The organism is Subtercola frigoramans, from assembly GCF_016907385.1.
GTDB classification, from domain to species: domain Bacteria; phylum Actinomycetota; class Actinomycetes; order Actinomycetales; family Microbacteriaceae; genus Subtercola; species Subtercola frigoramans.
Genome location: NZ_JAFBBU010000001.1, coordinates 1,601,304 through 1,656,537, shown reverse-complemented (window position 1 = coordinate 1,656,537; position 55,234 = coordinate 1,601,304). Strand labels below are relative to the sequence as shown.

Sequence of the window (55,234 nt, the reverse complement as noted above, 5' to 3'; positions counted from 1 at the left end):
TGCGCGGTGACGGCTACTTCTTCGGCATCGAACTGGTCAAAGACAAGAAGACGAAGGAGACATTCGACGACGACGAGTCGGAGCGCCTGCTGCGAGGCTTCCTCTCGAAGGCGCTCTTCGATGCGGGCCTCTACTGCCGCGCAGACGACCGGGGCGACCCCGTCATCCAGCTCGCGCCGCCGCTCACGATCGGCCAGCGTGAGTTCGACGAGATCGAGGGCATCCTGCGTTCGGTATTGACCGAGGCCTGGGCCCAGCTCTAGCCACTCGAGCGGCAGGCGCTGCGACGCCGTGAGGCCGCAACGACGAAACGAGCCCGGCGCACCTGCCGCATTTCGGCGCAGCGGGCTCACGACACAGAGCATGAGAGATGAGAAGGGCTGGCTGCCGGATGATCGCGAGCAACTACTGGGCCGAATCAGCTGCGGCAACTGGCGGTGACGCGGGTCGACTGCGCCCACCCCCCACTGCAGACCTCGACGTCGACGTATGCATCGTGGGTGGCGGTCTGACAGGGCTCTGGACGGCGTACTACCTTGCCAGGCTCGACCCGGCCCTGTCGATCGCCATCCTCGAGAAGGAGACGGTCGGCTTCGGAGCCTCCGGCCGCAATGGCGGGTGGTGTTCTGCGCTTTTCCCCCGCTCTGCCGCCTCCCTCGAACGCGCCTACGGTTTCGAACGCGCCGTCGCGATGCGCCGGGCAATGGTCGACACCGTCACCGAAGTCGGCCGTGTGACGGCCGCAGAGAGCATCGACTGCGACTTCGTGCAGGGTGGCACGATCACCTATGCCACGAACGAGCTGCAGGTCGAATCGGCCAGGGCAGACGTCGACGAGGCGAAACGCTTCGGCGTCGATGCACTCGAGTACTGGGATTTCGACCCGGCGCACGCGCACTACGCGGGCCGCGGGCATCCGGTTGGGGCGAGAGCCGCCGCGTTCGACCCGGCCTGCGCGAGGCTGCACCCCGCAAAACTCGTTCACGGCCTCGCCCAGGTCGTCGAGTCCCTGGGCGTGCGCATTTTCGAACACACCGAAGTGACGTCGTGGCTGCCCAACTTCGTGAATTTCCGGGGGCACCAGGTCTCACCGGGCTCGGAAGCGATTGCGGCGCCCGGCGTTGTTGCCACCAACCAGATCGTCATCGCGACCGAGGCCTACGGGTCCCAGCTGCCGGGTGTCGGGCGACGGATCCTGCCGCTCTACTCGCTGATGATCGCGACCGAACCGCTTTCCGATGAATTCTGGGAGTCAGCGGGGCTCGAACACGGCAATACGTTCAGCGACTACCGTCACCTGCTCATCTACGGCCAGCGCACGGCAGACAACCGTTTCGCGTTCGGTGGCCGGGGTGCGCGCTATCACTGGGGTTCGAGCATCCACCCCTCGTATGACCAGGTCGAGCGAGTCTTCTCGCACCTGGCCGAAACGCTCATCGAGCTGTTCCCCGACGCCGCCGATGCGGAGGTCACCCACCGCTGGGGCGGCCCGATCGGTGTGCCCCGCGACTGGCATGCCTCGGCCAGCCACAACCCGAAGACCGGCGTGTCGTTCGCCGGCGGCTACGTGGGCGACGGGCTCAGTACGACCAATCTCGCCGGCCGCACCCTCAGCGAACTGATCACGGGCCACCACACTGAACTGACATGCCTGCCGTGGGTGAACCATCTCTCACCGCGCTGGGAGCCCGAACCGCTTCGTTTCATCGGTGCCAACCTCGGCCTCACGTCGGCGTCGCTCGCCGACCACGAAGAACGGATGACCGGCAGATCGTCGATCACGGCCAGGCTGTTGGGCCCGTTGACCGGTCACTGAGCCCGTCGTGCCCGACTTCTCGCCTCAGGGCTGGAGCCGCGTGATGCCCCAGCCTTCAGCGTGACGGTCGTAGACGAACCGATCGTGAACGCGCGAACTTCGGCCCTTCCAGAATTCGATACGGATGGGGCTGAGAAGAAATCCACCCCAATTCGCTGGCCTCGGCACGGCCGTTCCCTCCGGGTACGCGAGAGCCAGCTCTTCGATGCGCTGCTCGAGCAGCTCGCGGCTCTCGATCGGCTGGGACTGCCGGCTGGCCGCGGAGGCGATCTGCGAATCCCGTGGCCGGGATGCGAAGTACGCGTCGCTGCTCTCTGCATCGAGCCGGGTCACCGAACCCGTGACGATGACCTGTCGTTGCTGCCCATACCAGGGGAAGACGGCTGTGGCAACCGGATGCCCGGCCAACGCCCGGCCCTTCCGGGAATCGTAGTTCGTGAAGAACTCGAGACCCTCTGCCCTGACTCGACGCAGCAACACCGTTCGGCTGCTGGGCATGCCGTCATCATCGATCGTACCGAGCACCATGGCGTTCGGCTCAGCGAAGCCTCCGGCGTCTGCTTCACCGAGCCACCGGGCGAACTGGGCGATCGGATCGGGGTCGAGGTCGCCGGCTGAGAGTGGAACGGTGCCGTAATCGGTGTGCGTCGAGAGGGAGTCCATGAGAATCATCACGCTACTCCTCCCGTACGCCGATCACCCGAACACTCCTCCCCCACAGTCGAAGCCCGATGACGCCCGTGCACAATGTCCGATGGTGGCCAGTGCGGCTCTGGTGCATCCGGCTACAGTCGAATCATGAACGCCAGTACCCTCACCCTCCCCGACTACCTTGTGCGACTCGACAGCCCCATCGGTCGCCTTGAACTCACCGCCGACGACGACGCCATCCTCTCCCTCAACATCGAGGGTGGCGGCAGCCTGCCGCACGACGCACTACCGGAGAATCCGAACGCCGTGCTTACCGAGGCCGCGCGTCAATTGACCGAGTACTTCAACGGCGGGCGTCGAGAATTCGACGTGCCCGTCAAGCTCGTCGGAACACCATTCCAGCTCTCCGTCTGGCAGTCGCTCGCCACCCTCGGTTACGGTGAGTACATCTCCTATGGCGAACTCGGCGCTCTGGCCGGCCGGCCGGCTTCGGGCCGCGCCGTGGGCGGTGCGGTCGGGGCAAACCCCATACCGATCATCGTCGGGTGCCACCGGGTGCTGGCATCGAACCAGAAGATCACCGGGTACAGCGGCGGAAATGGCATCCCCACCAAGGTCTGGCTCCTTGACCACGAGAGCATCGTGCACCTGTGAACGACAGGCACGAGTCCTCACGTCGGTCGACCGCGACGCGCACCTCCGGTGAGTGAGACTCCGATCACCCTCATGGGTGCAGATGGAATCGAGCGCTGCGCCTGGGCGGGCGGCGACCTGGAGTACCAGCGATACCACGACACCGAGTGGGGACGACCGCTCCACTCCGATCGAGCCCTGTTTGAGAAGATCAGCCTCGAGGGCTTCCAGGCCGGCCTGTCGTGGATCACCATTCTCCGTCGCAGAGCTGCCTTCCGCAGGGCCTTCGACGATTTCGACATCGCCCGGGTAGCACGATTCACAGAAGTCGATATCGAGCGGTTGGCGAACGAATCCTCGATCATCCGTCATCGCGGCAAGATCCGCGCCGTGGTCACCAACGCGCGCGTGACGGCAGCCCTGATTGCCGTTTCCGGCGCAGGAGCGCTCGATCGACTGGTCTGGAGCTTCACCCCAGTCACTCCACGTCCTCGCCCCAGAACCGCCGCCGACTTCGTGGCGACCAGCCCAGAATCGACTGCACTCAGCACGGAGCTCCGGGCGCGCGGCTTCAGCTTTGTCGGGCCGACCACGATGTACGCCCTGATGCAATCGGCAGGACTTGTCGATGATCACGCCGAAGGGTGTTTTCTCGCCCGGTAGCTGCTCATTCACACTACGATCTCCCGAGGGCAGGGCATGCTGCAGCTCAGACGGTCAGGGCGATTTCTGCGCTGCCGAACCGACGAAGATCGAATCCGGTCGTCTGAGCCCACTCGACGAGCTCGTCAACAGAAGCGAAGTCACTCCCGGTTTCGACGAGTGCCCTGGTGAGTTCACCCTTAGCCTTCTTGTTGAAGTGATTCAGGGCGCGCTTCTGGCCGCCCTCATCCACCGTGAACACTCTCAGGAAGAACGAGTTCGGCCGGGAACCGACGGGCCCGAATTCGACGTAACCCTCCGAACGGAAGTCGAGAAGCAGCCCGGGAGTCTCAGACAGAACGGCAGACGTTGGCCTCGCCCAGTGATTCTTGAGGGTGACGGCCCTCGGCAGTCCAGTCAGTCGGGAGTCGTGTGAGAGCCGGTACGCCGGGATCAGGTCGCCGGAGCTGATCGGTCCGAACAGAGCCGAGTGGATGAAGACGTGCTCGAACGCGAACGACCGCTGGACTTCCGTCAGAGACGACGCACCCAGTCCATCGAAGACGACGCCGGTGTAGCGGTCAAGCGCGGGCATCGTCGGTGACAGAGTGAGCCGACGGTTCCGCAGGATCTCGTCGTGTTGCGTTCGACCGAGTTTCAGAGCGGCAATCGTGGCATCCGGGTCACGGGCGAGCAAACGTACGGCACGAACGACTTCGGCCCGACGTGGCCTCAATCGCCCGAAGGCAAATGCGGACAGGTCGAGCCGGTCGTCTGAGCCACCGTCACGCTTCGTCTCCGAAGGGGGCAGCAGGATGATCAAATTGTCAGGAAACCAACTCTGCCGCCCGGGCGACGATTGTCACACGGTTGTTCTCCACAGACAGAAAGCCCTCGTCTGCCTTCGCAACAATCCTCTTGCCGTCGGTGAGAGTCACGCGGACTTCACCCTCGGCCAGAATGGCCAGCAGCGGCTCGTGCCCGCGCAGAATACCGATCTCACCCTCAGTGGTCTTCGCGATCACCTGCGTCGCACCGCCCGACCACACTTCGTGGTCGGCGGCGACGACACTCACCTGAAGGGGAGCAGACGAGTCTGAGACGTCAGCCACGACTAGTTGTCTTCCTTCTGGATCTGAGCCCACTTCTCTTCGACGTCGTTGATACCACCGACGTTGAAGAAGGCCTGCTCAGCGACGTGGTCGAAGTCACCGTTGGCGATGGCCGAGAATGACTCGATCGTGTCTTTCAGCGGAACCGTCGAACCCTCGACACCGGTGAACTTCTTCGCCATGTAGGTGTTCTGAGAGAGGAACTGCTGGATGCGCCGAGCACGCGAAACGGTGATCTTGTCTTCTTCAGAGAGCTCGTCAACACCGAGGATCGCGATGATCTCCTGGAGTTCCTTGTTCTTCTGGAGGATCGCCTTGATCCGAACGGCCGTGTTGTAGTGATCGGCACCCAGGTAGCGGGGGTCGAGAATACGACTGGTCGAGGTCAGCGGGTCGACGGCCGGGTACAGGCCGCGAGAGGCGATCTCACGAGACAGTTCGGTCGTCGCGTCGAGGTGCGCGAAGGTCGTCGCCGGAGCCGGGTCGGTGTAGTCGTCTGCAGGAACATAGATGGCCTGGAGCGACGTGATCGAGTGGCCACGCGTCGAGGTGATGCGCTCCTGGAGCACACCCATCTCGTCGGCGAGGTTCGGCTGGTATCCCACGGCAGAAGGCATGCGGCCGAGAAGGGTCGAGACCTCTGAGCCCGCCTGGGTGAAGCGGAAGATGTTGTCGATGAAGAGCAGAACGTCCTGCTTCTGAACGTCACGGAAGTACTCCGCCATCGTCAGGGCAGACAGGGCGACACGAAGTCGCGTTCCCGGCGGCTCGTCCATCTGGCCGAACACAAGGGCCGTCTTGTCGAAGACGCCCGCCTCTTCCATTTCCATGATGAGGTCGTTGCCTTCACGGGTGCGCTCACCGACACCGGCGAACACCGACACCCCACCGTGATCCTGCGCAACACGCTGGATCATCTCCTGGATGAGCACGGTCTTGCCGACACCGGCACCACCGAACAGCCCGATCTTTCCACCCTGAACGTACGGGGTGAGGAGGTCGATGACCTTGATGCCGGTTTCGAACAGAGTCGTCTTCGACTCGAGCTGGTCGAACGCCGGAGGCTTGCGGTGGATGGGCCAACGCTCGGTGATCTCGATCTTCTCACCGTTGATCGTGCCGTCGGGGTCTGCGTTCAGCACCTCGCCGATGACGTTGAAGACCTTGCCCTTGGTGACGTCACCAACGGGAACCGAGATGGGCGCACCCGTGTCGGTCACCTCCTGGCCACGAACCAGGCCGTCGGTCGGGTTCAGCGCGATCGCGCGAACCAGATCGTCTCCGAGGTGCTGTGCAACCTCGAGCGTGATGACGTGCGTCTCGCCTTCGATCGTGATCGTCGACTTCAGCGCGTGGTAGATACCGGGGATCGCATCATGCGGAAACTCGATATCGACGACCGGGCCGGTGACCCTGGCAATGCGGCCGATGCCGCCGGCCTTCACGTCGGCGGCAGCTGGAGAGGTCTCTGTTGCTGTCGGTGTCATAACTTCTTCCTTTTCCTAAAGGTTCTGAAAACGTGTGTGCGGGAGCGCAGCGACTAGCGGGACGGAGTCAGCGCGTCAGCGCCGCCCACGATCTCGGAGATCTGCTGGGTGATTTCCGACTGGCGAGCGTTGTTCGCCAAGCGGGTGTAGTCACGGATGAGCTTGTCTGCGTTGTCGCTTGCAGACTTCATGGCGCGCTGGCGAGCTGCGTGCTCAGAAGCAGCGCTCTGCAACATGGCATTGAAGATACGGCTTTCGATGTACACCGGAAGCAGGGCATCCAGAACATCACCGACATCGGGTTCGAACTCGTAGAGCGGCAGTACTTCATTGCTCGGCGGGGCTTCGACACCCTCGACGACCTCGAGTGGCAACAAGCGGACGACCTCGGGAACCTGCGAGACCATGCTCACGAATCGGTTGTAGACGATGTGAATCTCGTCGACGCCGCCCTCCGACGCATCCTTCAGGAAGATCTCAACGAGTGCGTCACCGATCTCCTTCGCAACCTCGAAGGTCGGCTGGTCGGTTCCGCCGGTCCAGCTGTGTTCTGCCGGGCGCTTGCGGAACGCGAAGTACGCCGCGGCCTTTCGGCCGACGATGAAGTACGCGACCTCTTTGCCCTCGCTTCGCAAGAGGCTGGCGAGCTGCTCGGACTCCTTCAGAACGTTCGAGCTGAACGCACCGGCAAGGCCTCTGTCTGACGAGAAGACCACGATGAGCGCACGATCGATCTTGAGCGGTTCTGTCGTGAGAATATGCTCGACATTCGAGTAGGTCGCCACAGCCGAAACCGCTCGCGTCACCGCACGGGCGTAGGGGCCGGATGCTGCCACCCGACTCTGCGCCTTCTGGATTCGTGACGCAGAGATCAGTTCCATTGCCCGGGTGATCTTCTTGGTCGTCTGGGCAGACTTGATCTTCTGTCGATAGACCCGGAGTTGAGCTGCCATTATCTATCGACGACCTTTGACGATCTTTTCCTGGTTGACGTCTTCTTTGGGCATCGCGTCGAACTTCTCGCTGCCCACTGAAGCGAGCGGCTTGCCCTCACCCGTCTGGAATTCCTGCTTGAACTTGTCGACGCCCGAAACGAGTGCCGCGGTGATGTCGTCAGACAGCACGTTGGTGTCGCGCAGCTTCGTCAGCACGTCGGTGTTGCGCGCGAAGTAGTCGAGCATCTCGCGCTCGAAGCGCAGGATGTCTTCGACGGGAACCTCGTCGAGCTTGCCGTTCGTACCGGCCCAGATCGAGACAACCTGCTCTTCGACGGGGTACGGAGAGTACTGGGGCTGCTTCAGGAGCTCGGTCAGTCGTGCTCCGCGGGCCAGCTGGCGGCGGCTTGCAGCGTCGAGGTCTGAAGCGAACATCGCGAAGGCCTCGAGTGAGCGATACTGGGCGAGTTCGAGCTTCAGAGTACCGGAGACCTTCTTGATGCTCTTGACCTGGGCGTCGCCACCGACTCGCGAGACCGAGATACCGACGTCGACAGCGGGGCGCTGGTTGGCGTTGAACAGGTCCGACTGGAGGAAGATCTGGCCGTCGGTGATCGAGATCACGTTGGTCGGGATGTAGGCGGAGACGTCGTTCGCCTTGGTCTCGATGATCGGAAGACCGGTCATCGAACCGGCGCCCAGCTCGTCAGAGAGCTTGGCGCAACGCTCGAGCAGACGGGAGTGCAGGTAGAAGACGTCACCCGGGTAGGCCTCGCGTCCCGGCGGGCGACGAAGCAACAGCGAAACCGCGCGGTAGGCCTCAGCCTGCTTGGAGAGGTCGTCGAAGATGATGAGTACGTGCTTGCTGTCGTACATCCAGTGCTGGCCGATGGCAGAACCGGTGTAGGGCGCGAGGTACTTGAAGCCGGCCGGGTCTGACGCGGGAGACGCGACGATGGTGGTGTACTCCATCGCTCCGGCGTCTTCGAGCGCGCCCTTCACCGAAGCGATGGTCGACCCCTTCTGGCCGATGGCAACGTAGATGCAGCGAACCTGCTTGTTCGTGTCGCCCGATTCCCAGTTGGCCTTCTGGTTGATGATCGTGTCGATCGCAATCGCCGTCTTGCCGGTCTGGCGGTCACCGATGATGAGCTGGCGCTGGCCGCGCCCGATCGGGATCATGGCGTCGATCGCCTTGATACCGGTCTGCATCGGTTCGTGAACACTCTTACGCTGCATGACGCCGGGAGCCTGGAGTTCGAGAGCACGACGAGCCGTCGACTTGATCTCACCGAGACCGTCGATCGGGTTGCCGAGCGGGTCGACGACGCGACCGAGGTAGGCGTCTCCGACGGGCACCGAGAGAACTTCGCCGGTGCGCTGCACCTGCATGCCCTCGACGATGCCGCTGAACTCACCCAGAACGATGACACCGATTTCATCCTGCTCGAGGTTCTGGGCAAGTCCCAGCGTGCCGTCGGCGAAGGTGATGAGTTCGTTCGCCATCACGCCGGGAAGACCCTGCACGTGGGCGATACCGTCAGCAGCATCGATGACGTAACCGACCTCGACCGCGCTGGCCGCCGTTGGCTCGTATGACTTGACGAAATCCTGAAGAGCGTTACGGATCTCATCCGGGCTGATCGTAAGTTCTGCCATTGCCTATCCTTTGAGTTTGGGTGAAGCGTGTTCCGTGAGACCAGAAGCCTCTGAGTGTGAAAATCTGTGCGTGGTTCCCACGTTGCCGAGGCGTGGGGGAACCGGTCAGCTGGCCAGCTTCTGTCGAAGCTCGCTCAGTCGTGACTCGATACTGCCGTCGATGACGTCGTCGCCGACCTGGACCCGGAGGCCGCCGAGAACGGTCGGATCGACGACCTGGTTGATGGTGAGCTGGCGGCCGTAGAGGCGCCCCAGCGACGCCCGGAGGCGATCCAGTTGCTCAGCCGCAATCGGAGACGCCAGGGTGACGGTTGCAATCGACTGGTTCTTCGCGTCGGCCACAATTGTCGAAGCGATGCGTAGCAGTTCCGCGATCCGTCGGCCGCGTGGCTGCTGCACGAGGTGCCGAACAATGACCAGTGTCTGTTCGGACGCCTTGCCGGCGAGAAGCGCGTCGACGAGGGCAACCTTTGCCGCCGGCGAACCAAGCGAAGTGCCGATGGCAAGTTCGAGCTCGGAGTCGGACGAGACCGCTTCGCCGAATTCGAAAAGTTCGCTCTCGATCGAGACCGAGGCGGGGGCCGAGGCGGCGACGACCCGGAGGCCGATCTCCTCGATTCCAGCGAGAAGCTCATCGGAGTTCGACCAGTGGGCCGATGCGATCGCCGTCAGCAGTGACAGGGCGTCGGCACCGAGACCCGCCTGGAAGACACCGCTCACGAGGGCTGACTTCTGGGACGAGTCGGTCGACGGGTCACCGAGAAGTGAACGGAACTGCGCCGACTCCCCGATGATTCGGCCTGCAGCGAAAAGGTCTTCGCCCGTCGACACGGTCAGCGCCGGAGCCGGAAGCCCTGCGAGGGCATTCTTCGACGACGCGAGAGCTTCTCTGGTTGCGCTTCCCATGACTACGCCTTCGTCTCGCTGGCTTCGAGGTCTGCCAGGAAGCGGTCGACGATTGCAGCAGAACGCCTGTCGTCGGTGAGGCTCTCCCCGATCACGCCGGAGGCGAGATCGATGGCAAGCGAACCGACTTCGGAACGCAGGGAGACGACGGCGGCCTGGCGGTCGGCTTCGATCTGCACCTGGGCGTTCGAGGCGATGCGTGCGGCTTCGGCCGTCGCCTGCTCCTTGAGCTCAGCGAGAATACGCTGGCCGTCGGTGCGGGCCTGGTCCCGGATGGAACCGGCTTCGACGCGGGCATCGGCGAGCTGGGCCGTGTACTGGGCGAGCATGGCTTCTGCTTCGCGTTGTGCCACGTCGGCCTTCTCGATGTTGCCTTCGATGGCTTCGCCACGCTCGTCGAGGAGCTTCTTCATGCGTGGCAGGATCGCACGCCAGAAGAAGACCAGCAGTACGACGAAGCACACCGCACCCCAGACGAGGTCTGGGGTCTCGGGCAAAATCGGGTTGTGCGTTGGCTCAGCAGCCAGGACTGCGTTTGTGATGGCACTCATCATTTCGCCTCCTTTCTAACTCGTCTAAATCGAATTCTGATCGGGGCTTAGACGAAGATGAAGCCGACGGCGATACCGATGAAGGCAAGGGCCTCGGTGAACGCGATACCGATGTACATCAGCACCTGGAGACGGCCGGCCAGCTCAGGCTGGCGAGCGACGCCCTCGATGGTCTTGCCGACGACGATACCCACGCCGATGGCCGGGCCGATGGCCGCGAGGCCGTAACCGACGGTAGCGATGTTTCCGCTCAGAGCCGCGAGGGTTGAGATGTCTGCCACGAGTGTTTCCTTCCGTTGGGGCGAGCCCGGCCTCTGCCGGGCTGCCTTCGTTTGTGGTGTAACTGGGTGGTGCTGGTGAACTGTTGTGCTGCAAAAAGCTGTGGTGCGGTGCCTGCTGCGTCAGAACCCGATGAGGCGGGTGCCTAGTGTTCTTCAGCCAGCGCGAGCTGGATGTAGACACCGGTCAGCAGTGCGAAGACATACGCCTGCAGCACCGCGACCAGGATCTCGAACAGCGTGAACACGAATCCGAACGCAAGTGTTCCGATGCCGAACAGCGAATACCAGCCGCCCGCGGTGAAGAGGAAGAATGACGTCGCTGAGAAGAAGAGCACCAGCAGCAGGTGGCCGACGACCATGTTCATGAGAAGTCGGAGCGTCAGTGTCACAGGCCGGAGGATGAACGTCGAGACGAACTCGATCGGCGCGACGATGATGTACAGCGGCAGCGGCACACCGGGCGGGAAGAGCGCATTCTTGAAGAACGCCCCTGGGTGCTTTCTCAGTCCGGCGTAGATGAAGCAGATGTACGACACGAGAGCCAGCACGATCGGAACACCGATGACCGATGTACCGGCGATGTTCAGCAGCGGGATGATGCCTGTCAGGTTGAAGAACAGGATCATGAAGAACATCGTGGTCAGCACGGGCAGGAAACGACGACCGTCTTTCTTGCCGAGCAGGTCTTCAGCGATGTTGACCCGAACGAAGTCGAGCCCCATCTCAACGAGACTCTGGAAGCGGCCTGGCACGATTTTCATCTTGCGAGTGCCGATCCAGAAGATCAGGACAATGGCTGCCACCGCGATGAATCTGATGACCATGATCCTGTTGATCTCGAACGGAGTACCCGCGAAGAGAAGGACCTGGGGAAAAAATTCATTGATGGAGGGACCCGTAAAGCCACCTTCATCGGTTGCTAACGGGGCTAGCAGGTTTACAGCGTTAGATATCAGCGCTTTCTCCTGTATCGGGGCGTGGAGCTCGGCTCTCGCGTCGACGAATAGTGTGGGATTGCTGCGCACAGGCGATGAACAAGTGCTGTGCAGGTGAAAAAGCACAACTCGAGACCCAGCCGGGGCAGCGGAACGAACAATCTAGACTCTATCAAGCTTTCGCCTCTGCAGACGAACAGAACCGCCCCAAAAACCGGAGAAGTGTGCGAATTTCGCACGAATTTCGACGTTCTGTAGAAGTTGGGTCCGATTACGTACTCTGTGAAGCCTTGCAGCCATCACACAGCGACCACTCAGCAGCCTCAGGGCAGCTTCGCGTCGCTTGCGTACGGCATGCGGGAGCGTGCAACGACCACCACATCGACGACGAGTGTGCCGATCACACCGATGATCAGGCAGGTGAAGAGAATCCCATTGTTCGTCCACGGCTGGTTGCGAAGTAGGAGGGCGGCAATGATGAAGAGAACGAACTTGAGCAACCACGCCCCGAGCACAATCGCGAAGAACAGCGTCGTGAACAGCGGTGATGCGTAGTAGCGGTTGGCGATCAGGATGCTCGTCGCAGTGATTGCGAGGAAGACGAACGCCATGGCTGCCCCGATGACAGCGCTCACCACGCCGACCCAGCCGTCGAGGAAGTACCCCACTACTCCCCCGACGACGATGAGCACCACCGTGAGGAGCGCCGCCACCCGCAGCGCTCGCATCAGGATCGGGGTCGAACTCAGAGTGGCACCGGCGCTCGAGACCGTCGCACTGGGCCCAGGGCTCGGGGTAGCGTCATCGGGCACGGCCTGCTGTTCTTCTGGCACGGTTCACACGTCTCTTTCGTCGCTGGCCTGGTCCAGGGGATCAAGCACAGCCCCTTCGGTTGAAATGATGCTCGACGCAGGTGCAAGTTGCACGGTCGCCTCGAGTGCCTTGCGACGCGTGAGCGGCGCGAGGGTGAGCACAGTGCAGAGGATCATCCCGACGCCCAGGAAGATGAACGCCAGCCAGTATGGGTTCAGAATGAAGAACAACAGGCAGCCGATCGAGGCGACCGCCGTCCAGGCATAGAAGATCAGCACAGCGTGGAACTTCGAATGCCCCATGTCGAGCAGTCGATGGTGGAGGTGCTGCCGGTCGGCGCTGAACGGGCTCTTGCCGGCACGGAGGCGGCGGATGACCGCGAGGCTGAAGTCGAGCAGCGGGAGGATGAGAATCGCGAACGGCAGCAGGATCGGGATGAACGCTGGCAGCAACTGCGAACGACCGAGCGGTGTCGGGTCGATCTGCCCGGTGACAGCAATCGCACTCGTCGCCATCAGCAGGCCGACCAGCATCGACCCCGCGTCGCCCATGAAGAGCTTCGCCGGGTGCCAGTTCAGCGGCAGGAAGCCGACGCACGCGCCGATCAGCACCGCTGTGATGAGCGAAGCGAGGTTGAAGTAGTCCGTGGGTGAGGTCAACTTGGTGAGCATGTAGCTGTAGAAGAAGAACACGCTGTTCGCGATGATGGCAACACCGGCCACCAGGCCGTCGAGGCCGTCGATGAAGTTGATCGCGTTCATCACCAGCACCACGGCGAGCACCGTGATGAGCAGCGACATTCCACTCGACCCGATCGTGCGGCCGCCGATGGGCAACGACACGATCTGCACCCCCTGCCACGCCAGCAGAAGCGCGGCGACGATCTGGCCGGCGAGCTTCGTGAACCAGTCGAGATCCCAGATGTCGTCGGCCACGCCGATCAACACGACGATGAGTGCAGCGCCCAGAATGGCGAGAATCGGCCCGGGGTTCGCGAAGACGAGGCCGAACCAGCTCACCTGGGAGGCGATCGCGATTGCGACGACGATTCCGAAGAACATCGCCACGCCACCCAGGCGCGGCGTTGGGCGCGTGTGCACGTCTCGTTCACGGATGGACGGGTAGAGACGGTACTTCGTACTGAGTTTGTAGACCAGAATCGCCAGCCCGAAGGTGACGATGGCCGAAACGAGCCCGATCAGAAGATAGAAACGCACAGTTAGCCGGCCGGCCGGTCTGTCGTGAGTACGTCGCCGATGACCTCGCGGAGCTGCTCCTCGGTTACGGCCCCGCGTCTGATGATCCTGACCCGCTCGGGCTCAGTGGCATCAAGAATGGTCGACGCGAGACCTGCAGGCGCATTCGGCCCGGGATGCCCGAGGCTGAGGTAGACCGCGACGCTTTCGCCGAGCATCCGTTCGGCGTCTTCGGCCGTCAGCGCAGCAGGCTGGCCCGTCAGGTTCGCCGAGGACACGGCGAGCGGGCCCGTCTCTTCGAGGAGCTCGAGGGCGATCGGGTCGGACGGAATGCGCAGCGCCACGGTGCCCGCTGTTTCGCCGAGGTCCCAGACCAGCGAGTTGCGGGCAGCGACGACGACGGTGAGGCCGCCGGGCCAGAATTTCTGGGTGAGCACACGCACGGGTTCGCTCACCGACTCGGCGAGGGCGTCGAGAGTGCGCAGATTCGGAATGAGAACGGGCGGCGGCGACTGCCGGGTGCGGCCCTTCGCATCGAGCAGGCGCTGCACGGCCTCGGGATTGAAGGCGTCGGCAGCGAGACCGTAGACCGTGTCGGTAGGGATCACGACGAGCTCGCCCCTGGCGATCGCCGCCCGGGCCAATCGCATGCCCGTCAGGAGTTCGGTCGGAACCGTGCAGTCATAGATGGCAGCCATATCGGTTGCAATGATAGCTTGACCCCGGCTGCCACTCCTGAACCCGCGCCGCCGCAGTGCCTTCCGGCTGGAATACTGTACTGGTGGATCTCTACCTCTTCGACTTCGACCAGACCCTCTACGCCTACGATTTTCACAAGCGATTGCCCGCTCTTGCAGAGCTGACGAACTGCACGCAGTACCACCTCGCCAAATCGTGGTGGGTTGCGGGGCACGAAGAACGCGCCGACCGTGGAGAGTACGCGACGGTCGACGCCTATCTCGAAGCGTGGGGCGAGGCGACCGGGACGGTTCTGACGCTGAAGGCGTGGCAACAGTCGCGTGCAGCCGCCATGACACGCAGCGACAGCGCGGTGGATGCCCTGCGGTACGCAACCACGCTGGGCACCGCGTCTCTGCTGTCGAACAACAACATCCTCTTTCGAACCTCGCTGCCGGTTCTCGCACCCGACGTCGCGGACATCTTGGGCGACCACGACCTGGTGTCGGCAGACCTCGGCGTGACGAAGCCGAACCCCCACATCTTCGAGCTCGCCCTCGAACGCTTCGGCACCGCACCCACAGACGCCCTCTTCCTCGACGACAACGCCCGAAACGTCTCTGCCGCACAGAACTTCGGAATCCACGCCTTCCAGGTTCCGTCGGTCGACCACGTGCCGAACGGCGCGGCCATGCGTGCCGCGATCGACGTCTTCGCCGCGCGCTGACTCACTCGAGGCTCGTTGAGTGCGGCCAAACGTCCCCTCAACGCCGACTTTCGGGCCATTTGGCCGCACCCAGCACGACCCGCGGGGAGACAGCGGGCAAACAATGGGCGGCAGAGCACGCTCAGCGGAACGCGACAGGCGAGCAACGCGCGTCAGCGGAACGCGACAGGCAGGTCAGCGGAGGGCGGTCGTCGCGCGGTCGCGACCGGTGAGGTCACGGTGGGTCGCGGTTGCGTTCCACCCGTCGGATGCCAGCAGCTCACGGATCTCCGCACCCTGCAGTTCGCCGTGCTCGATCACGAGCGCTCCCCCGGCCCTCAGGAGACGACGCGCAGTCTGCGACACCGAACGCACGACATCGAGGCCGTCTTCGCCGCCATAGAGCGCATGTTCGGGGTCGAAGAGCCGCACCTCGGGGTCGCGGGGAATCGCTCCGGCCGGAATGTACGGCGGGTTCGAGACGACGACCGACACGAGGCCGTCGAGCTCAGGGAGGGCGACAGCAAGGTCGATGAAGACGAGACGGGCGTTCCGGGCATCCACTGCGGCGAAGTTCTGCTTCGCCCAGATGAAGGCAGGAGAGGAGTTCTCCACGGCTACGACGCGGGCATGCGGCACCTCGGTCGCGAGCGAGAGGGCGATCGCACCACTGCCCGTACCCAGATCGACGGCCAGTGGCGACTCGTCTGCCATCGATCGCAGTGAGTCGATCGCGAGGCCGGCAACAAATTCGGTCTCCGGCCGAGGCACAAAGACACCCGGGCCGACCGCGAGTTCGAGTGAGCGAAAGCCCGTCGTGCCGGTGATGTGCTGCAGGGGCTCCCGCCCCGCTCGACGCTCGATGACCTCGGCGATGGCAATTGCATCGTCAGCACTGACCGGCGCGTCGGTGAACGTGAACGCCTGGACCTGACCGCGCGACGCACCGAGAACATGGCCGAGCAGCAGCTGTGCATCGACGTCAGGGTCGGGCACGCCTGCACGCGACAAGACTGCGGTCGCATGCTCGAGCAGCACGCGCACAGTCAGTGGCCTGTCGATCTGGATGATCGTCACCAGGCCCTCGCAGGTGCCCGTCGAGCGGTGGTACCCGTCTCGTTCGCTGCAGTGCTCACTCTGCCGTAGCTCCGAGCTCTGCGAGTCGAGCCTCTTCATCGGCCGCGATGCACGATTCGACAACCGGTTCGAGGGCGCCGTTCATGACGGCGTCGAGGTTGTAGGCCTTGTACCCGGTGCGGTGGTCGGCAATGCGGTTCTCGGGAAAGTTGTAGGTGCGGATGCGCTCGGAGCGGTCCATCGTGCGGATCTGGCTCTTTCGCACGGCGGAGGCTGCTTCGTCAATCTCCTCCTGCTGTTTCGCCAGAACACGGGCCCGCAGAACGCGCATGCCCGCTTCGCGGTTCTGCAACTGGCTCTTCTCGTTCTGCATGGCAACCACGATTCCAGTCGGAAGGTGGGTGATGCGAACGGCGGAGTCTGTCGTGTTGACGGACTGGCCTCCGGGGCCGCTGGAGCGATAGACGTCGATCTTCAGGTCGTTCGGGCTGATCTCGACTTCTTCGGGTTCGTCGACCTCGGGGTAGACCAGCACGCCGGCGGCCGAGGTGTGGATACGCCCCTGCGACTCGGTCGCGGGCACACGCTGCACGCGATGCACCCCGCCCTCGTACTTGAGGTGAGCCCAGACGCCCTCTGCGGGGTCGGTCGATTTACCCTTGATGGCCAGCTGAACATCTTTGATGCCGCCGAGGTCGCTCGAGGTCTGCTCGATGATCTCGGTCTTCCACTTCTTGCTCTCTGCGTAGTGCAGGTACATGCGCAGAAGATCGGCGGCGAACAGGGCGGACTCTGCCCCACCCTCCCCCATCTTGATCTCCATGATGACGTCGCGGCCATCATTGGGGTCCCGGGGTATGAGCAGACGCCGGAGTTTCTCGGTCGCCGCTTCGAGCTCCTCGGTCATCCCGGGGAGCTCGGCCGCAAAGGATGCATCTTCTGCGGCCATCTCCGTCGCTGCCTCGACGTCGTCGGTCAGCTGTTGCCATTCACGCCAGGCCGCGATGATACGGCTCAGCTCTGCATAGCGTCTGTTGACCTTCTTGGATCGAGCAGGATCCGAGTGAAGCGCTGGATCGGCAAGCTGCTCCTGCAGCTCGTCATGCTCGATCAGCAGGGTCTCTACCGATTCGAACATGTCTACCTAATCCTCTTTGTGACCGTTGTGGTTGGTGGTGTGGCTGACAGCCGCTGCGGCCGGCATCGACTTCTGCACCTGCATCAAGAACTCGACGTTGCTCGTGGTGTCCTTCAGACGACCCAGAACGATTTCGAGAGCCTGCTGCTGGTCGAGGCCGGCGAGGGCACGACGGAGCTTCCAGGTGATCTTCGTCTCGTCGACGCCCATCAGGAGCTCTTCGCGGCGGGTTCCGGATGCGTTCACATCGACGGCAGGGAAGATGCGCTTGTCAGCGAGCTGACGAGAGAGGCGGAGCTCCATGTTGCCGGTGCCCTTGAACTCCTCGAAGATCACTTCATCCATCTTCGAACCGGTCTCGACGAGAGCCGATGCGATGATGGTGAGCGAGCCACCGTTCTCGATGTTGCGGGCTGCACCGAAGAACCGCTTGGGCGGGTACAGGGCAGCAGCATCGACGCCACCGGAGAGAATACGGCCTGACGGCGGGGCAGCCAGGTTGTAGGCACGGCCGAGGCGGGTGATCGAGTCGAGCAGCACGACGACGTCGTGACCAAGTTCTACGAGGCGCTTTGCACGCTCGATGGCGAGTTCGGCGACGATCGTGTGGTCTTCAGCGGGCCTGTCGAAGGTGGAGGCGATGACCTCACCCTTGACCGTGCGCTGCATGTCGGTGACTTCTTCGGGGCGCTCGTCGACCAGAACGACCATGAGGTGAACCTCGGGGTTGTTCGTCGAGATCGCGTTGGCGATCTGCTGCATGACGATCGTCTTGCCGGCCTTGGGTGGCGCGACGATGAGTCCGCGCTGGCCCTTGCCGATGGGGGCCACCAGATCGATGATGCGCTGCGTCAGCTTTCCGGGCTCGGTCTCGAGGCGCAGACGCTCCTGCGGGTACAGAGGAGTCAGCTTCGAGAACTCGACGCGGTTGGCAGCCTCTTCGATCGGAAGACCATTGATCGACTCCACCTTGACGATGGCGTTGTACTTCTGGCGACCATTGCTGTCGCCTTCGCGTGGCTGGCGGATCGAACCGACGACAGCGTCACCCTTGCGCAGGTTGTACTTCTTGACCTGGCCGAGAGAGACGTACACGTCGCTGTTGCCTGGCAGGTACCCGCTGGTGCGAACAAAGGCGTAGTTGTCGAGGATGTCGAGGATACCGGCGACGGGGATGAGAACGTCGTCCTCGCTGATCTCGGGCTCGAGGTCGTCAAGACCACCCTGGCCGCGACGCTTGCGGTCGCGGTACCGGTTGCGTGCACTGCGGTCGTTGGGGTTCTGCTGGCCCTGGCCCTGGCGATCGTTCAGCTCGTCGAGCTGCTGCTCGTCGAAGCTCGCGTCGTCCTGGCGGTCGTTACGATCACGCTGGTTGCGCTGGTTGTTCGCGCCCCGCTGGTTGTTGTTGAGGCGATCGCTGTTCGTACGGTCTGCGTTCGTGCGCTCGGTACCGTTCCGCTCTGCGCCATTGCGGTCGTTCGCGGCCCTGTCTGCACCTGCAGAACCATTGGCAGCCTGGTTGCGATCAGCATTCCGGTCGGCGTTGCGGTCACGACGGTTACGGTTGCGGCTGTTCTGCCGGCCTTCGCCGTTCTCGCGGCTTTCGTCGCCCTCGGCCTCGAAACGAGAACCCTCTGAAGAGTTGTCGGTATCGGAACCGCCGACGATCGGAAGGTCGGGAAGAATCGACTCTGTACGTGACCGTTCGACGGCAGGAGCACCGTCGATGCCTGCGGCAGCGTCACGCGCGGCCTGGGCAGCACGCTGCGCGCGGGTGAGGCGGGGGGTGCGCACCTGTCGTTCGTTGCGCGGGGCACCTGCGTTGCCGGCGCCCGCGTTGTCGGTGGATTCTGCAGCACCGTCTTGGGCGGCGATGGCCGCGTCGAGCACGGCGTCGAGCCTGCTCGTGTCGAGCTCAGGGCTCGTACCCGCGTCGGCGGGAACCAGGGGTGCGTGCTCAGATGCAGAGGCGTTCACGTGCTGCACTGCCGAGCGGCGGCCTCGACCTGCAGTGGCGCCCACGGCGGACTGCGGCTCGGCGACGGGAGCGTCAACCGGCTGCTGCCCGATGGGCGCAGATTCCACGGCGGGCGCACTTGTCGGCTCGGCCGTGGTGACACGGCGTGAAGCGCGGCGGCGGGGTGCCTGCACGGCGGTGGAAGTATCGGCGACAGCGGAGTCGGCAACGACGGGCGCTTCGGCCGCGGCAGGCGGCTCGAATGCAGCAGGTGCTTCGAGCGTGTCGGAGATGGGCCCGTCAGCTTCAACTGTTTCAGGCACGAGGGCCTCGGGCACACTGGCCTCAGGCTCCGCCGGTACCGGCTCTGCCACGACCGGCGACTCCGGAACCTCAACCACAGGGGCCGAATCCGGTGAAGCGGCGACGGAGGTGTCGGTGTTGCCCGGCTGGGCGTTCGTGATGGCGGCCACGAGGTCGCCCTTTCGAAGCTTCGATGCACCCGCGATTCCGAGGGCCGCGGCGAGCGTCTGGAGTTCTGAGACCTTGAGGGTCGCAAGATCTGTTCGAGACTCCACGTTTGAAGCGTGGATGTTGATGTCAGTCACTAAGGTGATTTTCCTTCCTCTGCCGTCTTATGAGTTGCGGCAGAAGAGCTGTACGCGCTTGTTTGCGTTGGGCGGAGGCTACGGATCGTGGCACTTCACGGCACAACAAGCGTCAGCGGTAATGTGGAGGATGTGCGACCGGGACGTTCTGCAGCACAAGAACTATGCGGCGTCGACCGGATGCGATATCACTGTAGCACCTTTGAAGTCGACTGCCAGTACAAGAGAGTCCCAGGGTGTCGTGGCTTCAACAGCCACCAAATCGGCCGCGGCGAGCCTCTGGCCCGGATCGCTGCACAGCACGAGAATGCTGGGGCCCGCGCCCGAAACCACGGCGGGGAATCCCTGCTCGCGCAGCAGGCGGATCAGCCGATCGGTCTCTGGCATCGCTGCGGCACGGTAACTCTGGTGCAGCTTGTCTTCTGTCGCAGCGAACAACAGCTCGGGGCTCTGGATCAGCGCTGCGATGAGCAGCGTGGAGCGCGAGACGTTGAAGATGGCGTCTTCGTGTGGCACGGTTGCCGGCTGAAGGCTGCGTGCCAACGCCGTCGACATGGTCGCCTGGGGCACGAGCACCAGCGGCGAAACGCCACGATGCACCATCAGCTTCTTGAACTGGGGGCCCTCTGGCGTCACCCACGCGATCGTGAGTCCGCCGAAGAGTGCCGGTGCAACGTTGTCCGGATGCCCTTCAAGCTCTGTCGCGAGTGCCAGGAGTCCCAGCGCGTCGATCTCCACGACACCCTCGAGCAGGCCCTGTGCCGCCATGATTCCGCTCACGATGGCTGCACCGGATGATCCCATGCCCCTGCCGTGCGGGATCGCGTTGCGGGCGATGAGGTCGAGACCGGGCATCGGCTGCCCGTAGGCCGCGAAGGTGTGCGCGATCGCCTTGACGACGAGGTTCGTCTCGTCTGTGGGGACTTCGCCTGCACCGACACCCCGGACATCCACCGTCGCACCGGGCGCGTCACGGACGGCGACCGTGAGTTCGTCGTAGAGCGAGAGCGAGAGCCCCAGAGTGTCGAAGCCAGGCCCGAGGTTCGCCGACGTTGCGGGGACCCGCACAGTGACAGACCTGCCAGACAGGTCAGTGATCGGCGCGCCCGAAGCGGCCGTGGCCGTCACGCGGTGGCCTTGGAGAGACCCAGCACACCGGCGATCTCGGGTACGTCCACCGGAACGATGGTGGGCTTGATGTCGCTGCCGTCGGCAGCGCGGAGGGCCCACTGCGGGTCTTTCAAGCCGTGGCCGGTGACCGTCAGAACGACAGTCGAACCCGCAGGGATCATGCCGGCCTCTGCACGCTCGAGCAGGCCGGCAACGCTGATGGCCGACGCCGGCTCGACGAAGATGCCGACCTCTGCCGACAGGATGCGGTGGGCTTCGAGGATGTGCGCGTCGGAGATGGCACCGAAGTACCCGTCACTCTTCTCGCGTGCGTCGATCGCCAGGCTCCAGGAGGCCGGGTTGCCGATGCGGATCGCGCTGGCGATGGTTTCGGGGTGCTTCACGACGTGACCCACGACGATGGGAGCGCTGCCCGCGGCCTGGAAGCCGAACATACGCGGCAGCTTCGTGGTGGCACCGCGCTCGAGCTCTTCGGAGTACCCGCGGAAGTAGGCGGTGTAGTTGCCCGCGTTGCCGACGGGCACGATGTGGAAGTCCGGCGCATCCTGCAAGACCTCGACGACCTCGAACGCTGCAGTCTTCTGGCCTTCGATGCGGTCGGGATTCACCGAGTTCACGAGGTGAACGGGGTAGTTGGCAGCGAGCTCGCGGGCGATGTCGAGGCAGTCGTCGAAGTTGCCCTGCACCTGAAGCAGTTCAGCGTCGTGCGCGATGGCCTGGCTCAGTTTGCCCATGGCGATCTTGCCTTCGGGCACGAGCACGGCGGCCGTGATGCCCGCGTGGGTGGCGTAGGCCGCAGCCGAGGCAGAAGTGTTGCCGGTCGAGGCACAGATGACGGCCTTCGCGCCGTGCTCGACGGCCTTCGAGATCGCCATCGTCATGCCGCGGTCCTTGAACGAGCCGGTCGGGTTCATGCCCTCGAACTTGACCCAGACCTTCGCACCCGTGCGGGCGGAGAGTGCCGGAGCAGGGATGAGGGGCGTGCCTCCCTCGCCGAGCGTGATGATCGGCGTCGCCGCTGTGATGTTGAGGCGGTCGGCGTACTCGTGCAACACGCCCCTCCACTGACGGGACGGGATGCGGTTACTGTTCGAAGACACTAGTTTCCTTCAACTCTCATAACGGACTGCACGCTGGTGACAGCGGCGTGGGTGGCCAAATCGTCGACCGTGGCAGACAGCGCGGCCTCGGTGGACTCGTGGGTCACAATGACAAGGGTAGCGGTGAGCGGGCCGGCACCCGGTACGCCGGCGAGCGGGCCTGTGCCGTCGACGCTGCCGTCGCGGCGCGAACCGACGGACTGCTGCACGGCTTCGACAGACACATCGTGCTCGCTGAACAATCCCGCGATCCTCGCCAGGACTCCCGGTTCGTCGACGACTTCGAGCGTGATCTGGTACCGGGTCAGCACTTTGCCGATCTCAACAAACGGCAGGTGCGCTGTCAACGATTCTGCAACGCCCGGGCCGCCCGCGACATGACGGCGTGCAGCCGAAACCAGGTCGCCGAGCACTGCGGATGCTGTCTCCAACCCGCCCGCGCCGGCACCGTAGAACATCAGGTCTCCGGCGGCCTCTGCCTCGACGAAGACGGCGTTCTTCGCGCCGTGCACAGCAGCGAGGGGGTGGAGGCGGGAGACCAGCGCCGGGTGCACCCGCGCAGAGATTCCCTCTTCACCCGTGAGAGGGTCGGTGACCCGCTCGCAGATGGCGAGCAGCTTGACCACGTATCCCGAGCGGCGTGCCTGCTCTACGAGAGCGGGAGTCACACCCGTGATGCCCTCCCGGTGCACGGCCTCGACCGGCACAGCGCTGTGAAACGCCAGGCGTGCGAGGATCGCGGCTTTCTGCGCGGCATCGTAACCTTCGATGTCAGCCGTAGGGTCAGACTCTGCGTACCCGAGCTCTGTCGCAATGGCGAGCGCCGACTCCAGGCTGTCTCCTTCGACATCCATCCGGTCGAGAATGAAGTTGGTCGTGCCGTTCACGATCCCGAGAATCCGCTTCACCCGGTCACCCGCAAGACTGTCGCGAAGCGGCCGGATGATCGGGATCGCCCCGCCTGCGGCAGCCTCGTAGTACAGCTGCGCACCCACCTGCTCCGCCGCCTCGAACAGTTCGGTACCGTGCAGAGCGAGCAGCGCCTTGTTGCCGGTGACGACGTCTGCCCCAGAGTGCAGCGCCTGCAGGATGTACGTGCGCGCCGGCTCGATCCCGCCCATCAGCTCGATCACGATGTCGGCCGAGAGGATCAGAGACTCCGCATCAGTCGTGTACAGCTCTTGTGGCAGTTCCACGTCTCGCTGTGCGTCGACATCGCGAACGGCGATCCCGACGAGCTCGAGGCCGGCTCCGACCCGGGAAGCGAGTTCGTCGCCGTGCTCGAGCAGCAGCTGCGCCACGCGTGAACCGACGCTGCCCGCTCCGAGCAGGGCGATCTTGAGGTTGCGGTATTCGATCATGATGCTTTCTCGGAGGTGTGGGAAAAGACGGGCGGATGCTCGGCGACCGTCTTCGCTTTGCGCGTGCCCCGCGCTATTCCCGGGTCGCGTGCCAGGAGATCATCGACGGTCTCACCGCGCATGATGAGCCGGGCAGAGCCGTCGACGACTGCGACGACCGGGGGCCTGCCCAGGTAGTTGTAGTTGCTCGACAACGACCAGCAGTATGCGCCGGTGGCTGGCACCGCGAGCAGGTCGCCGGGGGTGACGTCGCCCGGGAGGTAGTCGGAGTACACCACGATGTCGCCGCTCTCACAGTGCTTTCCAGCAACCCGCACCAGGGCAGGATCGGCGTCGGATTGCCTGTTGGCTAGGCGAACGCTGTAGTCCGCGCCGTAGAGGGCGGGCCTGGCGTTGTCGCTCATGCCGCCGTCGACGCTCACGTAGGTGCGTATGGCCGTGGCCGAACTCACGTCGTCTGGAGCAATCTCGGCAACGCCCTCGGCGACTTCGGTGTCTGCGCCGACTGTCACGACGACGGGCTTGACTGTGCCAACTGTGTAGAGCGTCGCCGTCGAGGGGCCGATGATGACGCGACCTGGCTCGAAAGCAAGGTGCGGCACCTCGATCTTCAGGCGCCCGCATTCGGCCCCGACGATGTCGGCGATCTGGGCGGCAAGTTCACCGACCGTAGTCGGATCGTCTGCAGTCGTATAGGCGATCCCGAAGCCGCCGCCGAGGTTGAGCTCGGGGATCTCTCCCCCGGCCAGGAGCTCAGCGTGTACGGCCAGGAGCCGGGCCGCCGACTCGGAGAAGCCGCCCGAACCGAAGATCTGAGAGCCGATGTGGCAGTGGAGCCCGAGGAACCGAAGTTCGGGGTGTGACCGGATCGTCGCCACGAGCCTTGGCGCGTCGGCCAACGAGACTCCGAACTTCTGGTCTTCGTGGGCGGTGGCGAGAAAATCGTGGGTGTGCGCGTGGACTCCACTGTTCACCCGAAGACGTACGGACTGGATTCTGCCGTGCGCGACTGCCGCGGCGGCGACGCGTTCGATCTCGATCTCACTGTCGATCACGATCGCGCCGACTCCATACTCGACAGCGCTGTCGATTTCGGCGAACGACTTGTTGTTGCCGTGATAGCCGACGTGGGCCGGGTCGACGCCAGCGGCCAGCGCGACCGCGAACTCGCCCGCGCTGCAGACATCGATGCTGAGGCCTTCGGAGATCATCCATTCGCCTACGGCGGAACAGAGGAAGGCCTTGCCTGCGTAGTAGATGGTGACGTCGGTGCCGATTCGGGCGAACTCTCGCTCGAACGCTTCACGGAGCCCGCGTGCCCGAGACCGTGCATCGGCTTCATCGACCACGTAGACAGGAGTGCCGAATTGCTCGGCCAGGGCCGAAGCCGTGACTCCCCCGATGGACAGTTCACCCTCGTCGGTGCGCCGGGAGTTCACTGACCAGACTGCGCTGGCGACGTCATTGGCATCGTCTGGCACGGCGAGCCACGGCGGTGCGAGCGGGTTGGCAGACATCGGATTGACCTTTGGAGGAGAGCGACCACGGGCGGATTCGCAGATTGGAAGGGCGAGCGAACCCGGATTGGTTCCTGAAGCCGTCGACAGCGAAAATCCTACCCGACATCGGCGCGATCGTGAGTGACCGGGGGGCGACCCGAGGCGACACGCTAGTGAGTATTCCTCTATGCTTGCCTAAGCATTTGTCACTTATGGAGGTCTCTCATGCGCATCATCAACTCGAACCGGATTGTTCTCACCGCTCTGCTCGCAGCAAGCGCCGCTCTCGGCCTCACGGCCTGCTCGGGCTCGATCTCAGTGAACCCGTCGGTGTCGTCGGCTGACTTCGCGAAGAATGTCAAGACCTCACTCGACAAACAGAGTGGGCTCAGCACGACAGTCGATTGCGGGAGCAAAGACATCGACCTGACCGAGTCGGCGGTCGTGCATTGCGATGTCGTCGGCGCCGACTCACCCGACCAGCACTACGACGCGGCCGTCACAGTCTCAGGCATCAAGGGAGGCGCGTACGACATCGCGGTGAAGGTGTCAGACCAGCCGAAACCGTGATTGCTATCGGCTGTTGCCGTCAGCCCTGGCCGTCAGCGCAGAACCGTCAGTCGCACGAGCCGGTCTGTTTGAGGGCATCCTCCGTCAGCACCAGGTCGGTGGCGCTGAGGTCGACGACGACGAAGCCAGCAGACGGAGTGATCGACGTGACCTGCATCGATTTCGGCAGGTACTGGGCCACGCAGATCGAGATGGGCTTCGAGACGATGGTCTTCAACGCGCCGCCGACGTCGAGCGAGGCCGATCCGGCCGAGAGCGTGGCGCCCGTGGGAGTCAGCTGAACGGTACCGCCGACAGGTGCCGCGGTCGCCGTCGCGTCGTAGCCGAGGGTGAGCCCGAAGAGCTGGAACGACCCCTGGTAGCGAACGGTTCCGTCGGCCAGCACGATCTCATTCGACCCGGGAATGCTCAGGAACGAGTTGACCGCCGTCTGGTCGAGGGTGAGGGTGGCGGATGCCCGGGGAATCGGTTTCGTCTGGTCGGTCGACACATCGTGGGCCACCACGTGCGCCTTCAGCGGCACACCGTTCACCGTGAGGTTGTCGCTGTTGAGCGTCACCTCACTGAACGACCCGGAGGCGTACTGCGCGAGGAACGAGCCTCCACCGATCTGCACCGAGACGTCACCCGTCACGTTCGAGGGGAGGTTCTTCACGATCGCTGAGCGAATCTGGCCCTCGGCGAAGGCTTTCAGCCCGAAATCTGCCACGACGACAATCCCTCCGAAAAGTACGGCTGCGGCCACCACGATGGCGATGACCCGGTTTCGTCTCTTCATTTCTTCAGTCTGGCGGTGAACCGCTGCACTCACGCCGGGAGCTGCTGCATTCCCACTGGGAGTTCGCTGTACGGTTTGTGAATCCCCGCCCGTGTCAGACGGTTACATACGGTCGGGAGCAGAAACGCCGAGCAGGCTCAGCCCGTTGCGAATGACCTGGCCGGTGGCGTCGTTCAGCCAGAGGCGGGTGCGATGCAGGTCGGTCACCGGCTCGTCGCCGAGCGGCAGCACGCGGCACGAGGCGTACCAGCGGTGGTAGTGGCCGGCGACCTCTTCGAGATACCGCGCGACGCGGTGCGGTTCGCGAAGCTCAGCCGCCTGCGACACGATCCTGGGCAGCTCCTGAAGTGAACCGAGCAGCTCGGTCTCGGTCTCGTGCGTGAGCAACGACGGCTCGAAAGCGCTGCGGTCGACGCCGGCGGCCGCGGCATTCTTGGCGACGGACCGGGTACGAGAGTGGGCGTACTGCACGTAGAACACGGGGTTGTCGTTGGTGCGCTCGCGCAGCTTCTCGCCGTCGAGCGACAGGGGTGAGTCAGCGGGGAATCGTGCGAGGGAGTACCGCAGGGCATCCGCACCCACCCAGCCGAGAAGGTCATCGAGTTCGATGATGTTGCCGGCGCGCTTGGAGAGCTTCGCACCATTGAGGTTGACCAGCTGGCCGATGAGGATCTTGATGTTCACGTCGGGGTCGTCTCCCGCTGCCGCAGCGAGTGCCTTGAGCCGGCCGACATACCCGTGATGATCGGCACCGAGCAGGTAGATCTTCTCGGTGAACCCGCGGTCCCTCTTGTTGAGGTAGTAGGCGGCGTCGGCGGCGAAATATGTCACGATGCCGTTGCCGCGCGTGAGCACCCGGTCTTTGTCGTCGCCGAAATCGGTAGTGCGAACCCAGACGGCATCGTCTTTCTCGTAGACGTGACCCTGCTGGGCGAGGCGAACGGCGGCCTGCTCGATGAGGCTCGTGCCCGTGGCAGGGTCGGTCTCGTGCAGTGTGCGCTCAGAGAAGAAGACGTCGAAGTGCACGTTGAAGTTATCGAGCGACCGCTTGATCTCTTCGAGCTGCTGCAGGTAGCCGAGATCGCGTGCGACGGCGATCGCGTCTGCGTCGGGCAGTTCGAGGAGGTCGGGAACCTGCGCGAGCACCTTCGCCGCCAGCTCCTGGATGTACTCCCCCGGGTAACCGCCTTCAGGCGTCGGCTGGCCCTTCGCCGCTGCCAGCACCGAGGCGCCGAAGTTGTCCATCTGGTTGCCGGCGTCGTTGATGTAGTACTCGGTGGTGACCTCGGCACCGGATGCGCTCAGCACACGCGCAATGGCGTCACCGAGAGCGGCCCAGCGCGTGTGCCCCAGGTGCAGCGGACCGGTCGGGTTCGCCGAGACGAACTCCATGTTGACGCTGAGGCCGTCGAGCACATTCGTGTGGCCGTAGCTGTCGCCCTGGTCGAGAATCGTGCGCACGATCTCGCCCGCGGCCGCCGTCTCGAAGGTGATGTTGATGAAGCCGGGGCCCGCGATGTCGACTTTGGCGATTCCGTCGATGGCCTCGATGGCGGGGGCGAGTTCGGCGGCGAGCGCGCGCGGGTTCGTTCCGAGCGACTTTGCGAGCTTCATGGCGATGTTCGTGGTCCAGTCGCCGTGGTCGCGGTTGCGCGGGCGTTCGACGAGAACGTCGGCCACGGTGATGGTGGGCAGCGCGGTGAGCGGGGCTTCGGTGTTCTCGGCTGGGGCCTCTGCCGCAGCATCCACTCGCTGCTTCTCGATGGCGCGTCGCTCGATGTTGGCGGTCACGATGTCGAACAGAGCGCTGGAGAGGTCTTCGGGAGTCACGGGCATCAACTCTACCGAACGCGCCTGATCGACTTTCCCGAAACTGTCGATGGCTGCGGCGCGTCCCGACAGTTTCGGGAAAGTCGATCGCAAAGAGAGGAGCGGAGTAGCTAGTGCAGCTGCACGAGCTCGCGGGTGTCGTCGAAGGGCAGCGTCTCCGCGGTCGCCGTCACCTCGAGCGCCGTCAGGGCGAGCCAGCCGCCGTGGTTGCTGAGGAAGGCGGTGTCTGCCGCATCACGGCCGGTCGCGATGCGCACCAGGCTCTGGCGCGGTGCCAGCGCCGTCGCATCGACCACGTACCACTGGCCGTCCACGTAGGCCTCGGCCACCGCGTGGAAATCCATCGGGTCGAGCCCGGGCGCGTACACCGAGACGAGCCGTGCAGGAACATCAAGTGCACGCAGCAACGCCACCACTAGGTGCGCGTAGTCGCGGCACACGCCCTGGCGTGAGAGCAGCGTGCGCACGGCGCCATCGGTCGGTAGGCTCGAACCCGGCACGTAACTCAGCTTGTCGCCCACCCACGAACTGACGCTGTCGAGCAGCAGCCGGCCCTTGAGCCCACTGAACTCAGAGAGCGCGGTCGGCAGCAGAATGTCTGATTCGCAGTACCGGCTCGGCCGGAGGTACGTGATGAGGTCGTTCTTCGAGATCGGCATGGGGCCTGCATCACCGTCGACGACAGCCCGGTAGTTGAGGGTCAAAGTGCCGGCCTGGGCGTCGAACTCGTGCAGCCGCGTGCCATGCACGTCGAGCACATCGATCGGGGTGAGTGGATGCCCGTTGTAGAGATATTCGACCGACTCACTCACCACGGTCGACCCTGCGGCGACAGCTATCGAGAAGACGAGGTTTGCGGGGGCGTCGATGACACATTCGATGTGGGCACTGACCGTTCTCTGCATACTCTCGATCCTGCCACGAATCGCACCGCCCATTTCTCGGTGATAGCCTAGACACCGCACTCCTGGCCCCATAGCTCAGGGGATAGAGCACTGCCCTCCGGAGGCAGGGGCCGCAGTTCGAATCTGCGTGGGGCCACCAGCGGCGCTGCCGCACCAGCATTGGGATCGAAGGCTACCGTTCCTTTCGCGCTTCAGCCGCACCTTCTGCACGTGGCAACATCTTCGAGACATTCGATTTCGCGATGGCATTGCTCCGCTACACTTTTACTACTTAGTAAAGAGGTGAGATGTGTCAGCACGAGTTCTTGCCCGTTCGGCCCGGGCGGCCAGCGGGCTCACACAGGGTGAACTGGCCACCCGTTCCGGAATTGCAGGGTCGTCTCTGTCTCTCATAGAACACGGAAAGCGCGAACCCACAGTCGCCACGCTTGACACGCTCTTGCGCGCGACGGGTCAGACCGTCGTCAGTATCCCTACCGTGCGCAGCGACGCAGCGCGCATAGCGTATGAAATCAGTGTGGCGCTCATTGGGTCAGACGACGCCTCAGCGTTTCGTCGCTTCTTGCAACTGGCAGACAACCTCGCCGCTGAACAGGGAGCAACCAAGGTCGGCCTTACACTCACCGAGCCGGCTCCGACGGGCTTCGATCACTGGGATGCCGCGATCGCAGCACTCTGTGAATTTCGCCTGCGCGCCAGCGACCTACCGATCCCGGGCTGGGTCACCACGAGACTCGGAGACCACGAGGCGCAGTGGGCTCCTCGCACCAGTGACTACGACGTTCCCGTCGATAGGACGCATGTTCCTGAAGCGTTTCTCCGACGCGGCATCCTGATCGAAGCGGCAACTTTGGAGAGCATCTAGTGCCCGGTGATCAACTCGACCGCGACGACCTCATCCGCGGGATAAATGGGGTCATCGAAAAACTCCGCGCGCTTGGCCAGCCCGCCGGAATCCGCATCGTCGGTGGCGCCGCACTCGCGCTTCGCTATTTCGATCGCCGAACAACTGCTGACGTCGACGCAGTTCTGCAGCCGGAGCAACCTATCATCGATGCCGCCGTTGAAGTCGCGGATGTGAATGGCTGGCCTCACGACTGGCTCAACAGCAATGCCTCCATGTTCGTCCCGGCTTATGGCGCCGACCCGGAATGGGAGGTTCTCTACTCGAACGAGGACATCACGGTAGAAGTAGCCTCGCCCCGTGCGCTGCTCGCTATGAAACTCAACGCTTCACGGCCAGGTCGAGACGTGCAAGACATCGCAAATTTGCTCGCGATCTGCGACGTTCGTGACCTCCATGCTGCGGAAGATGTACTGAACGACTTCTTTCCGGGCGACGGACTGCCGGACAAGGCCCTCCGCCTCCTGGTTCCGATCTTCGAGCAGGGACTCCCTGTGGCTCCCGCATCGCCTCCCCCAGCAATCTTCGGATGAGCACCTCCAACGCGCCGACCATGCTTCAAAATATTCCGCCGCTCTCACCCGTTGGTGTGGCGACATTTTGGCAACAGGTGATCAAAAGGTCTTTGAGCATGCTCAGATCGCCGGAATTCCGCCGGATTTGCCGCTCGAATTGGCGCGAAACTGCCCATTGAGCGCCGGCGCATCGGGCAGCCGGTGTGCGGTCGCCGAAATCGGCTGGCAGGCATTCTGCTGACAATCCTCCGAGTGAAGATTCCAACGACCAACCTAAGTGGTACGTTATCAAGTACTACTTAGGAGGCTACGATGTCTGCCATTTCCGCGACTGAAGCGCGTAAGAGCCTGTTCGGGCTCATCCAGCAGGTCAATGATGATCACACCACCATCGAGGTCGTGTCTCGGCACGGAAACGTCGTCATCCTGTCGAAAGAGGACTACGACGCGATGACAGAGACTGCCTACCTGCTTCGGAACCCGGCAAACGCCGACCGGCTGCTCGCCGCAATCGAGCGGGCCCGTCGCGGCGAGTTCGAAAAGCATGACCTTCTTGACGCGTGACCCGTTCGATCGTCTTCGACCCGAACGGGTGGGAAGACTACGTCTACTGGCAGACCCAGGACCGCAAAACACTCAAACGCATCAACCAGCTGATCACTGACACGCTACGCGACCCGTTCAACGGCATCGGCAAACCCGAACCGCTCAGACACATACTGACCGGCTCATGGTCCCGACGGATCGACGACGCCAACAGACTGGTCTACTACGTCACCGACGAACACATCGTCATCTTGCAATGCCGAGAGCACTACTGAGCCAAAGGAGAGTTCCACACGACGCCCGTCATTCGGTCGTGAGACTGAGACACTGCGCCCAACCGCGTGGGAGGGTTGCTTGAAGGACGAAGGCATCGATGGCTCAGATTCAGAATGGCACACCCCAAGGGATACGGTTTGATCGTCGGACGACATACTTCTGGTGGGGCGAAGACAGTATGAGTGACGGCAGGGACTCGGTCGCCACCGCGCATGGACGTGTTGAGTTGTTTCGCTCCGCGGCAGAGTGTCAGGCGCGCGCTGATGCCGCAGGTTGGCATCAAGGTGACGCAGATACAAATGTTCTCGACGTCAATCCCGTTCAAGGTTGGCTCGGTCGCCGACGATTTGATCTAGACGTGGAAAGCGCCCTGAACATCTTGAACATTGCCTTGGACTTCTCCGCGGCGACGGGCGGCAGCTGGGATCCGCGCTGGGGTGCCGCCCAGAATGTTTACAGCAAGCTCGTCGCGCTCAACGTGCCCTACGCGTTCGATTCGCGGAGTTACAAGTCGAGTTGGTCCCCACGGGAAAACGTCGTTCTCCGGGCAGCACTTGGCCAGGCGGTCGCCCTACTTCGAAGAGAAACCCGAAACCTTGGTGCCGCCCAAGGTCACCAATAGAACCGCGGCACCAATGTTGGGTTGCGGCACGATTATGCCGGCAAGCGGAAAATTTTGATGTTCAACGATAGTTCTGAGCAAAGAACATGAAGTATACGCCCACACCTATTGTTGCGCCCGCGAGCCAGATCCCAACAAAAACGGAGAGTTCGAAGCCTACGTTGGGTTGATCGCTGAGGCGGGCAAGTTTGGCTGAAATTATCCAGACGGCGAATGTGGACGCCAGCTGGATCACGACACCGGCCAGAACGTAGATTAGTCCGCCGACGAGCTTTTGCTTTGCTTCGACGTCTGACGAACCGTCGTAATTTAGAAAGAGAAAAGACGAGAGGTAGCCCCACCCGATTAGAAGAGGCGGAAGTAGGCCCGCTCCGAACAGAGCCGTCAGCCACAGAGCTGTTTTCAGTGTCTTGATCTTGTCTGCGCGTTCATCGACGACGTCGGGGACGGCCGGGATGTACTTCGGAATCATCGTCTAACGTCCAGCTGACGCTGCGGCCATCTGGGGGCGACGATGCTTCACATGCATAGTTCAGTTGCACGCACGAAGTACGCTTTCGCGGCCGTGAATGCCGCCGCCCCGGTCGCTGACTCGTAGCCCGCTTTGAGTTGGTCCAGCTCGGCCGCTTGCTCTGCCGGCAGGATCGAATTGCACCGGGTTGTAATAGCTGCCGAGAAGTCTCTCAAACCTCCTGCATCGCTGATTTCTGCGCTAGCGGCGTCGATGCCGACTTCCGAGTTGGCAAGCGCCCAGAGCTGGTTCAGTGAAGCCTCCTGAGGAGTAAGTTGAATGTTGGTGTTCTGGTTGTAATCGCTCGGCAGAGGCGGGTCGGTAGGGCGGTTGGTTGTGCTGGGGACGGTGCGTACCACCCCTCCCGAACTATCTGGACTCGGGCGAGCAGATTGTTCCGCCACCGCCTGATCCTGGGCGCTTGAGCTAGCAGCGCACCCAGCGAGAAGCAGCGATCCGACCAACGCCGCGACAGCGACGCCTCTCTTGAACTGGTACATGATGCCCCCCCTTGATGATCGGCATCAACCAACTCCGATGGCGCTATTTTCCGGCGTCGACGAACCGTTCGAGGTTCAGCCTGCCCTCAACCACGGCCGAAAGATAGTCGTCATCTCGGTGGACGAGATCAAAATCCACGCCCGCGTCCGGATTAGACGTTGTTCCGTTGGACGTCCCATTCCGGGCTAAGGAAGATGGCTATTCGAGCACGAGGTTGATTCCCGCGTCGTCGAATAATGAAACGATCACGTCGAAGATGGTTTGACCGAGGCCAAGCTCAGCGAACAACAGCTGCTCCCGATCGAGCCGACGATTCACAAACGTAGCCCGGGCCGTCGCGGCCTTCATCGAACGCACAGTCTCCTCGAACCCGAGCGACGCGCGTGCTACATCTGAATGAGTCCACCGGAATTGGATCTCTTCGTCAACGGAACCCATACCGCCACCAAGGCAGTCGTTCAATCCATCCAACGATCCGCCGAAGTATCCGCCTGGTCCGTTCACAGCCTCCCCTACAGCTCGATAGAACGCGGCCTCGGACTCGATGCCGCGACCGTCGATGACATACGTTTCGACTGCGGTCTGCGACAACTCGTGAGGAGACCGAAGCGGTTGCGCAATAACTTGGACATTCGGTGGAGTCTCGACCAGGCGCTTCGGTTCGACTAAGAATCCGTCACCGTCCGGATCTAGTTGCAGGATCGAGTCAGGTGAAGCTTCAAAGACCAAAGCCTCGAGTAGGCGCACGCTGAGGGCTGATGCTGCGTCGAGAAAATCCGAGCGATTACCCATCAGTTTGGAATGGTTCTGAAGCAGCACCTGCGAATCGATTCCCACCCTGACCTGCGTACCGGGTAAGCCGTAAATGTGCGCAGTCAACGATGGCGGATCATAGACAACCGCGTCCACATCACCTTGCCCGCGCAGAAAATCCAGAAAATGCGAGACAACATCGTCGCGCTTCGCCAGCCCATTCTCTTCAATCGCCACACCGAAAACCTACACAGCTCGCGCGAGACTCGCTCATCGGGACAACATCCCAGTGGGCGTCCGGCTTACGAATTGACTGAATACTCCGCGGCCAGGTGCAAAAATCAGGGCATGACGATGAAAACACAGCCCGAGGAAGATGATGAGACGACATATGTGATTGTCAGCCTGACCATTCATTCGGCCCATCCCATCGCAGCACTGTCCGTCTTCTCTGAGGATGGCCCTACATCCTCCCCCAGCGACGAGCATCACTATGAAGTACACCGTGCTAGCTTCTCCGAGGCTGACTGGTCGGTCCGAGCGGAGCGGCTCGACAAGGCAGTCAATGAGGCGCTCGACAAACTGGACCAGACGGGACTAGACACCGCGGAGCTCCATCACCCAGCCGTGTTCGTGCGTGCGTTCTTCACTTTCGGACGTGGGGCCGAAACTCTTAGTGCAGAGATGGTGGGCCGCCTCGCCCGCGTTCATGCGACGATCTGGATCGACGCGAACGGGTGACCGCCAGTTCTTCAGATCCCACCGCTCGACGTCCGTTGGAGGTCCCTGGCGGGGCAGATTCGCTGCCTTGGTCACAGCTCCAATGTGGCGATAACCTCCCTTCATGAGTGTGCAGAAATACCTCGTCGTTTGGGACTACGGCGTCGGGGGTATCTGGCGGGCCGTGTATGCCGAATCCGCCGCCGCGATTACGGACCTGTATCCAGAACTTGACGTCGTAGACGAGAACGCTCTCCCTAACTGGATGACCCACGCCCAGTACATCGAGTGGCGGGACCGCAGGCCCGACCTCGCGGAATCACTCGACGAGGATCCGAGGCACCTGCTCGCGCTAATCCTCGAGCAACGACACGTCGACAGTGCAAGAGTCGGCCAAATCCGACCGGTCTTCACGGTCGGGTACGACGACGACACGTCGTCGAGATGGACCTGGTTGAGAGCCAACACCGAAGTACAGATCCGAACGCTGTTCCCTGAACTCAAGATCCGACACGGTCGCGACGATGAATGGTTTTCCGAACACAAAGCCCTCGGTCTGTTTGATGCCGAGCTGCACGACATTGATGACCCAGACGATCAATTCCTCGACGGCGTCCGACGAGTTCCGGCACTAGCAAACCAAGCTCCCCTCAGGCCTGTCACGGCAACCCCACGATCAGGTGTCTCGTCCCGCTGAATGCCCGGCTTGGGACATGGTTCGAATTGTTCGGGCAGACGGTACGGTGATCAAATGCGACAGGTCGGACCCGCCAATGAGCTCTCAGGAGCTTCCTCTCGCCGGATGACGGTATGAAGGTCGCGGAGTGGAAACGCCTTGTTCGTGCCGCTCTGTCTAACGACCCAGGACACGCGTTTCGGGAACAGCTTTGCTATGCGACACCCGTAGGGCAGGTCCTATTCGGCGTTGCGATGGACACATCTCGCGATCCGCAGTTCATCTATATCGCGCGAATTGCGATGCCTCTTTTCATCCCCACCCACGCAATTCACGGCGGGGTTCGAGCCGTGGGAGACGAATCGGAACGCATATCGATCGAACGAGACGACATCGAGCGAATCGTGGCCAACGTCTGGGCTTCGCGGAAGACCGAGAAGTGGGAACTGACGCACCTCGTCCGAGACGGAGATGGATCGAAGAACCGGTTGCGGGCCGAGGCGGCCGCCTACGCTGCGCTTCTTCTTGGTAGGCCTCGTCTCGGGCTTCGAATACTGCGCACCGCACTACACACGCCGAGCGACGACGACCGTCCGTTCCTCATTGCATCTTCGGATCGGATGACCGCTATCCGCTCCCTGATGGAAGCTCGTAGAGCTGAGGAAGCAACGGCCCAGTTGGGAAGATGGCGCGCCGAATCGCTGGCAGCCCTCGGTATCCAAGAGCACGGCTCTCCGCCCCAAATGACCACCTAGCCAGTGAGGAGGGTACTCGGCATCGGCGATCCAGAACAGCAAGCCAGCTTTCCCGCCGAATCATCTGGTTCGTCTAGGCTCCAATCCATGGCCCTCTTCCGTCGCCGCGCTACACCGCCGCAAATGACACGGGCTGATGTTCGCATGAACGCGCGACTGCAGCCCAAACACCGAATAGAGATCTACGAGCGACCGCTCGAGGTCCTACTCGCAGATGTGGCACCCGGAAGCGAAATCACTGGAGGCGGATCGATGATCAGCCCCGACGAAGGCATCATCCATTGCGACCTCGAGCTGAGCCTGACCGGGGACCCAGCCAGCACGATCGAAACCGTGATTGAAGCGCTAGGAGCCTACGGAGCCCCCATCGGTTCTTGGGCACAGATAGGCCAAGAACCAAAAATCCCTCACTGACAGTCCCAGCACGGTATCGCGACACAGCCGGCTCAAAGCCCGTGAGATGTCTCCCGGTGAGCGTCACCATCTGAAACTCGACCGGGCAGCTTCAGGCGCTGTCCCCCCAGATCAGAAACGCGGGAGCGTGGTTCGCAGAAGTAGATCGGTAACCCGATCGCTTCGGTTACGACATCGTCTCTACGCTGGCGAACGTGCGCTTTGCCACCCCGACATCCAATGCCAGCATCGGCATCGCTGCGCGCGTGCTTCTCACCGTCACGCCTTGATTCTCGCCCGTTATACCCCCTGAACGGGAGTCTGTACTTGATGACGCTGTAACCATACAGTTGACAGGCTCGGGGGTTCCGGGGGCGGGCCGCCTGATCATCGGGCGCACTTCAAGTGAATACAAAAGGATCATCGTCATGGATGATGTCGCCCGCAATCCCTCCGAGCCAAAAGCGGGCGTCAGCCGCCGGTATGTCGTGGCCGCCGCCACTGCCGCCTTCGCACTCGCCGGAGCCGTTCTTCCGATGCCTGCGCCGGCTCAGGCCGCTGAGATCACACCGGCACCGACGCGCAAACCCGTCGTGCTCAGCTTCACCGTGGCGGCCCTCCGCCAGCTCGGCGGCTACAAAGCGGTAGCCATCGATGACCGAACGACCGTCGTCGGAGAGCTGGTGGGAGATGGTGGCGCGGTCACCTCAGGGACGATTCACGGCTCCGGCACCGTGCTCTCTCTTCCTCAGCGCGGCGACAACAGTCACGCCAGCTTCACCACGCAGCTGTTGAGCTTCTCCGACGGCAGCGACACCATCACCGCGACCGGTCTGCTTCGTCACGACGGCACCGGCACTTTCACCATCACCGGTGGCTCAGGGCAGTACAGCGGCGCTACCGGCAGCTACACGGCGGTGCTGCATCCGAATACCGGCGGCTCTGGCACCGGCACACTCACCATCACGCTCAACTGACCCTCGAAGCCGCAGGAGACAACTCAATGGCACTAGACATGTTCATCAACATGGGCAAAACGATCGTCGGCGAATCAGCTGACAAAGTTCAGGGCCCGTTGGGCGACATCGACGTGCTGTCATGGGGCTGGGGCATGTCACAGTCGGGCACCACCCACATGGGTTCCGGCGGAGGAGCGGGCAAAGCCAGCTTTCAAGACCTGTCGTTCACCAAGTACGTCGACTCAGCCAGCACCGCACTCATGATCTCCTTGGCCAAGGGAACTCATGTGCCCACAGCGACACTGCTGGTGCGCAAGGCCGGTGCGGCGCCACTGAAGTACATCACCATCACCCTCACCGACGTGCTCGTAACCTCGGTGACAATGGCTGGCAGCGGTGGAGAAGATCGCTTCACCGAAAACGTCACGTTGAATTTCGGCAAGGTGAAATACGCGTACTTCCAGCAAAGCAAAACCGGTGCGGCGCCGACCGAGAAGGACTTCTCGTGGGACATCGTCGGCAACGTAGCGGCTTCGTAGAGACGCTGCGCGAGCACCCTCAGGCGGGCGGGGCCTGTCGCGGCGAGATGCCGCTCAGCGGGGCGTCGTGGCGGATAGCCCTACGTCACCAGAACGACCGAGATGATCATCAGGAGAAACCAGGACACGAGCTTGGCGGCCGACACGGTCAGTAGGCGATGATGCCGGTTCGGTCGCTGAAGGTGCCGGTGGGGCCGTCGGCGTCGATCGTTGCCATAGCGAAGACTGCGTCGGTTCCCTCGGCCACTGTCTGGCTTCCGCTGTTGCCGTTCAGGTCGGTGGCGGTGTAACCAGGGTCGATGGAGTTGACACGCATTTCCGGAAGCAGTTTTGCGTATTGCAGGGTCAGCATGATCACCGCGGATTTCGAGGTCGCGTAGCCGAGGCTCGAGATCTTCGACTCGATGCGATCAGGGTCGGTGGTGAATCGCGGAAATCCGAGCCCGCTGGCAACGTTCACGATGACCGGGTTGGCCGACGCTTTCAGCAGTGGTAGCACTGCGTTCGTCACTCGCACGATCGAGTACACATTGGTGTTCATCACTTCGGCGAGGTCGTCGGCGACGAAGTCGTCGGCACCCGAGCGGGAACCGATGATGCCGGCATTGTTGATGAGTACGTCAAGGGCAGGCAACGATCCGACAGCGGCGGCGACCGATAGTTCGTCGGTTACGTCGAGTTGAACGACGTGGGCGCCGAGCGCTTTGACGTTGTCGCCCTTCGTTGTGTCGCGCATTCCGGCGTACACCGTGTGGCCGGCTTCGATGAGGCGTCGGGCGGTTTCCAGTCCAAGGCCTTTGTTGGCCCCTGTGATGAGTGTTGTTGTCATGGTTTCAGCCTGCGCGCTGACCTGCCGAACTTGATGGCACCAGCAGTACCACCCGCATCCTTTCGAACAAGGGGAAAATAGGGTCATGTCTGAAATCGGATCGGCGCTGCGCGCCTGGCGGGATCGGGTGTCGCCGATCGAAGCGGGACTTCCGGTTGGTGGAGATCGCAGATCACCGGGGTTACGCCGAGAAGAGTTGGCGATGCTGGCCGGCATCAGCGTCGATTACATCGTTCGCCTGGAACAAGGTCGGGCGCTGCATCCGTCAGCGCAGGTGCTCACGGCATTGGCCCGCGCCCTGCGATTGACCGAGCTGGAGCGTGATCACCTTTTTCGGGTCGGCGGGGTAGCAGTTCCGCTGAAGACGATGGTGCCCAACCTCGTCACGCCGGGCGTCCAACACATCGTCGATCGTCTGGGCGAAGTTCCCGTTGCCGTGTTCTCCGCAGCCTGGGACACGCTGCTCGTGAACGACCTTTGGGTCACCCTCTTTGGCGACACTGCTGCGCGGGGAAGCCGCGCCGGGAATCTTCTGTGGCGTCGATTCACCGGAGCCCCACTCGCGGTCACTCACAGCGCGGAACACGGCGAACAGTTTCGTCGTGATCTCGTCGCTGACGTGCACGTCGCGTCTGCCAGGTACCCTGACGACGTGGCGCTCGGGCTGCTCATCGCCGACCTGCTGGAGCAGTCCGAGGAGTTCGCGGAACTATGGGGTTCGGCGACCTTCGGCGAGCACCGCGAGTCGCGAAAGACCGTCGAGAACACCCTCGCCGGATCGATCACGTTCGACTGCGACGTGCTCTCAGCGCCCGGCAGCGACCTCAAGATCGTCGTGTACACCGTTGTGCCGGGGTCGATCGACGCCGACAAACTGGATCTCCTCCGCGTCAGCGCCATCAGAACGTTCGGCTGACTGTTTGCTCGCAGTTCGGCGGATGGAGCGATGTTGAGACTAGGCTGCGCTGATTCAATACAAAGAAATGCCATACTCGTGCCATGACGATGCCCTCCCAGTCGGTCGATTCGAGCGCCACGCAGGTGAAGCCGGGCTGGTACGAAGACCCTGAGGGAACCGGCCAAGATCGGTGGTGGGTCGGGTCCCTCTGGACAGACCAGTTCCACAAGGCCCCGCGAAAGTCGATGTACGGCCCTGGCTACGCGCGCTCGATGCGCCCCGGATTGCATCGCCCGGCGAGGATTGCATTGGTGGCCTCCACCATCGGCGTCGTGTTGTTCTTGGCGTTTTTCCTTGTCGTCGCGGTCTTCGGCAATCAGCTCAACCACACTGCCCGTGTAGGGATGCTCGGATTTCTGGTCCTGTCGTTCGGGCTCGGCTGCATAGCGGTCATCTACGGCTCGATCGGGGCCGCCCGCTCGGCACAACTTGGTGGTCTCGTGGCATCCATCCGCGCAATATGCGGCGGGGGCGTGACATTGCTCGTGTCTGGATTTTTGGTTGCCTCTGCACTGGTGACTTTGATGCACGCATGAGCCTCGAAATCGGGCCTGAAGACGGGCGCCCCACGTCGATGCCACCCCCGTCGGCGTCCACGATTGACCCGCGATACTTGCCTCCACCGCAGCTTGCACCAACTCCGCAGACAAATCTCTTTGCGACTTTGGCCCTCGTCGGATTTCTTGTGGCCGGCGTCATACCGGGCCTGATTCTGGGTCACATCGCGCTCTCCCAGATCAAACGAACCAAGCAACTCGGCCGAGGCCGTGCACTCGCGGTTGTGACGCTCTCTTACTGCGTCCTCGGCCTGGTTGTCATCGTGCTCACCCTCAGCGTGTTCGCTGGCCGACGCTAGAGAAGCACTTACGTGGACTATTTCGTGATTCCGGCCGGCAACAGATGAACCTGACGAATGTCCTGCTACTCATATGGGGACTACTTGGGACTCTTGCTGGCTTGGTGCTGCTCATCGTCAGAGCCATCCGAATTCGACGAGCGGCCGTGCACGAGAAAGCGGCAGGCCAGGATGACGACTCGCACACTGCTCGGATTCCCTCCGCCCGTCTCCGGGGCGCGGGTCTCGGGGCTTTGAGTTCGGGAGTCCTGATCGCGGCTCTCGCGCTCTTTCGCCAAGGTACGGGGACGGGGTAGTGGCTCGTCGCCTGATTCCTGGGCCCACTGCCGAACAACTCGGCGAGGCCACAAGAAAAGTCGCTCTCGATGCCTGGATATTCGCCGGCGTGATGTTCCTGGGCTTCGGCCTCAACCTCCAAGACCATCGCCCAGTGGGCTTCCTGATCTTGTGCGTGTATCTCGGTGGTTTCATTGCGTTCTCTATGGCATTCAGCACTCTGCGAATCATCTTCTCGTACCGTGTCGCGAGCGAAGTCGGATTTGGATACACGACGCTCCCGCAGCAAAACCAACAGGTCGAGCAGTTGGCTTCGGAAACCGGCCGCACTATTCGCGCGGCGGGCGAACCGTTCCTCGATAAAGAAACACTTCACTATCGCATCGCCTCCGGGTACGACCTATCTGATGACGCCGGTGGTCCGTTCAGGTTCCCCAAGCAAAAAAGTCGCTGGTCTACCTGGCAAAATGCTTCGTTCGCCGTCTCCGGCTTGGGCGTGATTGCCACTCTGCTCGTTCGATTTGTCTTTACCTAACAGGGTGAGAACACCTGCAACGATGCAGGCAGTGACCGGCTTGAGCCGATCCGCCGAGGCAATGGGGCGCAACGAGTTATCGGCCGTGAGCAAAGGCCTGAACGAACAGGGAAATCCAGGTGGCGAAGAACATGAGCTGGAAGATGACGAATATCCAGCCCAGCGCAAGCGCGGCAACGACCAGCTTGTGGCCGCCTTGCTTGGTCTTTCTGATCTCTGATCGCGCCACATAGCCGAGAACGATTCCGGCGACAGGCACGACGAACACCAAGACAAATGCGACGATGGCGAGGGTATTGGTGACGGGATATCTACCCGAAGCGGAGTACTCGACTGGCGCGGCGGGTGCCGGTCTCACGTCATCGCTCATGAGGTAACACTAGAGGCAACGACACCGTGCGACCCGCAGGAATGCGCTACGTTGTGCTGATGACCGACACTGAGCACAGTCATGGAGACCCGACCACTCCGACCGGCGAAGCGATTCCCTCACAGGCTTTCAGCGCCGCACCCCAGAACCCTGGACGTGTCCTCGGCATCGTCGGTTTCGTGTTGTCGTTCTTCTTCTTTCTCAACATTGCGGGCCTCGTCCTCAGCATCATTGGTTTGGTCAAGTCAAGACGCGCTCGACTTCGCAATGGCCTCGCGGTCGCCGGAATCATCATTGCCAGCGTCGGGATCATCATCACGATCGTCGTCGGTGGCTTCACCGTCCCGCTACTCGTCGACGCCGGGCAAACGTGCACCAGGCTCGGCACCGGCGTACATCACGTCGGAAATGCCACCTATACCTGCACGCCCACGTCGTTCAGAGTGACGTACTAAAGACCTCCCCCACCTCGCATTAGGTGCCGTGCGGGGTCTGTCTTGTGGTCATTGTTGACACTCGAGTTTCCGAAGGTCCTGTTCGCGCAGTTCTCTCGGATGTGCTGCACGGTCGCATGCGGCATGCGCCAGCGAGTCTTGCGAAGTCTGTCGAAGACTTTCACGACTCCTTACAGGAATGGCGTCGAATGTTTTCTCCGAACTGCTCGGCACTTTCTTCCTTGTGCTGGTAGCGGCCGGCGGAGGCATGATCAGCCAGGCGTTCCCGAACACCATCACCAGAACCGACGTCGTTGTTGCGCCCGCGCTGATGGTGCTCGCGATCATCCTCTTCGTGGGAAAGGTATCGGGTGCGCATATGAATCCGGCCGTGAGTATTGCCTTCCCGCTGCGCGGCGCCTTCCCGTGGGCACGCGTGCCGGGATACGTATTCATGCAGCCACAGCGTCGGGCGAAGTCGCAAACCCGGACCAGCTGTGACGTGCCGGCCCGGAAGGGGATCATTGCGCAGGCGAGGCGTCAGCGTTTCTGCTGGGGTCGTCGAAGGCCGAGCAGAATCAAGACGATTCCGACCGCCGCGACGATGACTCCGATGTACAACCACATGCGGTCACCGGTCATCGAACTGCCGGGAATGAGATTCGCGCCCTGCCCCGCAAACACAACGCCCACGATGAGAGCGATCGCGCCGACTATGACCAGTACTGTCCGGCTACCACGCTTTTTCATGATCTCAACCTAGCCCCAGACCCGCTGATGGCCCCACGGCTGGTTCGCTGATTCAGCGGGAGTACTCGAAGGTGAAGAGCACCGGCCGGTGATCTGATGCTCCTCGTGGTAGCACCTCGGCGTGGCTGACATCGAACCCGGAGATGGTGGCAAGGTCGAACTTGCCTCGCACGAGGCTTCGGTTCTTGTGGAATGTGCTGGTGGCTGTGCGCGCGACCGTGAACCCGCGACGTTTGAGGTGGCGGTGGAGCATGCTGAGCAGGATGGGATGGTTGAAGTCACCGGCCATCACCGTGGGTAGGCCGGGCCCCAGCTTGCGGAGAGCTTCGTGTGCGTCGTCGACCTGAAGGCGTCGGAACGCGTTGGAGTCCGTGAAGGGCGTGCCGTGGAATGACCCCAAGACCAAGCGCCGCCCGGTCTGCCGGTCGTGCACACGCGCGGTGACCAGTCGGTGATCGGTTCCGCCGACGAGTCGGTCATGCCGCGAGATTGACAGCTTCACCTTCGCTGCTGCCTCAACAGTGAAGCGTTCGGAGCGTACATAGAGCGCCACAGCCAGACGGTTGCCTGTCGTACCGGATGCCAGCGTCAGGCCACCGAGTCGTTCCGGCAGGCCCGATGAGTAGGCTTCCTGAACGCAGAGCACGTCGGGAGAGTATGTCGTGGCGAGAGGTTCCAGTTCGCGTTGGGCACGACCGTGCCACAAGTTGTAGCTGAGCACTTTCAACACAGCGAATTTCCTGCCCATCCTGGCCCTGCTGGCACATCTATACCCCCGCGCGCACGTCGGGCTCCTCCGAGCGTACGACACGCCAACGTTCGAAACCCCCGAGTCGCCTGACCGGCTCGGGGAACACTGCTATGGAATCTACCCTCGCTAAAACAAGCCCATCCGCAAATCGTCGGTGATGTATCGGTCGAATGGATCATCGAAACCCAGCGGCCACGGTCCGGTGCGGTCTGCGGAATAGTGCCTTCCGTACCAATCACTGACGATCGATGCTTGGGCTTCCAACCCCATCGTGGTGTAGTCAAAGTCAGCGGTTTCCGGATAGTTGTACGACGCTTTTCCTTCGACGCAGGCGGAGATGCCCTTGCCGAGGTACGAAAGTCCCATCTTGTCGTGGTGCGCCTGGCAGGCATGCACGAGTTCGTGCACGAAAGTTTCACCGTAGGTCCTCGGCTTCGGACGCGTCGTGTGGTACTCACGCGGATCGGGGAAGCCGGAGCGCCCCATGTTGAGGGTGATCTTGCCGTCAAACCTGGGGAAGGTGAACGCGCGATCATCCACGCCCGACCAGTCGGTGACCCTCAGCAACTCGCGCGGCGGCAGAGCTCCCTTGAACACGGTGTCATTCGCCCAGTCGTACTGCTCTTGTGTCACCTCGGACTCCTGGCTGCCGGCCTCAATGAGTCCCTGCGCGCCTAGCGAAACCAGGCACCCCAGGGGCCCGGCCATCCAGTACATGTCGCTGATGATCTGCGCACCAGGGAGGAGCGATCCGGTGGCCGCCAGGCTGCCAACCTCGACGCCGACAAACATCAGGACGATCGTGCCGGCTCCCGCTGTGTAGGCAACCACGGCCTTGATCGCCCAGCCGGCGATAGTTTCCAGTACTCCCGCGATCCCGCTCTCGTATTCGGTCGCGGTCTCGAGCTTCGACCCGCGGAGCAGCTCCAGCAGAGCGGATCCGTCGGGATCCAATGACGGGATGAGCTCGCTCCAGTCATCGTTGCGTGAACCCGAATGAAAGGTGCCGTAGACGCTGCCCGAGTGCCCCACCACGATCGTAGGGGCGTCGGGATGCGGTGAGCGAACGAGAGCTCGAACGGCGTAGTCGTAGTTGTCGGCACCGCTGTTGTGCGCGTGACCCGACCATTGCACCGACCCATCCGGGTTGACCTGCACCGTGACCCGCCCGCCCAGTGCAGCCGCCCCGCCAGATCGAATGGATCCGGTGGCAACGACAGGTGCCGTGGTGCCAGGCGGATCCGGCGGCCAGACGATCTTGCCGTTCTCGAACAATTGCTCGACACCCGGTTTGTCGACTCGATCGTTCTGCGGCCCCACCGGGTAGCCGAATTCACCGGCCTCGCGACCACGCCGCATCCATTCAGCCTGGATGTCGCCGGTTACCTCCCACGCGCCGAACTCGGGCGTCCAGTACAGCAGTGGTCCAGGTGTGCGGGTGCCGTCGGCCTGCAGTGTTGCAAGTTCGACGCGCTGGCCACGACCGTCTGGCAGTGCTTGCTGATCAGCTACCGGGTAGCCGTATCGGTCAAAGCCGAGTTCTGCCCAGCGCTCAGAGATCTCCCCGTGCAGCATTGCGGCCCCGACCGAGGGATGCCAGGACATCCAGCCACGCTGGAATTCCTGGCGCCAGCCGAGGGCGTCGATGGTGGTGCCGGCGGTATCGACCGGCAACCCCACCGGGCTCGACTCCCATCCGGAGTTCGACCAGTGCTGCCATATCTCGCCGTCGATCTCACACGCGGGACCATCGGTTGTGACGCAGAGAGCGAACTCCTCGCTGGGGTTCCCGGTGGGATCCAGCCCGCGGAGGCGTGTAATTGAACCACTACCGTCTGCCACTGACCGCTGATCTTCGATGGGGAACGCCGAGTATTGGAACCGGGTCCTCTCCAGCCAGCGAACGCTGATGGTGCCGAACAGCACGTGAGCGCTGAACTGTTCCTGCCAAGCGATGGAGCCTCCACGAAATCTCTGCAGCGCCCCGTTGAAGCCGGCGTCTTCCGGGGCCGATTCGGCTGGACCGAGGGTTCCCGCCTCGCCCCCGAGTTCGCGCCATTTCGCAGCGATCGCGTCTGACCCTGGCACGTTCACGGCGGGTATAGACATCACAGTTCCTTACTCCCGAAGCAGGCTGAGAACATCATCGTGACACGAGCGACACGACTGCAACAAGGGACTGAGGGAACAGCAGGCAGGGTTAGGGCCACGAAAGTTGTGGCGCCCTCCTAGGCCGGATAGTGGCCAGCCTTCAGATCATCCATCAGGCTCGGGTGCGTGGGATTCCAACCGTAGGTCTCGCGAGTCCAGGCGCTGGTGGCGGGCTGGTCGATGGAGAAGATCATGCCAAGCGCGCCAAATGCTTGTGCCGGTACTTCTTGCACCGGCAGATCGAGCTGTTCGCCGATGATCGTCGCGAGCTCGAGCATGCTGTCACCCTCGCTGCTGACGGCGTTGACGGAGGCCCCGGGCTCACCCTTTTCGATCATCAGTCGGAAAAGAGAAGCGGCATCGCGACGATGCACTGCAGGCCAGCGCTGGCTGCCGTCTCCCACATATGCGGACATGCCCGACTGACGGGAGACTCCTTCGATCGGGCGAGCCCGAGAACGTCGTGCCCGTGGGCGACCAGCTCTTCTACGACGGCCGATCCGATTGTGCCGGATGCACCGGTGACGAAAACGCGCATGAGAGACTCCTTAATGATGCGACTTGTGTCCCATCACTGTATCACCGTGATGGGACACAAGTCGCGTCGATATGATTGGGTCATGTCTCGATGGGAACCGGATGCACGCGAGCGCTTCGTCGCTGCCGCCCTCGAGTTGTTCACCGACCAGGGTTACGACGAGACGACCGTGGCACAGATCGCCGAGCGCGCCGGCCTGACCAAGAGCACCTTCTTTCGGCACTTCAGCGACAAGCGCGAGGTGCTTGCGGCTGGGCAAGAGACGCTGTCGCGCCTCTTCACGGAGGGAATCGCCACCGCGCCCATCGGAGCGAGCCCGCTTTCGGCCGTGGCCGCGGGCTTGGACAACGCCGCTTCTGCCATGACACCGTTCAACCGCGAGCTGGCCCCACGCCTTGAGGCCGTCATCGCTACCAGTAGAGAGCTACAAGAGCGCGCTGCGCTCAAGCAGGTTGGTATGGCGTTGGCCATGGCGGATGCCCTCCGCGCCCGCGGCGTCGACAGCCAGGTCGCATCGACGGCGGCAGAGCTCGGAGTACTGGCGTTCAAGGAAGCGTTCGCCGTGTGGATCGCGGACGGGCCGGACGGTGAGGCCGACCTCGGTACCCTGCTTCGCGACGCCCTCGAACGGCTGCGCTCCGCGGTCGCACAGCTGGGCTGATCACGCGGAAGTGACGGTGGTAACCCGCGAGCACTGCCCGAAGCGCCAAATCGACCGCACAAGACCCCGGCTGGTCATGTGAGGAAAGTCCTACGGAACGTCGACGGCGGCGAATCGCGGTTGAGTGACTCCGTCACGGTTCACGGTCTCCTCGAACATCGATCGCGATCTCACCCAGAGCTGCGCACCTCCTACCGGCCGGTAGAGAACCATCTCGACCTCGGTTTCTGAATCCAAGACCGTACCGATGGCTTCATAGAGGTTGCCTTTGAAGTGCCGGTACAACCCGATCCGAAATGCGCTCATCCCTCATTCTTTCGCGTTCGCCTCGTGTTCCGGCGCTGCTGCCCGCGCCGACACGTACCCGCCACCCGAACAATAAGGCTGTGAGTCACTATGGGCTGCAGGCGACGCCGGACCGGTGACCGAGGGCCCTATGCTGCGACAACCCTACGGCGTAGTCTCGAGTGTGAACCCGGCACACCCGCCGTGCCGCACGGAAAGGATGACTATGGCTATCAACGACGACGACATCATCACCGAACAGGAAGCGGGCGGAGAGGGTCCCGCGGATGGCGGCGCAAACCCGAATGGACACGATGGCGGGGCCGATGGCTCTGCCGACGCTGGTGAAGGTACTGCCGATGGCGGAGCGAACCCCGGCGGCCACGATGGTGGAGCCGACGGTTCCGCTGACGCCGGAGAGGGTACCGCCGATGGCGGAGCGAACCCCGGCGGCCACGACGGCGGTGCCGACGGATCGGCGTAATGTCTTCATTCGAGCGCGGGTCGGGCGACCGGCCCGCGCTTTCTCGTTGCGTAGGGTACGAACACTCCACTGAATTCGCCGAACGTTTCTGGGCGACGACACCACTGCTCACCCGCGCCGATGAGCTCCCTCGGCCGTTCGACGACCTGTTCAGCGCCGACGCGGCCGACGACCTCATCTCACACCGCGCATTGCGCACCCCCTTCTTTCGCATGGCAGTCGAAGGGTCGGTACTGAATCCGTCGGCCTTTACCTCGTCTGGCGGCTTCGGCGCCGAGATCGCCGACCAGGTGTCGAGCGAAAAGGTGCTTGCAGAGTTCGCTGCCGGAGCCACGATCGTGCTGCAGGGGCTGCATCGAACATGGCCGCCGCTGATGGACTTCACCCGTGACCTGGCCGAGGAGATCGGGCATCCGGTTCAGGTCAACGCCTACATCACGCCGGCGTCGTCGCGCGGTTTTGACCCGCACTACGACGTGCACGATGTGTTCGTGCTGCAGATCGCGGGCGAGAAGCACTGGACCATCCACGAGCCGGTGCACGCCTCGCCCCTGCGCGATCAGCCGTGGTCTGATCACCGCGAGGCGGTCGCGCACCGGGCCGCGGGCGAACCCCACATCGACGCGGTCTTCCGGCCGGGTGACGCCCTGTACCTGCCGCGGGGCTGGATCCATTCGGCCGAGGCCCTCGGCGGCACCTCCATTCACCTCACGATCGGCGTCGCAGCCTACACTCGCGCCGACGTCGCCCAGACGCTCATCAGCCGCATCGGAGACACCGAGGCGCTGCGCACCTCACTCCCCTTCGGCATCGACGTCGCCGATACAGAGCAGCTCGAGCCGATCGTGCGACTGGTTGTGGCCGAGCTGCAAGCGATGCTGTCGGCCGACATGGATGATCGCACCGTACCGTCGCGCCAGAATCACGCCGTGAGCGCCGCACTGGCACGACGTCTGGCGTCCGCGGCTCCCCCGGAGCCCGTTCTGCCACTCGCAACCGTGGACGCCATCGCCGCGCTCAGCGGCTCGAGTGTGGTTCGCTGGCGGCGATCGTTGCGAGCCACGATCACGAGTGACACCGAGGTCGTGCGCATCTCGGTCGGCGGTTCTGCGGCAGGCCATTCGGTGGTGCTGCCGGCGGAAGCGACAGAAGCGATCCGACGGCTTGCCCAGGGCGACGCGATCGCCGTCGAGGCGTTGCCGGGGCTCGACGCAGACTCCGCGCTCGTGGTGGTGAGGCGGCTGCTTCGCGAAGCGATCATCGTCCTCGCGTGAACGCCAGTCGCGCTGCCGATGACGCGGTCGATTGGGCGCCCTGCAGTGACCGTTCACGCGAGCGAGGCGATCCGCTGGCGGCCACAGCGTCACGCGGTCTCCGATGGTTTCTTGTCGAGGTCGAAGGCCCGTGGGGTGCAAACGCCTTCTCCACGTCGGCACTCGGCCGCAAACTCGGCCAAGCCATCGTTCACCGGGTGGAGGCGGCCGGGATGCGGCCGTTGGCGATCAGGCGCGTCGCCCGAGCATCGCAGGTCGACCAGCGGTTGGTCACTCGATCAGCGGCAACGACTCCGCGTTCGACAGTCGGCAGTCCGGCACGTACGATCACAGAGACTCACTGGCGATGGGCGTCCGTCGATTCGCGTCCCGGGTTCGAGCAGATCCGGTGGGGCAGCGTCGATGACCCGCACGCGCTGCTCGAGGTTCCGCTGGACGGATCGGCGGGCATCCTGTCGACCGACCCGATCTTCTGCGTCTGCACCCACGCCAAACACGACCAGTGCTGTGCCGTGCGCGGTCGCCCCGTGGCACTCGCCCTCTCTGCCGAGTACCCGGAGGCGACCTGGGAGTGCTCGCATCTCGGCGGCGATCGTTTCGCCGGGACGATGGTGGTCTTTCCTGAAGGCCTCTACTTCGGGCGGGCAGACGACGTTGCCTCGACCCTCATCGTGCGCGACTACCTCGACGGCCGTGTCGATGAGGCGCACTTCCGTGGGCGCAGCTCGCTGTCGCACCCCGTTCAGGCGGCGCAGCACTACGCGCGGCGCCGCCTCGGCGATGACCGGCTCGCCTCATTCCGCCCGATCGCCGAGACCGCGGTTCCCGGCGCCCGCCCGGGCGTCTTCGCGGTGACCCTGGCCGCGCCCGCGCCCGCACTCGTACCCGATCATGGCGCGTCATACTCACAGGCGCCGAGCGATTCTGTCGTGCATGTCGTGGTCGCCGAGACTCTCTCGGTACCGCTGCTCAGCACCTGCGCGGCGACCCGATTCGGGCGAGTGCGCGAGTTCGAGCTACTCTCGATCGAGGTGACGCCGATGTGACCGAGACGAGTCCAGCTGAACCGAGGGGAACGAACGATGGTGATCACGGTGCACGGCGCCCGCGTGGGCCGCGCGGACCGCGCCGCGCAGTGAATTCTTCGAGTACCGGCGCGTCGACCCTGGTGGTCATTCCCGCATTCGGACTCCCGGAGCTGACCGATGCGGTCGTGAACGACCTGTGCCGCGACGGGAGCGATCTCGACCCGGCCGTGCGGATCGTGGTGGTCGACAACGCCGGCGACTACGTTCTGCCGCAAGGTCACATCTCGGTCTACCGCCCGGGGCGCAACCTGCGGTGGATCGACGCCGCGAACTGGGCCCTGGAAACGTCGTCGCGCGAGGGGCACTCGGTCTGCGTCGTGCTGAACAACGACATCCGACTGTCGCCGGGGTTCCTGAACGGACTGATCGCCCCGTTCAGGGAGGCAGACGACATCGCGCTGGCCTCGGCCTGCTACGACGACTTCTGGTTGCACCAGCGCGCTCACGCGATCCCAACGACCGCGGCCGAGTACGTGTCGCGCGACGTGGTTCGCGACGTCGACTTCTGTGACGGAACCGCGATCGCGTTTGCGGTGCCCTCTGTCGTCGCACTGGGAGGTCTCGACGAGGTGACCTTTCCCGGGCACGGCTACGGCGCGGACATCGACTTGGCGATCCGGGTGCGCGCGGCCGGCCTTCGGTGCGTGGTCACCGAGAACGCCTATGTCTCGCACCTCCGGCGGCAGACGATGAACCAGAAACATCAGACATCAGAAGGCAACCGCGCGGAGATCCTGGACGGCCTGAATGCCAAGTGGGGCGACGGATGGCGGGCGAAGGTGGGGCTCGCGGCGGAGTCCTTTCCCGCCCACAACACCGGGAGCGGCGCGTCGTGGTATCTGACCCCGCCGACCTGGTGAACTGCGGCGCGACCGTCAACCGCACCCCCCTGAGTGCTAGTAGGCGCCCTTCACAATGTTGACGAGCTGCTCACCGGCCACGAATCGTCGCACCTGAGCGTTGACCAGCGCAAAAGCTCGCGGGCCGGCCTTCGCGATCGAGCCAGCCGCGTGCGGCGTGATGATCAGGTTCGGCGCCTTCCACAGCGGGTGGTCGGCGGGCAGCGGCTCTGGCTCCATCACGTCGAGGGCGGCGCGCAACCGGCCCGCCGTCAGCTCGGCGAGCAGTGCTGCCGTATCGACGACCTTGCCGCGCGCCACGTTGACCAGCAGGGCGCCGTCGCGCATCCGGGCCAGGAACTCGGCGTCGACGAGCCCGGTCGTGTCTGGTGTGAGCGGAACGGTCAGCACCACCACATCGGCCTCGGGCAGCAGGCTCGGCAGCTCCGAGATGGCGTGAATGCCGTCCCGTGCCGTGTGTGCCACGAACACCGGGTCAGCGTCAAAGCTCCGCAGCCGGCGGGCGGTCTGCTCACCGAGGTCACCGGCACCGATGATCAGCACCCGCTTGTCGCGCAGGTCGTCGGCCTCCATCGGCTCCCACCGGCCCTGTCGTTGCGCCTCGACGAAGTGGGGCATCTGGCGCAGCGTGGCCAGGATGACCGTCAGCACCATCTCGGCGACCGCCGAACCGTGCACGCCGCGCGCGGTGCACAGCGTGACACCGTCGGGAACGAAAGCGACGATGTCCTCCACGCCGGCACTTGTCAGCTGGGTGACTTCGAGCTTGGGCATGGCCGCGAACTTCTCGGCCAGATTGGTCGAATCCTCCACCTGCGGCACCCAGAAGACGGTCTCCGCCAGGTGCTCGGGCTTATCACGCTCGCCGTTCCAGAGGATCACCTCGACCCCGTCGGGAACGGCTCCGAGGAGTTCTCGAGCGTGGGAATCTGGCACACACACGACAGTCATGACTCCAGCGTAGCCAACGCCGAGACCGGGCCTCCGCTGTACGGTCTCCGAGACTTCTACACAATGTGGAAGTACGTTGACCGCGAGTACTTAGACTGCAGTGAAGGCAACGGACAGCTCGTGTGCCGGTGAATCAGCTCTACCGAACAATCCGGCCCCGAAGGCAGGACTGAACTCGAACAGGAGACGCGCCATGACCACCACGCCGCTCGCCTATCCCCGTCAAGAGCAGGAGCTCACCGGCGAGGACACTCGGCTCCGCAACTGGGCCAAGAACTCCAGGCTGGGCCCACCCGGGTCGGTCGTCACCCCTGCCACTGAAGCGGAACTGTGCGACTACCTCGCTACCAGCGACGGTCGGGTCAGGATGATCGGCAGCCGGATGTCGCCCGGCAGAATGATTCAGGTCGCAGACCAGACGGGCACCCTCCTCGACCTCAGCACGCTCAGCGGCGTGATCTCCAGCACCGACGACACCGCGACCTTCGCTGGCTCGACCCCCTTGGCAGAGGTGTACGCATTCCTGTCCGCGCGCGGGCAGATGTTACCGGCCTCCCCCGGGGTGATCGCCGAGCAGACGCTGGCTGGCGCCCTGGCCACCGGAACCCATGGTCAGGGCCTGCAGCAGAGCTCGATCGCAGGGGCCGCACTGTCGATTCGGATGGTGCTTGCCGACGGCACGGTGGCAGAGTTCGACCGTGACCACCCGGACTTTCCTGCAGTCCAGCTCGGCCTCGGCTCGCTGGGAGTCATCACCGCGGTGACGCTGCGCGCGCGGAAATCGGTGATCTACACCTGCCTGAAGAACGCCGTCGGGGCCGACCGTCTGGAAGCTGACCTGGAGACGTGGAACCGGGAGAACAGTCTCGTCAAGGCGTGGTGGTTCCCCCAGGAGAATCAGGTCCAGGTCTGGAAAGCCAACGAGGCCACCGCCGATGAGGTACGTCGTTATCGAGTCGGCGGTGGTGAGCTGCTGCAGCACGCGACCACCAACAACACGATGAACGGCACCGTGGAATCGACGCTGCGCCACCTTCGCGACGATACCAAGGGAGTCGCCGACGACGGCAAGCCACTTCGCACCGTGACGCGATTCCGTGACTTCACCGACGTCACCGGTGACGTGTACCAGATCTTCTGCCGAGGGATCGCCACCCCCCAGATCAACGTCGAGATCGCCATCCCGCTGGCTCGGGCCGGTGAGGTGATCACAAAGATCAAAAAGTGGCATGCGGAGACCCGTCCCCGCATGCACTATCCGATCATCCTGCGCTGTACCGGCCCATCCGACGGATGGCTGAGCCCCTCTCACGAGCAGGACACCTGCTACTTCGGCTTCGTCGTCTATTACGCAGCTGACGGTTCGCTGTCTGACGAGGGCGAGAGCTATTTGCGGGCAGTGGAACGAGCGCTGGCCGAAGAGGGTGGCCGGCCACATTGGGGCAAGTACTTCGACGAATCCCTCTACGACTGGCCGGCGCTCTACCCTCAGTGGGAGGCCTTCCGCCAGGTTCGTGAAGCGCTCGACCCACAGCACCGCTTCGCCAATGCGTTCGCTGAAGCCCTGCTCGACTGACGTGACACAGCCACCAAGACAGGAGCGCCTGCCATGAACGCCTGGGTGACGTTGCTGACGCAACCCAACTACGTGATCGGTGTTCGAACGCTGCGCGCCTCACTGGCGGCTTCTGGCAGCGAGGCTCCCCTTGTCGTCATGGTCACCGAGGAGATCGACGACCAGACCCGGGATCTCCTCAGAACCGAAGGGTGTCTACTCTGCGACGTGGCTCCGCTGCGCCCGGCTGGAGGTTCGGCCAGCAGCTACGCGAACTCCCGGTTCGCAGAGGTGTGGACCAAGCTGGCCGTCTGGGGTCTCACCGAGTTCGAGCGTGTCGTCTTTCTTGACGCCGACATGCTGGTGACCCAGAACATGGATGAGCTGTTCTCGCTCGATCTGGCCGACGGAGCCATCGCTGCGTGCCACGCCTGCCGATGCAACCCCAACCGGATCGCAAGCTATCCGCCGAGCTGGACGCCCGAGAACTGCTTCTACACCCACTGCCGGGGTGGGGACCACGTCACCGAGCCGGGAGCAACCGACAACTACCTGAACGGTGGATTCCTCGCGTTGTCGCCCGACGAGGCCGTGCTCGCCGACATGGTCGAGCGGCTGGCGAAGGTGGAGGACCTGTCACGCTACCCGTTCGCCGAGCAAGATTTCCTGAACGAGTTCTACGCAGACCGCTGGCGTCCCCTGCCCTATGTCTACAACGCACTGAAGACCCTGCCGCAACAACACCCGACGGTCTGGGACCAGACGAAAGTCAAGAACATCCACTACATCATCGACAAGCCGTGGGAGAAGCCGCTCGACCCCTCTGATCGTTACTTCGACCTGGCCCGACTCTGGTGGGAGATGGCTGACACCCTGAGCGCACCGACCTCAGTCGACGAGGGTTCCATCGATCGCTGAGGCCGTTGCCGTAGCCAGGAGTCTGCCGATCAGATGGTCACTGCCGAGGATTCTGTGGGTTCGAACGCCTGACTGGCGCGAAACGATTTTGAGCACGCCATCCGAGTGGAATTCATCGAGACTCCCGTAGATGACATCGATGGGTACCGTAATGGAGGCGAGGTCGCTGATGGTTGTCTGCGATTCGATGGAGTTCTTCAGCGATTTGACGAACGGGGTCCAGGTTCGGTCGTTGATATCCATCGCCTTGGGTATCGAAAGGAAGCGCTCGAGGATCGCGGCATGCCGGAGCGTGAACACTTTGTTTTCCCGCACGTATTTGTAGGCGCGAAGGTAGAAATCCATCACGTCGCGATCAAGCTTGTCACTGAGTTCCTCAGGAGAAACGTAGATCGGAGGGCTCACGAGAACCACTTTTTCGATGCTGAGCCGGGTTCGGGCAGCGAGCCGGGCGGCGGTTTCGTCGAACATTTCGGGCCTGTCAGCAGAGCCTCAACCAAGCAACCCTCCGCGACGAGTGCGGCGCGGTAAGGCTCAGGCTGACACATAGCCTCGGGGTCCGCCAGAGTGACCGTCGAAGACCTGACGGCGGCAAGAACGGATCGAATGGATCAGCGATCTGGTACTTCATCGCCACGACGTTCTTATTCATCTCGACACCGAGTCTGGTCGCTCAGAATATCTCGATGTTGGAGATCATCGGCACAGTCGCGGGTTTCGTTCTGCTTCTCGTCTGCATCGTCATGTGGAGCAGCGAGCGGTCGCGGTCACAGGCGAAGGGATGACCTTCGACGCTACTTACGCAGGGAGTCAATCTTGTCCAGCGGCACGTAGAAAGTGACCTGGCCCGTTTCCGTATCGACCCGTGCCTTGAGATCGACCTTCTGGGTAATGCGATGCCCGTGTGATACGGCGACGGCATACGACGACGCAGCGTATACGTCACAGTCTTCGATGTACTCGGTCATCGACCAAGTTTATCGACGAAGGATTTGCTTTCATAACTGATACTCTCGCGTACCGTTCTCTTCGCGATTCGGCGTAGCCAGCGGCAGCGTCGGCCACCCGTCTCGGCTGGATCGATT

The 55,234-nt window shown here is 63.1% G+C and carries 65 protein-coding genes, 1 tRNA gene and 1 pseudogene (1 of these 67 running past the window's edge); 30 read left to right on the top strand and 37 right to left on the bottom strand.

The genetic code is table 11. The annotated features are described in order from the left end of the window. Positions 1-263, top strand: the 3' end of a protein-coding gene (locus JOE66_RS07900) for an aspartate aminotransferase family protein (RefSeq protein ID WP_205108312.1). The gene continues 1,144 nt to the left of window position 1, outside the view; 263 of the gene's 1,407 nt are visible here — the last part of the coding sequence; the start codon falls outside the window, past its left edge; it ends in the stop codon at positions 261-263. 128 nt (positions 264-391) lie between these two features. Further along, on the top strand, positions 392-1,816 hold the full coding sequence (locus tag JOE66_RS07895) for an NAD(P)/FAD-dependent oxidoreductase (protein ID WP_205108310.1): 1,425 nt from the start codon (positions 392-394) through the stop codon (positions 1,814-1,816). Positions 1,817-1,840: 24 nt separating this feature from the next. Here JOE66_RS07895 and pdxH read toward each other — a convergent pair whose 3' ends face one another. Next, on the bottom strand, positions 1,841-2,488 hold the full coding sequence (gene pdxH / locus JOE66_RS07890; protein ID WP_205111746.1) for a pyridoxamine 5'-phosphate oxidase: 648 nt from the start codon (positions 2,486-2,488) through the stop codon (positions 1,841-1,843). Positions 2,489-2,614: 126 nt separating this feature from the next. Between pdxH and JOE66_RS07885 the strand changes: the two genes are divergently transcribed. Further along, positions 2,615-3,121 carry a methylated-DNA--[protein]-cysteine S-methyltransferase gene (locus tag JOE66_RS07885; RefSeq protein ID WP_205108308.1) on the top strand — a complete coding sequence of 169 codons (507 nt, stop codon included), beginning with the start codon at positions 2,615-2,617 and terminating at the stop codon, positions 3,119-3,121. A 72-nt stretch (positions 3,122-3,193) separates the two neighbouring features. Next, a complete protein-coding gene (locus JOE66_RS07880) occupies positions 3,194-3,763 on the top strand; it encodes a DNA-3-methyladenine glycosylase I (RefSeq protein WP_205111744.1) in 570 nt (189 codons plus the stop codon). A 46-nt stretch (positions 3,764-3,809) separates the two neighbouring features. Here JOE66_RS07880 and JOE66_RS07875 read toward each other — a convergent pair whose 3' ends face one another. The 12 genes from JOE66_RS07875 to JOE66_RS07820 all read right to left on the bottom strand — a co-directional run bounded on the left by JOE66_RS07875 (position 3,810) and on the right by JOE66_RS07820 (position 14,315). Next, the gene (locus JOE66_RS07875; protein ID WP_205108306.1) at positions 3,810-4,565 is read right to left on the bottom strand and encodes a YaaA family protein; all 756 of its coding nucleotides are present in this window, start codon (positions 4,563-4,565) and stop codon (positions 3,810-3,812) included. 4 nt (positions 4,566-4,569) lie between these two features. Continuing rightward, positions 4,570-4,854 (bottom strand): F0F1 ATP synthase subunit epsilon, encoded by a 285-nt coding sequence (locus JOE66_RS07870; RefSeq protein ID WP_205108304.1) that lies wholly within the window; start codon positions 4,852-4,854, stop codon positions 4,570-4,572. Positions 4,855-4,856: 2 nt separating this feature from the next. Then, positions 4,857-6,341, bottom strand: coding sequence for a F0F1 ATP synthase subunit beta (gene atpD / locus JOE66_RS07865; protein WP_205108302.1), 1,485 nt, complete (start codon positions 6,339-6,341; stop codon positions 4,857-4,859). 53 nt (positions 6,342-6,394) lie between these two features. Beyond that, positions 6,395-7,294 (bottom strand): F0F1 ATP synthase subunit gamma, encoded by a 900-nt coding sequence (locus JOE66_RS07860; protein ID WP_205108300.1) that lies wholly within the window; start codon positions 7,292-7,294, stop codon positions 6,395-6,397. Between the two features lie 3 nt (positions 7,295-7,297). Then, positions 7,298-8,935, bottom strand: a complete 1,638-nt coding sequence (atpA, locus tag JOE66_RS07855; protein WP_205108298.1) for a F0F1 ATP synthase subunit alpha — start codon at positions 8,933-8,935, stop codon at positions 7,298-7,300. 105 nt (positions 8,936-9,040) lie between these two features. Then, on the bottom strand, positions 9,041-9,841 hold the full coding sequence (locus JOE66_RS07850) for a F0F1 ATP synthase subunit delta (protein ID WP_205108296.1): 801 nt from the start codon (positions 9,839-9,841) through the stop codon (positions 9,041-9,043). 2 nt (positions 9,842-9,843) lie between these two features. Continuing rightward, complete coding sequence (locus JOE66_RS07845; RefSeq protein WP_205108294.1) at positions 9,844-10,395, bottom strand: F0F1 ATP synthase subunit B; 552 nt, start codon at positions 10,393-10,395, stop codon at positions 9,844-9,846. A gap of 44 nt (positions 10,396-10,439) precedes the next feature. Continuing rightward, the gene (gene atpE, locus JOE66_RS07840) at positions 10,440-10,664 is read right to left on the bottom strand and encodes a F0F1 ATP synthase subunit C (protein ID WP_253202258.1); all 225 of its coding nucleotides are present in this window, start codon (positions 10,662-10,664) and stop codon (positions 10,440-10,442) included. Between the two features lie 152 nt (positions 10,665-10,816). Continuing rightward, entirely contained in the window at positions 10,817-11,608 is a 792-nt protein-coding gene (gene atpB / locus JOE66_RS07835; RefSeq protein ID WP_275576874.1) for a F0F1 ATP synthase subunit A, read from the bottom strand. A gap of 323 nt (positions 11,609-11,931) precedes the next feature. Beyond that, on the bottom strand, positions 11,932-12,441 hold the full coding sequence (locus JOE66_RS07830; RefSeq protein WP_307827111.1) for a Cg1360 family ATP-synthase-associated protein: 510 nt from the start codon (positions 12,439-12,441) through the stop codon (positions 11,932-11,934). A gap of 3 nt (positions 12,442-12,444) precedes the next feature. Then, positions 12,445-13,638 carry an MraY family glycosyltransferase gene (locus JOE66_RS07825; RefSeq protein WP_205108292.1) on the bottom strand — a complete coding sequence of 398 codons (1,194 nt, stop codon included), beginning with the start codon at positions 13,636-13,638 and terminating at the stop codon, positions 12,445-12,447. A 2-nt stretch (positions 13,639-13,640) separates the two neighbouring features. Beyond that, entirely contained in the window at positions 13,641-14,315 is a 675-nt protein-coding gene (locus JOE66_RS07820; protein WP_205108290.1) for an L-threonylcarbamoyladenylate synthase, read from the bottom strand. A gap of 83 nt (positions 14,316-14,398) precedes the next feature. Between JOE66_RS07820 and JOE66_RS17630 the strand changes: the two genes are divergently transcribed. Beyond that, positions 14,399-15,022, top strand: a complete 624-nt coding sequence (locus JOE66_RS17630; protein ID WP_205108288.1) for an HAD-IA family hydrolase — start codon at positions 14,399-14,401, stop codon at positions 15,020-15,022. A 174-nt stretch (positions 15,023-15,196) separates the two neighbouring features. Here JOE66_RS17630 and prmC read toward each other — a convergent pair whose 3' ends face one another. From prmC to JOE66_RS07780, 7 genes are all read right to left on the bottom strand, one after another. Then, entirely contained in the window at positions 15,197-16,177 is a 981-nt protein-coding gene (prmC, locus tag JOE66_RS07810) for a peptide chain release factor N(5)-glutamine methyltransferase (protein ID WP_205108286.1), read from the bottom strand. Then, positions 16,134-17,216: a peptide chain release factor 1 gene (prfA, locus tag JOE66_RS07805; protein WP_205108284.1), complete on the bottom strand. Its 1,083-nt coding sequence runs from the start codon at positions 17,214-17,216 to the stop codon at positions 16,134-16,136. The genes prmC and prfA overlap by 44 nt, the downstream gene beginning before the upstream one ends. Before the next feature lie 6 nt (positions 17,217-17,222). Beyond that, entirely contained in the window at positions 17,223-19,781 is a 2,559-nt protein-coding gene (gene rho, locus JOE66_RS07800) for a transcription termination factor Rho (protein ID WP_205108282.1), read from the bottom strand. Between the two features lie 162 nt (positions 19,782-19,943). Next, positions 19,944-20,879 carry a homoserine kinase gene (gene thrB, locus JOE66_RS07795; RefSeq protein WP_205111736.1) on the bottom strand — a complete coding sequence of 312 codons (936 nt, stop codon included), beginning with the start codon at positions 20,877-20,879 and terminating at the stop codon, positions 19,944-19,946. Between the two features lie 26 nt (positions 20,880-20,905). Then, positions 20,906-22,012: a threonine synthase gene (gene thrC / locus JOE66_RS07790; RefSeq protein ID WP_307827110.1), complete on the bottom strand. Its 1,107-nt coding sequence runs from the start codon at positions 22,010-22,012 to the stop codon at positions 20,906-20,908. Continuing rightward, positions 22,012-23,373, bottom strand: coding sequence for a homoserine dehydrogenase (locus JOE66_RS07785; protein ID WP_205108280.1), 1,362 nt, complete (start codon positions 23,371-23,373; stop codon positions 22,012-22,014). Before JOE66_RS07785 ends, thrC begins: the two co-directional genes overlap by 1 nt. Next, positions 23,370-24,890 carry a diaminopimelate decarboxylase family protein gene (locus JOE66_RS07780; protein ID WP_205108278.1) on the bottom strand — a complete coding sequence of 507 codons (1,521 nt, stop codon included), beginning with the start codon at positions 24,888-24,890 and terminating at the stop codon, positions 23,370-23,372. Before JOE66_RS07780 ends, JOE66_RS07785 begins: the two co-directional genes overlap by 4 nt. A gap of 207 nt (positions 24,891-25,097) precedes the next feature. Between JOE66_RS07780 and JOE66_RS07775 the strand changes: the two genes are divergently transcribed. After that, a complete protein-coding gene (locus JOE66_RS07775; RefSeq protein WP_205108276.1) occupies positions 25,098-25,442 on the top strand; it encodes a hypothetical protein in 345 nt (114 codons plus the stop codon). A 46-nt stretch (positions 25,443-25,488) separates the two neighbouring features. Here JOE66_RS07775 and JOE66_RS07770 read toward each other — a convergent pair whose 3' ends face one another. From JOE66_RS07770 to JOE66_RS07760, 3 genes are all read right to left on the bottom strand, one after another. After that, positions 25,489-26,220, bottom strand: coding sequence for an LmeA family phospholipid-binding protein (locus JOE66_RS07770; RefSeq protein WP_205108274.1), 732 nt, complete (start codon positions 26,218-26,220; stop codon positions 25,489-25,491). Between the two features lie 102 nt (positions 26,221-26,322). Beyond that, positions 26,323-28,050 carry an arginine--tRNA ligase gene (argS, locus tag JOE66_RS07765; protein ID WP_307827109.1) on the bottom strand — a complete coding sequence of 576 codons (1,728 nt, stop codon included), beginning with the start codon at positions 28,048-28,050 and terminating at the stop codon, positions 26,323-26,325. 110 nt (positions 28,051-28,160) lie between these two features. Continuing rightward, entirely contained in the window at positions 28,161-28,955 is a 795-nt protein-coding gene (locus tag JOE66_RS07760; protein ID WP_205108270.1) for a transglutaminase-like domain-containing protein, read from the bottom strand. Positions 28,956-29,019: 64 nt separating this feature from the next. Between JOE66_RS07760 and JOE66_RS07755 the strand changes: the two genes are divergently transcribed. The 6 genes from JOE66_RS07755 (at position 29,020) to JOE66_RS07730 (ending at position 31,818) form a co-directional block, all read left to right on the top strand. Next, positions 29,020-29,094 (top strand) — tRNA-Arg (locus JOE66_RS07755). A gap of 150 nt (positions 29,095-29,244) precedes the next feature. After that, on the top strand, positions 29,245-29,820 hold the full coding sequence (locus JOE66_RS07750) for a helix-turn-helix domain-containing protein (RefSeq protein WP_205108268.1): 576 nt from the start codon (positions 29,245-29,247) through the stop codon (positions 29,818-29,820). Beyond that, positions 29,820-30,392, top strand: coding sequence for a DUF6036 family nucleotidyltransferase (locus tag JOE66_RS07745; protein ID WP_205108266.1), 573 nt, complete (start codon positions 29,820-29,822; stop codon positions 30,390-30,392). The genes JOE66_RS07750 and JOE66_RS07745 overlap by 1 nt, the downstream gene beginning before the upstream one ends. A gap of 294 nt (positions 30,393-30,686) precedes the next feature. Then, positions 30,687-30,938, top strand: a complete 252-nt coding sequence (locus tag JOE66_RS07740) for a type II toxin-antitoxin system Phd/YefM family antitoxin (protein WP_205108264.1) — start codon at positions 30,687-30,689, stop codon at positions 30,936-30,938. Then, positions 30,935-31,195 (top strand): Txe/YoeB family addiction module toxin, encoded by a 261-nt coding sequence (locus JOE66_RS07735; RefSeq protein WP_307827108.1) that lies wholly within the window; start codon positions 30,935-30,937, stop codon positions 31,193-31,195. Before JOE66_RS07740 ends, JOE66_RS07735 begins: the two co-directional genes overlap by 4 nt. 98 nt (positions 31,196-31,293) lie before the next feature. Further along, positions 31,294-31,818: a hypothetical protein gene (locus JOE66_RS07730; RefSeq protein ID WP_205108262.1), complete on the top strand. Its 525-nt coding sequence runs from the start codon at positions 31,294-31,296 to the stop codon at positions 31,816-31,818. 61 nt (positions 31,819-31,879) lie between these two features. On the opposite strand, the gene JOE66_RS07725 is transcribed toward JOE66_RS07730, so the two are convergent. The 3 genes from JOE66_RS07725 to JOE66_RS07715 form a co-directional block, all read right to left on the bottom strand. Next, positions 31,880-32,290, bottom strand: coding sequence for a hypothetical protein (locus tag JOE66_RS07725; protein WP_205108260.1), 411 nt, complete (start codon positions 32,288-32,290; stop codon positions 31,880-31,882). A 47-nt stretch (positions 32,291-32,337) separates the two neighbouring features. After that, entirely contained in the window at positions 32,338-32,829 is a 492-nt protein-coding gene (locus JOE66_RS07720; RefSeq protein ID WP_205108258.1) for a hypothetical protein, read from the bottom strand. A 199-nt stretch (positions 32,830-33,028) separates the two neighbouring features. After that, a complete protein-coding gene (locus JOE66_RS07715; RefSeq protein WP_205108256.1) occupies positions 33,029-33,820 on the bottom strand; it encodes a barstar family protein in 792 nt (263 codons plus the stop codon). A 111-nt stretch (positions 33,821-33,931) separates the two neighbouring features. On the opposite strand from JOE66_RS07715, the gene JOE66_RS07710 reads away from it, so the two are divergent. The 5 genes from JOE66_RS07710 to JOE66_RS07690 all read left to right on the top strand — a co-directional run bounded on the left by JOE66_RS07710 (position 33,932) and on the right by JOE66_RS07690 (position 37,625). Beyond that, positions 33,932-34,324: a hypothetical protein gene (locus JOE66_RS07710; protein WP_205108254.1), complete on the top strand. Its 393-nt coding sequence runs from the start codon at positions 33,932-33,934 to the stop codon at positions 34,322-34,324. 103 nt (positions 34,325-34,427) lie between these two features. Beyond that, on the top strand, positions 34,428-35,000 hold the full coding sequence (locus tag JOE66_RS07705) for a hypothetical protein (RefSeq protein WP_205108252.1): 573 nt from the start codon (positions 34,428-34,430) through the stop codon (positions 34,998-35,000). Positions 35,001-35,113: 113 nt separating this feature from the next. After that, entirely contained in the window at positions 35,114-35,734 is a 621-nt protein-coding gene (locus JOE66_RS07700; protein ID WP_205108251.1) for a hypothetical protein, read from the top strand. An 821-nt stretch (positions 35,735-36,555) separates the two neighbouring features. Further along, the gene (locus JOE66_RS07695; RefSeq protein ID WP_205108250.1) at positions 36,556-37,104 is read left to right on the top strand and encodes an allene oxide cyclase barrel-like domain-containing protein; all 549 of its coding nucleotides are present in this window, start codon (positions 36,556-36,558) and stop codon (positions 37,102-37,104) included. 26 nt (positions 37,105-37,130) lie between these two features. Further along, positions 37,131-37,625 (top strand): Hcp family type VI secretion system effector, encoded by a 495-nt coding sequence (locus JOE66_RS07690; RefSeq protein ID WP_205108248.1) that lies wholly within the window; start codon positions 37,131-37,133, stop codon positions 37,623-37,625. Between the two features lie 148 nt (positions 37,626-37,773). On the opposite strand, the gene JOE66_RS07685 is transcribed toward JOE66_RS07690, so the two are convergent. After that, positions 37,774-38,454: an SDR family NAD(P)-dependent oxidoreductase gene (locus tag JOE66_RS07685; protein ID WP_205108246.1), complete on the bottom strand. Its 681-nt coding sequence runs from the start codon at positions 38,452-38,454 to the stop codon at positions 37,774-37,776. An 85-nt stretch (positions 38,455-38,539) separates the two neighbouring features. Between JOE66_RS07685 and JOE66_RS07680 the strand changes: the two genes are divergently transcribed. From JOE66_RS07680 to JOE66_RS07665, 4 genes are all read left to right on the top strand, one after another. Continuing rightward, entirely contained in the window at positions 38,540-39,370 is an 831-nt protein-coding gene (locus JOE66_RS07680; protein WP_205108244.1) for a helix-turn-helix transcriptional regulator, read from the top strand. 83 nt (positions 39,371-39,453) lie between these two features. Continuing rightward, the gene (locus JOE66_RS07675) at positions 39,454-39,948 is read left to right on the top strand and encodes a DUF2510 domain-containing protein (protein WP_205108231.1); all 495 of its coding nucleotides are present in this window, start codon (positions 39,454-39,456) and stop codon (positions 39,946-39,948) included. Continuing rightward, complete coding sequence (locus JOE66_RS07670) at positions 39,945-40,268, top strand: DUF4190 domain-containing protein (protein WP_205108229.1); 324 nt, start codon at positions 39,945-39,947, stop codon at positions 40,266-40,268. The genes JOE66_RS07675 and JOE66_RS07670 overlap by 4 nt, the downstream gene beginning before the upstream one ends. 295 nt (positions 40,269-40,563) lie before the next feature. Beyond that, entirely contained in the window at positions 40,564-41,079 is a 516-nt protein-coding gene (locus tag JOE66_RS07665) for a hypothetical protein (RefSeq protein WP_205108227.1), read from the top strand. A gap of 76 nt (positions 41,080-41,155) precedes the next feature. Here the strand turns inward: JOE66_RS07665 and JOE66_RS07660 are convergent, their stop codons facing one another. Next, positions 41,156-41,449 carry a DUF4190 domain-containing protein gene (locus JOE66_RS07660; protein WP_205108225.1) on the bottom strand — a complete coding sequence of 98 codons (294 nt, stop codon included), beginning with the start codon at positions 41,447-41,449 and terminating at the stop codon, positions 41,156-41,158. Between the two features lie 59 nt (positions 41,450-41,508). Between JOE66_RS07660 and JOE66_RS07655 the strand changes: the two genes are divergently transcribed. Further along, entirely contained in the window at positions 41,509-41,904 is a 396-nt protein-coding gene (locus JOE66_RS07655; RefSeq protein WP_205108222.1) for a DUF4190 domain-containing protein, read from the top strand. 178 nt (positions 41,905-42,082) lie between these two features. Then, positions 42,083-42,283, top strand: a pseudogene (locus tag JOE66_RS17815) (aquaporin); the annotation flags it as partial. Between the two features lie 140 nt (positions 42,284-42,423). On the opposite strand, the gene JOE66_RS17220 reads toward JOE66_RS17815, so the two are convergent. From JOE66_RS17220 to JOE66_RS07630, 5 genes are all read right to left on the bottom strand, one after another. Next, the gene (locus JOE66_RS17220; RefSeq protein ID WP_239518252.1) at positions 42,424-42,633 is read right to left on the bottom strand and encodes a hypothetical protein; all 210 of its coding nucleotides are present in this window, start codon (positions 42,631-42,633) and stop codon (positions 42,424-42,426) included. Positions 42,634-42,685: 52 nt separating this feature from the next. Next, positions 42,686-43,363: an endonuclease/exonuclease/phosphatase family protein gene (locus JOE66_RS07645; protein ID WP_205108218.1), complete on the bottom strand. Its 678-nt coding sequence runs from the start codon at positions 43,361-43,363 to the stop codon at positions 42,686-42,688. 147 nt (positions 43,364-43,510) lie between these two features. Next, positions 43,511-45,493, bottom strand: coding sequence for an LGFP repeat-containing protein (locus tag JOE66_RS07640; protein WP_205108216.1), 1,983 nt, complete (start codon positions 45,491-45,493; stop codon positions 43,511-43,513). 119 nt (positions 45,494-45,612) lie between these two features. After that, a complete protein-coding gene (locus tag JOE66_RS07635) occupies positions 45,613-45,873 on the bottom strand; it encodes a Rossmann-fold NAD(P)-binding domain-containing protein (protein WP_205108214.1) in 261 nt (86 codons plus the stop codon). After that, entirely contained in the window at positions 45,873-46,073 is a 201-nt protein-coding gene (locus JOE66_RS07630; protein ID WP_205108212.1) for an NAD-dependent epimerase/dehydratase family protein, read from the bottom strand. The genes JOE66_RS07635 and JOE66_RS07630 overlap by 1 nt, the downstream gene beginning before the upstream one ends. A gap of 82 nt (positions 46,074-46,155) precedes the next feature. Between JOE66_RS07630 and JOE66_RS07625 the strand changes: the two genes are divergently transcribed. Next, positions 46,156-46,734 carry a TetR/AcrR family transcriptional regulator gene (locus tag JOE66_RS07625; RefSeq protein ID WP_205108210.1) on the top strand — a complete coding sequence of 193 codons (579 nt, stop codon included), beginning with the start codon at positions 46,156-46,158 and terminating at the stop codon, positions 46,732-46,734. 90 nt (positions 46,735-46,824) lie between these two features. On the opposite strand, the gene JOE66_RS07620 is transcribed toward JOE66_RS07625, so the two are convergent. Continuing rightward, positions 46,825-47,040: a DUF1653 domain-containing protein gene (locus JOE66_RS07620; protein ID WP_205108208.1), complete on the bottom strand. Its 216-nt coding sequence runs from the start codon at positions 47,038-47,040 to the stop codon at positions 46,825-46,827. A 205-nt stretch (positions 47,041-47,245) separates the two neighbouring features. Between JOE66_RS07620 and JOE66_RS07615 the strand changes: the two genes are divergently transcribed. The 4 genes from JOE66_RS07615 (at position 47,246) to JOE66_RS07600 (ending at position 50,725) form a co-directional block, all read left to right on the top strand. Beyond that, complete coding sequence (locus JOE66_RS07615; RefSeq protein WP_205108206.1) at positions 47,246-47,503, top strand: BatC protein; 258 nt, start codon at positions 47,246-47,248, stop codon at positions 47,501-47,503. Next, positions 47,503-48,777: a cupin domain-containing protein gene (locus JOE66_RS07610; RefSeq protein WP_205108203.1), complete on the top strand. Its 1,275-nt coding sequence runs from the start codon at positions 47,503-47,505 to the stop codon at positions 48,775-48,777. Before JOE66_RS07615 ends, JOE66_RS07610 begins: the two co-directional genes overlap by 1 nt. Beyond that, on the top strand, positions 48,774-49,823 hold the full coding sequence (locus tag JOE66_RS07605) for a ferredoxin family protein (protein ID WP_205108201.1): 1,050 nt from the start codon (positions 48,774-48,776) through the stop codon (positions 49,821-49,823). Before JOE66_RS07610 ends, JOE66_RS07605 begins: the two co-directional genes overlap by 4 nt. An 89-nt stretch (positions 49,824-49,912) precedes the next feature. Continuing rightward, positions 49,913-50,725, top strand: a complete 813-nt coding sequence (locus JOE66_RS07600) for a glycosyltransferase family protein (protein WP_205108199.1) — start codon at positions 49,913-49,915, stop codon at positions 50,723-50,725. Between the two features lie 36 nt (positions 50,726-50,761). On the opposite strand, the gene JOE66_RS07595 is transcribed toward JOE66_RS07600, so the two are convergent. Then, positions 50,762-51,607 carry a 2-hydroxyacid dehydrogenase gene (locus JOE66_RS07595; RefSeq protein ID WP_205108197.1) on the bottom strand — a complete coding sequence of 282 codons (846 nt, stop codon included), beginning with the start codon at positions 51,605-51,607 and terminating at the stop codon, positions 50,762-50,764. A 262-nt stretch (positions 51,608-51,869) separates the two neighbouring features. On the opposite strand from JOE66_RS07595, the gene JOE66_RS07590 reads away from it, so the two are divergent. Both JOE66_RS07590 and JOE66_RS07585 read left to right on the top strand, forming a co-directional pair. Further along, on the top strand, positions 51,870-53,252 hold the full coding sequence (locus JOE66_RS07590) for a D-arabinono-1,4-lactone oxidase (protein ID WP_205108195.1): 1,383 nt from the start codon (positions 51,870-51,872) through the stop codon (positions 53,250-53,252). 33 nt (positions 53,253-53,285) lie between these two features. Next, complete coding sequence (locus tag JOE66_RS07585) at positions 53,286-54,149, top strand: glycosyltransferase family 8 protein (RefSeq protein WP_205108193.1); 864 nt, start codon at positions 53,286-53,288, stop codon at positions 54,147-54,149. Here the strand turns inward: JOE66_RS07585 and JOE66_RS07580 are convergent. Further along, on the bottom strand, positions 54,120-54,620 hold the full coding sequence (locus tag JOE66_RS07580) for an alpha/beta hydrolase family protein (protein ID WP_205108191.1): 501 nt from the start codon (positions 54,618-54,620) through the stop codon (positions 54,120-54,122). The two genes, JOE66_RS07585 and JOE66_RS07580, sit on opposite strands and share 30 nt — an antisense overlap. Before the next feature lie 323 nt (positions 54,621-54,943). After that, positions 54,944-55,117 (bottom strand): hypothetical protein, encoded by a 174-nt coding sequence (locus JOE66_RS07575; RefSeq protein WP_205108189.1) that lies wholly within the window; start codon positions 55,115-55,117, stop codon positions 54,944-54,946. Positions 55,118-55,234: the final 117 nt, after the last annotated feature.

Coding starts and splice junctions, on each gene's coding strand:
- JOE66_RS07880 (WP_205111744.1), top strand. CDS start 3,194: ATGGGTGCAGATGGAATCGAGCGCTGCGCCTGGGCGGGCGGCGACCTG.
- JOE66_RS07740 (WP_205108264.1), top strand. CDS start 30,687: ATGTCTGCCATTTCCGCGACTGAAGCGCGTAAGAGCCTGTTCGGGCTC.
- JOE66_RS07670 (WP_205108229.1), top strand. CDS start 39,945: ATGAGCCTCGAAATCGGGCCTGAAGACGGGCGCCCCACGTCGATGCCA.
- JOE66_RS07620 (WP_205108208.1), bottom strand. CDS start 47,040: ATGAGCGCATTTCGGATCGGGTTGTACCGGCACTTCAAAGGCAACCTC.
- JOE66_RS07575 (WP_205108189.1), bottom strand. CDS start 55,117: ATGACCGAGTACATCGAAGACTGTGACGTATACGCTGCGTCGTCGTAT.
- prfA (WP_205108284.1), bottom strand. CDS start 17,216: ATGTTCGAATCGGTAGAGACCCTGCTGATCGAGCATGACGAGCTGCAG.
- JOE66_RS07850 (WP_205108296.1), bottom strand. CDS start 9,841: ATGGGAAGCGCAACCAGAGAAGCTCTCGCGTCGTCGAAGAATGCCCTC.
- JOE66_RS07700 (WP_205108251.1), top strand. CDS start 35,114: ATGAAGGTCGCGGAGTGGAAACGCCTTGTTCGTGCCGCTCTGTCTAAC.
- JOE66_RS07655 (WP_205108222.1), top strand. CDS start 41,509: ATGACCGACACTGAGCACAGTCATGGAGACCCGACCACTCCGACCGGC.
- JOE66_RS07625 (WP_205108210.1), top strand. CDS start 46,156: ATGTCTCGATGGGAACCGGATGCACGCGAGCGCTTCGTCGCTGCCGCC.
- JOE66_RS07695 (WP_205108250.1), top strand. CDS start 36,556: ATGGATGATGTCGCCCGCAATCCCTCCGAGCCAAAAGCGGGCGTCAGC.
- JOE66_RS07680 (WP_205108244.1), top strand. CDS start 38,540: ATGTCTGAAATCGGATCGGCGCTGCGCGCCTGGCGGGATCGGGTGTCG.
- JOE66_RS07580 (WP_205108191.1), bottom strand. CDS start 54,620: ATGTTCGACGAAACCGCCGCCCGGCTCGCTGCCCGAACCCGGCTCAGC.
- JOE66_RS07780 (WP_205108278.1), bottom strand. CDS start 24,890: ATGTCTGCCAACCCGCTCGCACCGCCGTGGCTCGCCGTGCCAGACGAT.
- JOE66_RS07775 (WP_205108276.1), top strand. CDS start 25,098: ATGCGCATCATCAACTCGAACCGGATTGTTCTCACCGCTCTGCTCGCA.
- JOE66_RS07690 (WP_205108248.1), top strand. CDS start 37,131: ATGGCACTAGACATGTTCATCAACATGGGCAAAACGATCGTCGGCGAA.
- JOE66_RS07685 (WP_205108246.1), bottom strand. CDS start 38,454: ATGACAACAACACTCATCACAGGGGCCAACAAAGGCCTTGGACTGGAA.
- JOE66_RS17220 (WP_239518252.1), bottom strand. CDS start 42,633: ATGAAAAAGCGTGGTAGCCGGACAGTACTGGTCATAGTCGGCGCGATC.
- JOE66_RS07845 (WP_205108294.1), bottom strand. CDS start 10,395: ATGATGAGTGCCATCACAAACGCAGTCCTGGCTGCTGAGCCAACGCAC.
- atpD (WP_205108302.1), bottom strand. CDS start 6,341: ATGACACCGACAGCAACAGAGACCTCTCCAGCTGCCGCCGACGTGAAG.
- JOE66_RS07585 (WP_205108193.1), top strand. CDS start 53,286: ATGAACGCCTGGGTGACGTTGCTGACGCAACCCAACTACGTGATCGGT.
- JOE66_RS07820 (WP_205108290.1), bottom strand. CDS start 14,315: ATGGCTGCCATCTATGACTGCACGGTTCCGACCGAACTCCTGACGGGC.
- JOE66_RS07590 (WP_205108195.1), top strand. CDS start 51,870: ATGACCACCACGCCGCTCGCCTATCCCCGTCAAGAGCAGGAGCTCACC.
- JOE66_RS07635 (WP_205108214.1), bottom strand. CDS start 45,873: ATGATCGAAAAGGGTGAGCCCGGGGCCTCCGTCAACGCCGTCAGCAGC.
- JOE66_RS07785 (WP_205108280.1), bottom strand. CDS start 23,373: ATGATCGAATACCGCAACCTCAAGATCGCCCTGCTCGGAGCGGGCAGC.
- JOE66_RS07710 (WP_205108254.1), top strand. CDS start 33,932: ATGACGATGAAAACACAGCCCGAGGAAGATGATGAGACGACATATGTG.
- prmC (WP_205108286.1), bottom strand. CDS start 16,177: ATGAAGAGGCTCGACTCGCAGAGCTCGGAGCTACGGCAGAGTGAGCAC.
- JOE66_RS07705 (WP_205108252.1), top strand. CDS start 34,428: ATGAGTGTGCAGAAATACCTCGTCGTTTGGGACTACGGCGTCGGGGGT.
- JOE66_RS07720 (WP_205108258.1), bottom strand. CDS start 32,829: ATGTACCAGTTCAAGAGAGGCGTCGCTGTCGCGGCGTTGGTCGGATCG.
- JOE66_RS07615 (WP_205108206.1), top strand. CDS start 47,246: ATGGCTATCAACGACGACGACATCATCACCGAACAGGAAGCGGGCGGA.
- pdxH (WP_205111746.1), bottom strand. CDS start 2,488: ATGATTCTCATGGACTCCCTCTCGACGCACACCGATTACGGCACCGTT.
- JOE66_RS07730 (WP_205108262.1), top strand. CDS start 31,294: ATGGCTCAGATTCAGAATGGCACACCCCAAGGGATACGGTTTGATCGT.
- JOE66_RS07660 (WP_205108225.1), bottom strand. CDS start 41,449: ATGAGCGATGACGTGAGACCGGCACCCGCCGCGCCAGTCGAGTACTCC.
- JOE66_RS07860 (WP_205108300.1), bottom strand. CDS start 7,294: ATGGCAGCTCAACTCCGGGTCTATCGACAGAAGATCAAGTCTGCCCAG.
- JOE66_RS07885 (WP_205108308.1), top strand. CDS start 2,615: ATGAACGCCAGTACCCTCACCCTCCCCGACTACCTTGTGCGACTCGAC.
- JOE66_RS07675 (WP_205108231.1), top strand. CDS start 39,454: ATGACGATGCCCTCCCAGTCGGTCGATTCGAGCGCCACGCAGGTGAAG.
- JOE66_RS07770 (WP_205108274.1), bottom strand. CDS start 26,220: ATGAAGAGACGAAACCGGGTCATCGCCATCGTGGTGGCCGCAGCCGTA.
- JOE66_RS07725 (WP_205108260.1), bottom strand. CDS start 32,290: ATGATTCCGAAGTACATCCCGGCCGTCCCCGACGTCGTCGATGAACGC.
- JOE66_RS07640 (WP_205108216.1), bottom strand. CDS start 45,493: ATGTCTATACCCGCCGTGAACGTGCCAGGGTCAGACGCGATCGCTGCG.
- JOE66_RS07895 (WP_205108310.1), top strand. CDS start 392: ATGATCGCGAGCAACTACTGGGCCGAATCAGCTGCGGCAACTGGCGGT.
- JOE66_RS07610 (WP_205108203.1), top strand. CDS start 47,503: ATGTCTTCATTCGAGCGCGGGTCGGGCGACCGGCCCGCGCTTTCTCGT.
- JOE66_RS07760 (WP_205108270.1), bottom strand. CDS start 28,955: ATGCAGAGAACGGTCAGTGCCCACATCGAATGTGTCATCGACGCCCCC.
- atpA (WP_205108298.1), bottom strand. CDS start 8,935: ATGGCAGAACTTACGATCAGCCCGGATGAGATCCGTAACGCTCTTCAG.
- JOE66_RS07630 (WP_205108212.1), bottom strand. CDS start 46,073: ATGCGCGTTTTCGTCACCGGTGCATCCGGCACAATCGGATCGGCCGTC.